The sequence below is a fragment of the Streptomyces sp. NPDC001020 genome (assembly GCF_053599115.1).
On sequence record NZ_JBSFLQ010000030.1, the window covers coordinates 1 to 56,845 of the forward strand.

At 69.7% G+C, this 56,845-nt stretch carries 54 protein-coding genes (1 of these 54 cut by a window edge); 32 read left to right on the forward strand and 22 right to left on the reverse strand.

Going from position 1 to position 56,845, the window contains the following annotated elements:
* Positions 1–1,149: glycosyltransferase family 39 protein (locus ACWDEX_RS25625; protein WP_450466327.1), on the reverse strand; the 1,149-nt coding region annotated here is incomplete at its 3' end.
* Between the two features lie 312 nt (positions 1,150–1,461).
* Between ACWDEX_RS25625 and ACWDEX_RS25630 the strand changes: the two genes are divergently transcribed.
* Positions 1,462–2,574: a glycosyltransferase gene (locus ACWDEX_RS25630; protein ID WP_450466328.1), complete on the forward strand. Its 1,113-nt coding sequence runs from the start codon at positions 1,462–1,464 to the stop codon at positions 2,572–2,574.
* Between the two features lie 104 nt (positions 2,575–2,678).
* On the opposite strand, the gene ACWDEX_RS25635 is transcribed toward ACWDEX_RS25630, so the two are convergent.
* Positions 2,679–3,890, reverse strand: a complete 1,212-nt coding sequence (locus ACWDEX_RS25635) for a pyridoxal phosphate-dependent aminotransferase (RefSeq protein ID WP_450466329.1) — start codon at positions 3,888–3,890, stop codon at positions 2,679–2,681.
* Positions 3,891–4,241: 351 nt separating this feature from the next.
* Here ACWDEX_RS25635 and ACWDEX_RS25640 point away from each other — a divergent pair, with 351 nt between their 5' ends.
* Positions 4,242–5,111: a trypsin-like serine peptidase gene (locus tag ACWDEX_RS25640; protein WP_450466330.1), complete on the forward strand. Its 870-nt coding sequence runs from the start codon at positions 4,242–4,244 to the stop codon at positions 5,109–5,111.
* An 82-nt stretch (positions 5,112–5,193) separates the two neighbouring features.
* Here ACWDEX_RS25640 and ACWDEX_RS25645 read toward each other — a convergent pair whose 3' ends face one another.
* Positions 5,194–6,819, reverse strand: a complete 1,626-nt coding sequence (locus ACWDEX_RS25645) for an N-acyl-D-amino-acid deacylase family protein (RefSeq protein ID WP_450466331.1) — start codon at positions 6,817–6,819, stop codon at positions 5,194–5,196.
* 8 nt (positions 6,820–6,827) lie between these two features.
* Positions 6,828–8,105 (reverse strand): amino acid deaminase, encoded by a 1,278-nt coding sequence (locus ACWDEX_RS25650; RefSeq protein ID WP_450466332.1) that lies wholly within the window; start codon positions 8,103–8,105, stop codon positions 6,828–6,830.
* Positions 8,106–8,275: 170 nt separating this feature from the next.
* Between ACWDEX_RS25650 and ACWDEX_RS25655 the strand changes: the two genes are divergently transcribed.
* The 16 genes from ACWDEX_RS25655 (at position 8,276) to ACWDEX_RS25730 (ending at position 22,889) form a co-directional block, all read left to right on the forward strand.
* The gene (locus ACWDEX_RS25655) at positions 8,276–9,382 is read left to right on the forward strand and encodes a sugar kinase (protein ID WP_450466333.1); all 1,107 of its coding nucleotides are present in this window, start codon (positions 8,276–8,278) and stop codon (positions 9,380–9,382) included.
* Positions 9,379–10,140: an IclR family transcriptional regulator gene (locus ACWDEX_RS25660; RefSeq protein WP_450466334.1), complete on the forward strand. Its 762-nt coding sequence runs from the start codon at positions 9,379–9,381 to the stop codon at positions 10,138–10,140. Before ACWDEX_RS25655 ends, ACWDEX_RS25660 begins: the two co-directional genes overlap by 4 nt.
* Positions 10,137–10,547: a RidA family protein gene (locus tag ACWDEX_RS25665; protein WP_450466335.1), complete on the forward strand. Its 411-nt coding sequence runs from the start codon at positions 10,137–10,139 to the stop codon at positions 10,545–10,547. The genes ACWDEX_RS25660 and ACWDEX_RS25665 overlap by 4 nt, the downstream gene beginning before the upstream one ends.
* A gap of 179 nt (positions 10,548–10,726) precedes the next feature.
* Positions 10,727–11,362 carry a hypothetical protein gene (locus tag ACWDEX_RS25670; protein WP_450466336.1) on the forward strand — a complete coding sequence of 212 codons (636 nt, stop codon included), beginning with the start codon at positions 10,727–10,729 and terminating at the stop codon, positions 11,360–11,362.
* A gap of 358 nt (positions 11,363–11,720) precedes the next feature.
* Entirely contained in the window at positions 11,721–12,581 is an 861-nt protein-coding gene (locus ACWDEX_RS25675) for a hypothetical protein (protein WP_450466337.1), read from the forward strand.
* A gap of 68 nt (positions 12,582–12,649) precedes the next feature.
* Positions 12,650–13,363 (forward strand): Flp pilus assembly protein CpaB, encoded by a 714-nt coding sequence (gene cpaB / locus ACWDEX_RS25680; RefSeq protein WP_450466338.1) that lies wholly within the window; start codon positions 12,650–12,652, stop codon positions 13,361–13,363.
* Positions 13,364–13,444: 81 nt separating this feature from the next.
* A complete protein-coding gene (locus ACWDEX_RS25685) occupies positions 13,445–15,058 on the forward strand; it encodes an AAA family ATPase (RefSeq protein ID WP_450466339.1) in 1,614 nt (537 codons plus the stop codon).
* A complete protein-coding gene (locus ACWDEX_RS25690; RefSeq protein ID WP_450466341.1) occupies positions 15,055–15,405 on the forward strand; it encodes a TadE/TadG family type IV pilus assembly protein in 351 nt (116 codons plus the stop codon). Before ACWDEX_RS25685 ends, ACWDEX_RS25690 begins: the two co-directional genes overlap by 4 nt.
* A 34-nt stretch (positions 15,406–15,439) precedes the next feature.
* Complete coding sequence (locus ACWDEX_RS25695) at positions 15,440–16,780, forward strand: CpaF family protein (protein ID WP_450466342.1); 1,341 nt, start codon at positions 15,440–15,442, stop codon at positions 16,778–16,780.
* Between the two features lie 31 nt (positions 16,781–16,811).
* Positions 16,812–17,759, forward strand: coding sequence for a type II secretion system F family protein (locus ACWDEX_RS25700; protein ID WP_450466344.1), 948 nt, complete (start codon positions 16,812–16,814; stop codon positions 17,757–17,759).
* A gap of 13 nt (positions 17,760–17,772) precedes the next feature.
* Positions 17,773–18,663 (forward strand): DUF5936 domain-containing protein, encoded by an 891-nt coding sequence (locus tag ACWDEX_RS25705; RefSeq protein WP_450466345.1) that lies wholly within the window; start codon positions 17,773–17,775, stop codon positions 18,661–18,663.
* Positions 18,660–19,964, forward strand: a complete 1,305-nt coding sequence (locus ACWDEX_RS25710) for a sensor histidine kinase (protein WP_450466347.1) — start codon at positions 18,660–18,662, stop codon at positions 19,962–19,964. The genes ACWDEX_RS25705 and ACWDEX_RS25710 overlap by 4 nt, the downstream gene beginning before the upstream one ends.
* Positions 19,957–20,709 carry a response regulator gene (locus ACWDEX_RS25715; protein ID WP_450466348.1) on the forward strand — a complete coding sequence of 251 codons (753 nt, stop codon included), beginning with the start codon at positions 19,957–19,959 and terminating at the stop codon, positions 20,707–20,709. The genes ACWDEX_RS25710 and ACWDEX_RS25715 overlap by 8 nt, the downstream gene beginning before the upstream one ends.
* Before the next feature lie 111 nt (positions 20,710–20,820).
* A complete protein-coding gene (locus tag ACWDEX_RS25720) occupies positions 20,821–21,036 on the forward strand; it encodes a hypothetical protein (protein WP_450466439.1) in 216 nt (71 codons plus the stop codon).
* Positions 21,036–21,641, forward strand: a complete 606-nt coding sequence (locus ACWDEX_RS25725; protein WP_450466441.1) for a pilus assembly protein TadG-related protein — start codon at positions 21,036–21,038, stop codon at positions 21,639–21,641. Before ACWDEX_RS25720 ends, ACWDEX_RS25725 begins: the two co-directional genes overlap by 1 nt.
* A gap of 612 nt (positions 21,642–22,253) precedes the next feature.
* Entirely contained in the window at positions 22,254–22,889 is a 636-nt protein-coding gene (locus ACWDEX_RS25730; protein WP_450466350.1) for an OmpA family protein, read from the forward strand.
* 233 nt (positions 22,890–23,122) lie between these two features.
* On the opposite strand, the gene ACWDEX_RS25735 is transcribed toward ACWDEX_RS25730, so the two are convergent.
* The 3 genes from ACWDEX_RS25735 to ACWDEX_RS25745 form a co-directional block, all read right to left on the reverse strand.
* Positions 23,123–23,473, reverse strand: a complete 351-nt coding sequence (locus tag ACWDEX_RS25735) for a hypothetical protein (protein ID WP_450466351.1) — start codon at positions 23,471–23,473, stop codon at positions 23,123–23,125.
* Positions 23,474–23,591: 118 nt separating this feature from the next.
* Positions 23,592–23,783: a hypothetical protein gene (locus ACWDEX_RS25740; protein WP_450466352.1), complete on the reverse strand. Its 192-nt coding sequence runs from the start codon at positions 23,781–23,783 to the stop codon at positions 23,592–23,594.
* A 10-nt stretch (positions 23,784–23,793) separates the two neighbouring features.
* On the reverse strand, positions 23,794–24,645 hold the full coding sequence (locus tag ACWDEX_RS25745) for a helix-turn-helix domain-containing protein (RefSeq protein WP_450466353.1): 852 nt from the start codon (positions 24,643–24,645) through the stop codon (positions 23,794–23,796).
* A gap of 288 nt (positions 24,646–24,933) precedes the next feature.
* Between ACWDEX_RS25745 and ACWDEX_RS25750 the strand changes: the two genes are divergently transcribed.
* The 4 genes from ACWDEX_RS25750 to ACWDEX_RS25765 all read left to right on the forward strand — a co-directional run bounded on the left by ACWDEX_RS25750 (position 24,934) and on the right by ACWDEX_RS25765 (position 28,107).
* Entirely contained in the window at positions 24,934–25,446 is a 513-nt protein-coding gene (locus tag ACWDEX_RS25750) for an ATP-binding protein (RefSeq protein WP_450466354.1), read from the forward strand.
* 214 nt (positions 25,447–25,660) lie between these two features.
* Positions 25,661–26,275, forward strand: a complete 615-nt coding sequence (locus ACWDEX_RS25755; protein ID WP_450466355.1) for a dihydrofolate reductase family protein — start codon at positions 25,661–25,663, stop codon at positions 26,273–26,275.
* A 53-nt stretch (positions 26,276–26,328) separates the two neighbouring features.
* Positions 26,329–27,201, forward strand: coding sequence for an LLM class flavin-dependent oxidoreductase (locus tag ACWDEX_RS25760; RefSeq protein ID WP_450466357.1), 873 nt, complete (start codon positions 26,329–26,331; stop codon positions 27,199–27,201).
* Between the two features lie 141 nt (positions 27,202–27,342).
* A complete protein-coding gene (locus tag ACWDEX_RS25765; protein ID WP_450466358.1) occupies positions 27,343–28,107 on the forward strand; it encodes a class I SAM-dependent methyltransferase in 765 nt (254 codons plus the stop codon).
* Between the two features lie 82 nt (positions 28,108–28,189).
* Here ACWDEX_RS25765 and ACWDEX_RS25770 read toward each other — a convergent pair whose 3' ends face one another.
* Positions 28,190–28,525 carry a DUF192 domain-containing protein gene (locus tag ACWDEX_RS25770; RefSeq protein WP_450466359.1) on the reverse strand — a complete coding sequence of 112 codons (336 nt, stop codon included), beginning with the start codon at positions 28,523–28,525 and terminating at the stop codon, positions 28,190–28,192.
* Between the two features lie 766 nt (positions 28,526–29,291).
* On the opposite strand from ACWDEX_RS25770, the gene ACWDEX_RS25775 reads away from it, so the two are divergent.
* The 4 genes from ACWDEX_RS25775 (at position 29,292) to ACWDEX_RS25790 (ending at position 34,422) form a co-directional block, all read left to right on the forward strand.
* Positions 29,292–30,065 carry an isoprenyl transferase gene (locus ACWDEX_RS25775; RefSeq protein ID WP_450466361.1) on the forward strand — a complete coding sequence of 258 codons (774 nt, stop codon included), beginning with the start codon at positions 29,292–29,294 and terminating at the stop codon, positions 30,063–30,065.
* Between the two features lie 391 nt (positions 30,066–30,456).
* Positions 30,457–31,782 (forward strand): PhoH family protein, encoded by a 1,326-nt coding sequence (locus tag ACWDEX_RS25780; protein ID WP_450466363.1) that lies wholly within the window; start codon positions 30,457–30,459, stop codon positions 31,780–31,782.
* 395 nt (positions 31,783–32,177) lie between these two features.
* Positions 32,178–32,927: an aggregation-promoting factor C-terminal-like domain-containing protein gene (locus tag ACWDEX_RS25785; protein WP_450466364.1), complete on the forward strand. Its 750-nt coding sequence runs from the start codon at positions 32,178–32,180 to the stop codon at positions 32,925–32,927.
* Positions 32,928–33,099: 172 nt separating this feature from the next.
* Positions 33,100–34,422 carry an AI-2E family transporter gene (locus tag ACWDEX_RS25790; protein ID WP_450466366.1) on the forward strand — a complete coding sequence of 441 codons (1,323 nt, stop codon included), beginning with the start codon at positions 33,100–33,102 and terminating at the stop codon, positions 34,420–34,422.
* Between the two features lie 160 nt (positions 34,423–34,582).
* Here the strand turns inward: ACWDEX_RS25790 and ACWDEX_RS25795 are convergent, their stop codons facing one another.
* A complete protein-coding gene (locus tag ACWDEX_RS25795) occupies positions 34,583–35,116 on the reverse strand; it encodes an alkyl hydroperoxide reductase (protein WP_450466368.1) in 534 nt (177 codons plus the stop codon).
* Between the two features lie 3 nt (positions 35,117–35,119).
* A complete protein-coding gene (locus ACWDEX_RS25800; protein ID WP_450466369.1) occupies positions 35,120–35,674 on the reverse strand; it encodes a peroxiredoxin in 555 nt (184 codons plus the stop codon).
* 159 nt (positions 35,675–35,833) lie between these two features.
* On the opposite strand from ACWDEX_RS25800, the gene ACWDEX_RS25805 reads away from it, so the two are divergent.
* A complete protein-coding gene (locus tag ACWDEX_RS25805) occupies positions 35,834–36,790 on the forward strand; it encodes a LysR substrate-binding domain-containing protein (RefSeq protein WP_450466370.1) in 957 nt (318 codons plus the stop codon).
* A gap of 55 nt (positions 36,791–36,845) precedes the next feature.
* Here the strand turns inward: ACWDEX_RS25805 and ACWDEX_RS25810 are convergent, their stop codons facing one another.
* The 3 genes from ACWDEX_RS25810 to ACWDEX_RS25820 are packed head-to-tail and all read right to left on the reverse strand — an operon-like array spanning position 36,846 to position 40,407.
* The gene (locus ACWDEX_RS25810; protein ID WP_450466371.1) at positions 36,846–39,200 is read right to left on the reverse strand and encodes an ABC transporter permease; all 2,355 of its coding nucleotides are present in this window, start codon (positions 39,198–39,200) and stop codon (positions 36,846–36,848) included.
* Entirely contained in the window at positions 39,197–39,886 is a 690-nt protein-coding gene (locus ACWDEX_RS25815) for an ABC transporter ATP-binding protein (protein WP_450466372.1), read from the reverse strand. Before ACWDEX_RS25815 ends, ACWDEX_RS25810 begins: the two co-directional genes overlap by 4 nt.
* On the reverse strand, positions 39,883–40,407 hold the full coding sequence (locus tag ACWDEX_RS25820) for a PadR family transcriptional regulator (RefSeq protein WP_450466373.1): 525 nt from the start codon (positions 40,405–40,407) through the stop codon (positions 39,883–39,885). Before ACWDEX_RS25820 ends, ACWDEX_RS25815 begins: the two co-directional genes overlap by 4 nt.
* A gap of 256 nt (positions 40,408–40,663) precedes the next feature.
* Between ACWDEX_RS25820 and ACWDEX_RS25825 the strand changes: the two genes are divergently transcribed.
* On the forward strand, positions 40,664–42,961 hold the full coding sequence (locus ACWDEX_RS25825) for a transglycosylase domain-containing protein (protein WP_450466375.1): 2,298 nt from the start codon (positions 40,664–40,666) through the stop codon (positions 42,959–42,961).
* A gap of 50 nt (positions 42,962–43,011) precedes the next feature.
* Here the strand turns inward: ACWDEX_RS25825 and ACWDEX_RS25830 are convergent, their stop codons facing one another.
* The 5 genes from ACWDEX_RS25830 to ACWDEX_RS25850 all read right to left on the reverse strand — a co-directional run bounded on the left by ACWDEX_RS25830 (position 43,012) and on the right by ACWDEX_RS25850 (position 50,951).
* Complete coding sequence (locus tag ACWDEX_RS25830; protein ID WP_450466376.1) at positions 43,012–44,475, reverse strand: catalase; 1,464 nt, start codon at positions 44,473–44,475, stop codon at positions 43,012–43,014.
* Positions 44,476–44,626: 151 nt separating this feature from the next.
* Complete coding sequence (locus ACWDEX_RS25835) at positions 44,627–46,735, reverse strand: SpoIIE family protein phosphatase (RefSeq protein ID WP_450466378.1); 2,109 nt, start codon at positions 46,733–46,735, stop codon at positions 44,627–44,629.
* Positions 46,736–46,996: 261 nt separating this feature from the next.
* Entirely contained in the window at positions 46,997–47,689 is a 693-nt protein-coding gene (gene fomD, locus ACWDEX_RS25840; RefSeq protein ID WP_450466380.1) for a cytidylyl-2-hydroxypropylphosphonate hydrolase, read from the reverse strand.
* Between the two features lie 81 nt (positions 47,690–47,770).
* Positions 47,771–49,156 (reverse strand): class II fumarate hydratase, encoded by a 1,386-nt coding sequence (locus ACWDEX_RS25845; RefSeq protein ID WP_450466381.1) that lies wholly within the window; start codon positions 49,154–49,156, stop codon positions 47,771–47,773.
* A 103-nt stretch (positions 49,157–49,259) separates the two neighbouring features.
* Positions 49,260–50,951, reverse strand: a complete 1,692-nt coding sequence (locus ACWDEX_RS25850) for a fumarate hydratase (protein ID WP_450466382.1) — start codon at positions 50,949–50,951, stop codon at positions 49,260–49,262.
* Between the two features lie 199 nt (positions 50,952–51,150).
* Here ACWDEX_RS25850 and ACWDEX_RS25855 point away from each other — a divergent pair, with 199 nt between their 5' ends.
* Both ACWDEX_RS25855 and ACWDEX_RS25860 read left to right on the forward strand, forming a co-directional pair.
* On the forward strand, positions 51,151–51,855 hold the full coding sequence (locus ACWDEX_RS25855; RefSeq protein WP_450466383.1) for a DUF1707 domain-containing protein: 705 nt from the start codon (positions 51,151–51,153) through the stop codon (positions 51,853–51,855).
* A gap of 163 nt (positions 51,856–52,018) precedes the next feature.
* Positions 52,019–52,387: a WhiB family transcriptional regulator gene (locus ACWDEX_RS25860; RefSeq protein WP_450466384.1), complete on the forward strand. Its 369-nt coding sequence runs from the start codon at positions 52,019–52,021 to the stop codon at positions 52,385–52,387.
* A 134-nt stretch (positions 52,388–52,521) separates the two neighbouring features.
* Here the strand turns inward: ACWDEX_RS25860 and glpX are convergent, their stop codons facing one another.
* A complete protein-coding gene (glpX, locus tag ACWDEX_RS25865; RefSeq protein WP_450466385.1) occupies positions 52,522–53,556 on the reverse strand; it encodes a class II fructose-bisphosphatase in 1,035 nt (344 codons plus the stop codon).
* A gap of 125 nt (positions 53,557–53,681) precedes the next feature.
* On the opposite strand from glpX, the gene ACWDEX_RS25870 reads away from it, so the two are divergent.
* A complete protein-coding gene (locus ACWDEX_RS25870) occupies positions 53,682–54,203 on the forward strand; it encodes a DUF4245 domain-containing protein (RefSeq protein ID WP_450466386.1) in 522 nt (173 codons plus the stop codon).
* 107 nt (positions 54,204–54,310) lie between these two features.
* Here the strand turns inward: ACWDEX_RS25870 and ACWDEX_RS25875 are convergent, their stop codons facing one another.
* The 3 genes from ACWDEX_RS25875 to xseA all read right to left on the reverse strand — a co-directional run bounded on the left by ACWDEX_RS25875 (position 54,311) and on the right by xseA (position 56,517).
* Positions 54,311–54,901, reverse strand: a complete 591-nt coding sequence (locus tag ACWDEX_RS25875; protein ID WP_450466387.1) for a malonic semialdehyde reductase — start codon at positions 54,899–54,901, stop codon at positions 54,311–54,313.
* Positions 54,902–55,065: 164 nt separating this feature from the next.
* Positions 55,066–55,299 (reverse strand): exodeoxyribonuclease VII small subunit, encoded by a 234-nt coding sequence (locus tag ACWDEX_RS25880; RefSeq protein WP_450466389.1) that lies wholly within the window; start codon positions 55,297–55,299, stop codon positions 55,066–55,068.
* Positions 55,300–55,308: 9 nt separating this feature from the next.
* Positions 55,309–56,517, reverse strand: a complete 1,209-nt coding sequence (xseA, locus tag ACWDEX_RS25885; protein ID WP_450466390.1) for an exodeoxyribonuclease VII large subunit — start codon at positions 56,515–56,517, stop codon at positions 55,309–55,311.
* A gap of 135 nt (positions 56,518–56,652) precedes the next feature.
* Here xseA and ACWDEX_RS25890 point away from each other — a divergent pair, with 135 nt between their 5' ends.
* Positions 56,653–56,845, forward strand: partial view of a 4-hydroxy-3-methylbut-2-enyl diphosphate reductase gene (locus ACWDEX_RS25890; protein WP_450466391.1) — the 5' end (the start) only. It continues 803 nt past the right edge of the window; the window shows 193 of its 996 coding nt (coding positions 1–193); its start codon is at positions 56,653–56,655; its stop codon lies off the right edge, out of view.

Below are 56,845 nucleotides of genomic sequence, written 5' to 3' on the forward strand. Positions count from 1 at the left end.
GGGGGGGGGGGGGGGGGGGGGGGGGGGGGGGGGGGGGGGGGGGGTTTTCGGGGGGGGGGGGGTGCCCCCACACCCCCGCCCCCCCCCCCGCCGCCCCCACGACGCGGAACAGGCGGGACTTTCGAAACACGGCCCAGAGGCCGCGGCGAGGCCGGCGCCGGCGAGGAGTGCCCAGGCCGGGAGGGTGAAGAGCACGTAGACGTGGCGGAAGTAGGAGACTTCGCCGTGGGAGGCGAGCCAGACGAGGGCAGGGGGGAGAAGGGCCCAGACGGCGCACAGGATCAGGGGGGCCTTGCCGCGTGAGCGGGCCAGGAGGGCGAGGGTGACCAGCGCTCCGGCGCACAGGGCGGAGGCGAAGACGTCAGTGAAGATGGAGAGCAGGGCCCAGGCGTCGGGCTCCGGGACCCAGTACAGCTGGCGCTGGGCCTGGGAACGGCCGAGCAGGGCGACCGGGGTGACGCAGGCGGCGACGGCAAGGACGGCGAGGGCGGACTTCCACCACAGGGAGCGGTCGCGTCGTGCGTGTCCCGCGAGCAGGCAGGCGTGGGCGAGCACGACGGACAGCGCGATCAGGTGGAGAAGTCCGACGACGGTCAGAGTGAGTGAGTAGGCGGCCCATCGCCACGGAATGCGGGGCCTGTCGAGAGCCCGCAGCAGCAGGAGTGTCGCGAGGCTGACGGCGAGAATCACCAGCGCATAGCTACGCGCTTCCTGGCCGTAGCGGCTCACCGCCGGGAAGAGCGCGAAGAGAATTCCGGCCAGAATTCCTTGACGGTATCCGAAGATCCGGTTTCCGATCAGGCCCACGACGGACGCGGCTCCGGCCACTGCGAAAACCGAGGGAAGCCGCAGGGCGATGACGGAATCTCCGAAGAGTCCCACCCACGCGTGCATCAGCAGGTAATACGTGCCGTGCACGGCGTCGACGTTCTGGAGCGTGGCGAGGATCTGGCCGGTGTCGCGGTTCACCATGTCCCAAGTGACCAACTCATCGCGGCCCAGCAGAGAAGCGGTGAGGCCGTGGCTGGTCAGGCCCAGGGTGAGAACGAACGGCCACAGCCAGGCGCCCGTCCCGCGCCTTTTGGGCTCGACCGCCTCGGTGCTCCGGCTTTCTTCGCGCGGAGGGGGAAGCGGCGCGACGACTACCATGAATATCTCCCATGACCTGACTGCGGCAGGAACTGCTCCCTTATACCCATGTGTGGGGCGGCCGGAATGGCAGGCGGGACGAGCGATCACCTGAAAGTCGGCAGCGTGCCTTTTCATCGTAGAAAAGGCAAAGCCACGAAGAGCCCTCGCCGCAACATGATCGTAAAGGATGAGGACCGTGTGATCCGCCTGCTCGAACGCGGTCGTTCGGGCGGAAAAACGACTGTTCCGGTGCGGCCTCTTTGCGTGGCCTTGAGTGGCCGAATATCTTCACGCATCGGTCGTTTTTCGCCATTGAGTTGGATGGTGCCCGTGAAGCCAACGATCTGCCTGAACATGATCGTCAAGGATGAAGCCCCGGTGATCCGGCGTTGTCTCGAATCCGTACGGCCCTTGATCGACACATGGGTCATCGTGGACACGGGCTCGACCGACGGCACCCAGGACGTCATCCGCGACGTCTACGGCGATCTGCCCGGTGAGCTGCACGAACGACCCTGGAAGGGGTATGACGGCAGTCGCACCGAGGCGATCGAACTCGCCCGCGCCAGCGCGGACTACCTGCTCTTCATGGACGCCGACGACGTCATGGAGATGGAGCCCGGCTTTCGCGTGCCGGAACTGACTCGCGACGGCTACAGGGTCGCCGTGCACCATGGGCCCCTCGTCCACTGGCGTCCCGCCCTGGTCTCGACGCGGCTGCCGTGGCGCTACGTCGGTGTCCTGCACGAGTACCTCGAGTGCGATGCACAGTTCACTCTCGGGACTTTCGAAGGTGCCCACATCCTCGTCGTGGGCGGCGGGGCGCGCGACAGGGACGAAGGCGGGCGGGAGAAGTATCTGCGCGACGCGGAGATCCTCCAGCAGGGCCTGGCCAAGGAGCCCGACAACGCCCGTTATGTCTTCTACCTCGCGCAGAGCTGGCGCGACGCGGAGGAGCCGGAGAAGGCCCTCGAAGCCTATGACCGGCGGGCGGCCATGGGCGGCTGGGCCGAGGAGGTCTTCTGTGCCCACCTCTATGCCGCACGGCTCGCGGAACGGCTGGAGCGGCCGTCGGCCGAGGTGATGGACCGCTACCTCCGTGCGTACGAGAGCCGCCCCTCACGCGCCGAAGCCCTCGGCGACCTCGCGCGCCTGTGCCGCGCCGGGCGGCGCTGGCCGCTCGCCCACCTGTTCGCGCGGCAGGCGGCAAGGATCCCGTACTCGAGCGACACCCTGTTCGTCGAGTACGGCTGGTATGACTGGCAGGCGCTCGACGAACTCGCGGTGTCCGCCTACTGGCTCGGAGCGTACGAAGAGTCGCAGAGCTGCTGCGAACGTCTGCTCGAAGGCGGCAAGTTGCCCGCCGTACACCGCGAGCGTGTGATCGAGAACCTCCAGTTCGCGCGACGCAAGCTGGGCTCGAAGCAACTCGTGGGAGTCTGACGAGGGACCCGGCGGTTCGCCTGACGCGGACCGCGCGAGCACGTCCCGCGAGCTGGAGGTCCAGCTCCTCCTCGGGTGAACGTACGGGAAGTTCGATGTGAGTGTCAGGGCTGGCTGTAGCCGTCCAGGAAGTTCCCGATCTGTGTGATCGCCGCCGTCAGATCTCCCACCGTCGGCAGGGTCACCACCCGGAAGTGGTCGGGTTCCGTCCAGTTGAAGCCGGTGCCCTGCACGACCATGATCTTCTCGCGCCGCAGCAGGTCCAGGACCATCTGCCGGTCGTCCTTGATCTTGAAGACCTTCGGGTCGAGGCGCGGGAACAGGTAGAGCGCGCCCCTCGGCTTCACGCACGTCACACCCGGGATCTGGGTCAGCAGCTCGTACGCCGTGTCCCGCTGCTCCTTCAGTCGCCCGCCCGGCAGCACCAGATCCTTGATCGACTGGCGGCCGCTCAGTGCCGCCACCACGCCGTGCTGCCCCGGCATGTTCGCGCACAGCCGCATGTTCGAGAGGATCGTCAGCCCCTCGATGTACGACTCCGCGTGCGCCCGGGGGCCCGAGACCGACATCCAGCCCACTCGGTACCCCGCCACCCGGTACGCCTTCGACATGCCGTTGAAGGTCAGGGTCATCAGGTCCGGGGCCACCGAAGCCGTCGGGATGTGGGACGCGCCGTCGTAGAGGATCTTGTCGTAGATCTCGTCCGAGCACACGAGGAGGTTGTGTCGACGCGCGATGTCCGTCAGGCCCCGGAGCATCGCCTCGTCGTACACCGCGCCCGTCGGGTTGTTCGGGTTGATGATGACGATCGCCTTGGTGCGGTCGGTGACCTTCCGCTCCACGTCCGCGAGGTCCGGCATCCAGTCCGACTGTTCGTCGCAGCGGTAGTGGACGGCCGTGCCGCCCGACAGTGACACCGCCGCCGTCCACAAGGGGTAGTCCGGCGCCGGTACGAGAACCTCGTCGCCGTCGTTCAGCAGGCCCTGCATCGCCATCACGATCAGCTCGGAGACGCCGTTGCCGATGAAGACGTGCTCGACGTCCGTCTCGATGCCGAGGGTCTGGTTGTGCATCACGACCGCCCGACGGGCGGCGAGCAGGCCCTTCGCGTCGCCGTAGCCGTGCGCCGTGGAGACATTGCGGAGGATGTCCTCCAGGATCTCGGGCGGGCACTCGAAGCCGAAGGCGGCCGGGTTTCCGGTGTTGAGCTTGAGGATGCGGTGACCCGCTGCCTCCAGTCGCGTCGCCTCCTCGAGAACCGGGCCCCGGATCTCGTAGCAGACGTTGGCGAGCTTCGTGGATTGGATCACCTGCATATCCGCGAGCTTACGGCCGTGCCGCGCCTCGCGCCGCGTGTTTTGCACCACGTGGGCGGGGGGTCTGGGGTGTTGTCGCCCGGTGGTCGGGTCGTGTCTGGCGTGCGTGATCCCGTCGTGACAACGGGTGCCGGGTTCCGCTGAACGTGTGTCAGGTGTAGGTCGGAACCAGCCCGCGCGGGGCGACCGGTACGTCGTTCCGACGGTGTATGGAGGTGTCCCCACCGCGTGGCCGAAAACCCCTCCTTGTCCCCGTGCCCCCCTCAATTAAAAATGCGCATGACAAAGACGGGGGGCCGGAAACCCTCCGGCCGTCCACGTCATCGCTCCCACCAGGAGGGGACCCCCCACATGCGTAAGCCTCTCGCAGCCGCGCTCTTCGCGCTGGCGATCGCCGGAGCCGGCACAGCACCTGCGATCGCGGCGGACGGGACCGCGGCCCCGTCCGCCGGAACCACCGGCACGGCTGCCAAGAAGGCGACGATCCAGGCCGTCGACTTCGCCGGCACCGTCTCGCTGAGCAACTGCTCCGGTTCCGTCGTCCGCTTCCCGAACTCCGCGGACAGCGACCCGGCGCTCGTGCTGACCAACGGCCACTGTCTGGAGACCGGCTTCCCCTCGCCCGGCCAGGTCATCGTCGGCCAGTCCTCCAGCCGCAGTTTCGGCCTGCTCAACTCCGCCGGCACCAAGGTCGCGACACTGCGCGCGAACAAGGTCGTGTACTCCACGATGACCGACACGGACGTCACGATCTACCAGCTCACCACCAGCTACGCGCAGATCAGAAGCGCGTACGGCATCAGCGCGCTGACCGTCGCGAACACGCACCCGGTCGCCGGTACCGCCATCAAGGTCGTCTCCGGCTACTGGAAGCGCATCTACAGCTGCAACATCGACGGGTTCGTGTACCGCCTCAAGGAGGGCGGCTGGACCTGGAAGGACTCGGTCCGCTACACCTCCGCCTGCAACACCATCGGCGGTACCTCGGGGTCGCCGGTCATCGACAACGCCACCGGCACGGTCGTCGCCGTCAACAACACCGGCAACGAGGACGGCGCGACCTGCACCGTGAACAACCCCTGCGAGGTCGACGAGAGCGGCAATGTGACCGTCCGCCAGGGCATCAACTACGCCGAGGAGACCTACCAGATCCCCGCGTGCTTCAAGACCGGCAACGTGCTCGACCTGAGTGCGAGCGGCTGCGTCCTGCCCAAGCCGTAGGGCCGCTCGTTCGGATCAGGCCGGGCTCGCGGGGTCTGGCCTGATCCAAGCGAAAGACCCTGGACCGTCCGCGGGCGGGCGGTCACAGCGGAGTCCGTCGGACCGCCCGCCCTGCCAGCACGTCCGTGCGCCGCCCGTCCTCGATCACGAAACGGCCGTCGATCAGTACGTACGGGATGCCCGTCGGTAGGGTGCGCGGCTCCTCGAAGGTGGCGCCCGCCGCGACCGTGGCCGGGTCGAAGAGGACCAGGTCGGCACGGTAGCCCTCACGGACCAGGCCGCGGTCCGGCAGGCGCAGCCGGGCCGCCGGGCGACCGGTGAGACGGGCGACGCACTCCTCCAGCGAGAGCACCCCCAGCTCCCTGACGTACCGGCCGAGGTAGTGCGGAAAGGTGCCGTACGCGCGCGGGTGCGGTTTCGCGCCCTGGAGGATGCCGTCGGAGCCGCCGGTGTGGGCGCGGTGCCGCATGATCGCCCGGACGTTCTCCTCGTTGCCCACATGCTGAAGCATCGTCGGGCCCAGCCGGTCCTCGACGAGGAGACGGCGGGCGGTCGCCCACGGCGTCTCGCCGCGCAGGTCCGCGGACTCCTGGACGGTCCTGCCGACGTACGCCCCGAACCTCGGATCGCTGACGCCCGAGATCTCGATGGTGTTCCACTCGACGGGCACACCGTGGCAGCCGTCGGCGCCCACGACCTCCAGGTCGTGCCGGATCCGCATCGCGACGCGGTCGTCGGTGAGTCGGGCGAGGATCTCCTCGGGCCCGCCCTCGCTCGCCCAGCTCGGCAGCAGCGCCGCCAGCGTCGTACAGGCCGGGGTGTAGGGATAGGTGTCGAGCGTGATGTCCGCGCCCGCTGCCAGCGCCGTGTCGAGCAGGGACAGCAGCTCGGCGGCCCGGCCCTTGTTGACGCCGAAGTTCATGGTGGCGTGCGTGAGGTGGAGCGGGCAGCCGGCCTCACGGGCCAGGGCGACCATCTCCTCGTACGCCTGAAGGGCGCCCGCCCCGTACGAACGGTGGTGCGGACAGTAGTAGCCGCCGTACGCGGCCACCACCCGGCACAGCTCGATCAGTTCGGCGTCCGTGGCGTACAGGCCGGGCGTGTAGGTCAGCCCGGACGACATGCCGACCGCGCCCTGTTCCATCCCTTCGGCGACCAGCCGCCGCATCCGCTCCAGTTCCTCGGGCGTCGCCTTCCGGTCCTCCCAGCCGACCGCGAGCATCCGGACGGTGCCCTGCGGGATCAGGTACGCCGCGTTGACCGCGATGCCCTCGTCCAGGCGGTCCAGGTACTCGCCCACGGACCGCCAGGTGAAGTCGATGTCGTCGCCGTATCCGTTCCAGCCGGTGATCGCGCGGCGCACCTCGGCGAGCGTGCGGTCGTCGACCGGCGCGTACGACAGCCCGTCCTGCCCGATGACTTCGAGCGTCACGCCCTGCGCGGCCTTGGCGCTGTGGTCCGGGTCGCGCAGCAGCGCGAGATCGCTGTGGGCGTGCATGTCGATGAAGCCGGGGGAGAGGACCAGGCCCTCGGCGTCCAGCTCCCGTACGGCCGCGGGGCGCCCGCAGCCCGCCGCCGCGGCCTCCTTGACGATCGAGACGATCCTGCCGTCCTTGACAGCCACGTCGGCGCGGTAGGAGGAGGCGCCACTGCCGTCGACGACGTCCGCGTCCCTAAGGACGAGGTCTGCGAAGCCCATGGGGGACATGGGCGCTCCTAGAAGAACGTGCGGATGTAGTCGACGACCGTGCCGTCCGCCTCGGCCACCGGGATCAGCGGCCACTTGTCGAAGGACGTGCACGGGTGGGACAGGCCAAGCCCCAGCCAGTCGCCGACCTCGACGTCCGCCTCCGGGGTCGTGCGGAGCCAGGTGTGCTGGTCGGAGAGGGCGGTCACCAAGACGCCGGTGGCGGCTCGCTCCTCGCCGCCCCGCCGTACGACCTGGGCGAAGGGCAGGTCCAGGTCGTACGCCGCGTCCCGCTTGCCCGCGTTGACGAACGCCTGCTCCGGGCAGGGGCGGGACACCACCTGGGCCCACAGACGGAACGCCGGCTCCAGCGCACCCTCCTCGGGGATCCGGGTGAAGGGGGTCAGCCTGCGGTAGTGGCCGTCGTCGTGCGAGACGTACGCGCCCGAGCGCAACAGCTTCAGCACGGGGGCGGAGAGAGCGGGGAGCTCGGCGAAGACGTCCGCCACCGCGTCGAACCAGGCGCTGCCGCCCGCACTCACCACGATCTCGTCGAGACCGGCGAACCGGCCCGCCTTGTCGAAGTCCGCCGCCAGCGCGGTCAGCCGGCGCAGCCACGCGCGCACCCGGTCCGGGTCCGCCTGCGGCACCTCGCCCTCGTACCCGGCCACGCCCACCAGCCGCAGGGTCCGCGTCGTCGCCACGGCGTCCGCGACCGCCGCGCACTCCGCCTCCGTACGGACGCCGGTACGCGCGCCCTCCCCGGCCGCCAGCTCGACGACCACGTCCACCGGGCGCTCGACTCCGCTCAGGGCCGCGTCCATCAACGCGACGCCGCGCGGCGAGTCGACGTAGCAGACGAACCGGAAGTCCGGGTCCGCGGCGAGGTCGGCCGCGATGCCGCGCAGGGCCGCGGGATCGACCAGTTCGTTCGCGAGGAACACCCGCTGGATGCCGAAGTGGCGTGCCACGCGCACCTGGTGGGGGACCGCGAGCGTGATGCCCCAGGCGCCGTGCGCGACCTGGCGGTGGAAGAGCTGGGGCGCCATCGACGTCTTGCCGTGCGGGGCGAAGGCGAGGCCGTGGCGGGACGCGTACGTCTCCATCAGGCGCAGGTTGTGTTCGAGGTGCTCGGCGGAGAGGGCGAGGACCGGGGTGGTGAAGCCGCCGGTGAAGAGGTTGCGACGCTCGGCCGCCAGTTCGGCGAGCGTACGGCCCTCGGCGTCAGGCGGGAGGCCCTTGAAGCGGTGGTCGACGCGTTCCGCCATGAGGGCGGCGAGGCGTTCGGCGGCGGTGACAGCGTCCATGGGGCCTCCCTGACTGACCGTTGCGCTATGCGCAACAGTCATTGCGTATATCGCTTGCTGCTGTCTAACATCCCAGCCAACGCGGGGTCAACGAAACAACCGTGGCCGCCCCCGCGCTCTCGCACCTTCGCACGAGCAGGGGACCCCGTCGACAAGGAGCCACCATCATCGTGACCGCCGACAGCCTGCCCATCGCCCCTGACGTCGTGGACGTCGTAGCGCTCGGCGAGTCCATGGTCACGTTCGTGCCGTCCCGGCCCGGACGGCTGGCCGACGTGCCCTGCTTCGAGAGGGGGATCGGCGGCGCCGAGTCGAACGTCGTCTGCGCGCTCGCCGCCGCCGGCCACTCCACGCGCTGGGTCAGCCGGGTCGGCGCCGACGGGTTCGGCGACCACCTGGTCGAGCGGATCGGCGCGTACGGCGTGGACGTGAGCGCCGTCGAGCGGGACCCGGAGCGGCCCACGGGCATCTACTTCCGCACCGCTCAGGACCGGGCGAGCGACGGCCACGAGGTGGCGTACTACCGGGCGGGGTCGGCGGCCTCGGCTATGACGGTGGGGAACACGGACCTGGACGCGGTACGGGCCGGCCGGGTACTGCACCTGTCCGGGATCACGGCCGCACTGTCGGACGACTGCCTCGACCTCGTGCGCGAGCTGACGGCGCCCCGGGCCGGGCGCCCGCTCGTCTCCTTCGACGTCAACCACCGCCCCGGGCTGTGGCGCGACCCCGACGGGCCCCGGGTGCTGCTGGAGCTGGCGCGCCGGGCTGACATCGTCTTCGTGGGGGCCGACGAGGCCCGTCGGGCGTGGGGGCTGCACGGCACGCGCGCCATCCGGGACGCGCTGCCCGAACCGGAGACCGTGGTCGTCAAGCTGGGCAGGGGCGGGGCGATCGCGTTCGGCAGCGACTCCGACGGCATGGAGGACGCGACGGGCACAGCCACCTCGGTCCGCGCCCCGCACATCGACGTGGTGGCCGCCGTCGGCGCGGGGGACGCCTTCGCCGCCGGTTTCCTCTCCGCCGCCCTGCGCGGCCTGCCCGTACGCGACCGGCTCCGCCATGGTCATCTCATGGCCGCCGCCGCGCTCACCGTCCCCGGTGACCTCGCCGACCCGCCGACGGCCTCCGCGGGGGCTTCGTCGCGGAGCGTCTCCTGGAGGGACCACGCCGACCGCCTGGCCGCGCTCGACGAGGCCCGGTGGGAGAGACTGCGACTCGGCCCCGGCTGGACCGAAGCCGTACCGCGGGCCGATGAGGAGGTACGTACCCCATGAGCCAGACCGTCGACCGGGCGCTGAGCATCCTGCCGCTGCTCGCCGAGGGCCCCGCCGATCTCGGGCAGGTCGCCGAGCGGCTCGGCGTGCACAAGTCCACCGCGCTCCGCCTCCTGCGCACCCTGCACGAGCACGGGCTCGTCTACCGCCAGTCCGACCAGCGCTACCGCCTCGGCGCCCGCCTCTTCGCCCTCGCCCAGCAGGCCGTCGAGAACCTCGACGTCCGCGGGATCGCCCACCCCCACCTCGTCCGCCTGGGCGAGGAGTGCGGGCACACCGTCCACCTCGCGGTGTACGAGGAGAACGAGGTCCTCTACATCGACAAGGTGGAGAGCCGCTACCCCGTGCGGATGTACTCCCGGATCGGGAAGCCGGTCGCCATCACCGTCGCCGCGGTCGCGAAGCTCCTCCTCGCCGATCTGCCCGAGCCCGAGCGTCGCGCCCTCGCGGAGAAGCTCGACTACCCCCTGTACACGCCCCGTTCGACGCCGAACGCCGCCGCGTTCCTGAAGGAACTGGCGCTCGTGCGCGAACAGGGCTGGGCCGCCGACCTCGGTGGCCACGAGGAGTCCATCAACTGCGTCGCCGCACCCGTCCGGGGCGCCGATGGACGGGTGGTCGCCGCGATGTCGGTCTCCGCGCCCAACGTGGTCGTCACCGCCGAGGAACTCCTCACTCTGCTCCCGCTGGTGCGCCGTACCGCGGACGCTGTCAGTCGGGAGTACTCCGGCAACGCCTCAGTAAAGGACGCACTGTGACGGACAAGATCGCACTGACTCCGAAGACCCACACGACCCCACCCGCCGCGTTCTCCCACGGCGTGAAGAAGGGGAACATCCTCCAGGTCGCCGGACAGGTCGGCTTCCTGCCCGCCGAGGAGGGTAAGCCGCCCACGCCCGCGGGCCCGACCCTGCGCGAGCAGACCCTCCAGACCCTCGCCAACGTCAAGGCGATCCTCGAGGAGGGCGGCGCCGGCTGGGACGACGTGATGATGATCCGCGTCTATCTGACGGACGTCGAGCACTTCGCCGAGATGAACGAGATCTACAACACCTACTTCGAGGAGCAGGCGCTCACCGAGCCGCCCGCCGCCCGGACGACGGTGTACGTCGGTCTCCCGGCCGGCCTCCTCATCGAGATCGACGCGCTCGCCGTACTCGGCTGACGCGGCGCCGGCCGGCCACCTGCCCGCCTCCGTACGTCGTCGCGGTACGGTCGCCCTCGACTCCGGGGCGTCGTACTGTGACCCCGTCCAGTGGATCAGGTGAAGATTCGTATAACGATGCAGGGTTGATGAGGGGCCCGGCTGTGTCCGGCACAGGATCTTCGACCATACTGCCCGCTGTGGAGCAGCGCATTGGTTCGAGCAGCAAGCCCCTGGACGGTGCCGGGCTGGATCCGGCCTTCATCCCCGGACTCACCTCACCGGTGTCCGCCCCCGAGCCGGAGGGCGCCACGCCGGACGAGACCGCGTCCCGGGAGGGCACGGTCGAGGACGCGGTGCCCGAGGCGGCACCCTCCGCGGTGACGGACGCCGACGAGAAGCCCGACAGCAGGCTCGATGAGGAACCCGGAGAAGAGTCCGAGGAGGACTCCGCTCCCGACGGGCCCGTCTTCGAGGCGTCCGACCGTCGCGCGAAGATCGTCGCCGATCATCGCGGTGTACGGCTTCGCCTGGACGACCAGGAATGCGAGTTCCGTTGGGACGAGGTCGGCGCCGTGGAGACGGAGACCGCGCGGTTCGGGAAGCGGTTCACGGTGACCGTGCACACGCCGGAACGCCGTTGGTATCCCATCGAGATCGAGGCCGACTCCCGCGCACGCTTCCCGGAGTGGGAGGCCGGGATCGACGAGGTGCTGGACGCGTACTTCGAGGACGGCGAGGAGGAACCCGCCGCCTCCGAGAAGTCCACCTCCGAGAAGTCCACCTCCGAGAAGTCCGACCTCGAGAAGCCCGCCTCCGAGAAGGACGACGACTGACCCACGCCCTCAGTCGCAGCGACGGCCGGCGAGCCGGGCTCCGGGCAACCGCCTTCCGGCGCGCCACCCGCCGGGACCGAACTCCAGCGGCCGTCCGGAGACGCCGGACCGTCACGGCAACCTCCGGCGACACCAACACCACACCAACACCCCAAGGTGATGGGGTGAGTTGCGGCATATGCCCCTACGCTGCGTTGATCATGTCCGCACCTTCGGTGAGATGTTCTTCCCGATTCGGTGTTGTGTCGGGCATGCCGTGGATATGGTGCTGGTGCAGGACGACGCAAGTGGATGTCACAGGGGCCTTCTGAGGCGGTGGTCGACCACCCCGCCGCAGTGAACGGGGTGGTGTGCAGCCGTGCCGATCGCGATAGCCGTCACCAGTCCCGACCTGGTGCTCCCACCGCTGGACCGGCAGACGCCGCCCGCCGCCGTGCAGCCCCAGCCCACGCTCGAAGAGTCGTTGAGCGGCATGCACGCGCTCATCGAGCAGTACGGGTACGTCATCGCCCTGTACCCCGCCTCCGGCGATGAACCGGCCGTGCAGCGACTGCGTACCGTCCGCTCCGTCCTGGAGAGCGACCGCATCGCGCTGCTCGGTGTCGACCTGCCCCCGCTCGGACTCGCCCTGCTCGCCCAGCAGTTACGGCAGCTCTCGGTCTGCGACTTCAGCCCCGGCGTGCTGGCCTCGTCCGCGCGGCTCCTCGCCCACTACATCTACGCCGGCGCGCTCCTCGGCTCGGTGGCGAAGCTCGACCGGGTGCCCGTACCGCTGGCCTCGCACGCCAAGTCCTGGGTCCCGGGCGCCCAGTTCGCCGTCCTCGCCCACCCTCGGCCGCAGCTCGTCCGGGTCGGCCAGGAGGAGTTGCCGGGCCCCGAGTTCGGTACCCGGATGCTCGTCGCCACGGGGCAGCCGCCCTCGGACTGGGTCACCGCCTCGCTCGCGCCCGCCTGGCGGGTGCAGAGCGTCGCGACCGTGCCCCTGCCGGAGGAGTCCGCACGCTGGTGGGGGACCGGCAAGCTCGCCGAGTTCACCGCAGGCCTGCACGACGTGTCCGTGCTCTACCAGCTCGTGTCGTCCGTACGCCGCGAGGTCTGCCACTGGTGCGGCCTCGAACTCATCGGCGACCGCTGCGGGTTCTGCTCGGCGTCGCTGCCGCCATCCTCCGACCAGCCGCCGCTCAACGCCGTCCGCGCACTGACTCGAGGCAGCACGTAGACACGCACAGCTCGACCGTACGACCGCTCGACCCGCCGTCCCCCGCTCCGATCGAGGTTGTCCGCGTCATGAACTCACGCCAGCGTCGTGGTGTCATCCTGCTGGTCCTCTCGGCCCTGTGCGCCGTCGGCGCCTTCGCCGGTGTGCTGTCGGTGATCCGCGGCGTGAACACGAAGGTCGGCCCGGAGGTCACGGCGTACCGGCTCAAGAGCGACATCGCGCCGTACAAGGAACTCACCGACGACCAGTTCGAGAAGATATCCATGCCCGAGCGGTGGCTGTCGTCCACCGCGGTCACCAGCCTCTCCCAGATCCGCGGCAAGATCGCCGTGACCAAGCTGCTGAAGGGGTCGCTGCTGCAGAGCGACATGATCGTCGGCCGGCCCGGACTCCAGCCGGGACAGCAGGAGATCGCGATCATGATCGACGCCTCGACCGGCGTCGCCGGCAAGGTCAACCCCGGCTCCAGGGTCAACATCTACGCCACCTTCAAGGCCAAGAACGACAAGGGCAACGACCAGTCCAAGGTCATCGTGACCAACGCCCGCGTCCTCGACGTCGGCAAGCTCACGGCCCTGGACCCGGGGCAGTCCAGCGACGACCGCCGGCGCAACGCCACCGAGGCCGTCCCCATCACGTTCGCGCTCGACACGGGCGATGCCCAACGGGTCGCCTACGCCGAGTCGTTCGCCACACACGTCCGTCTCGCCCTGGTCGCGGGCGGCTCCGAGACCACGGTCACACCCGGCGACCGCACGTACACCCTCGACAAGGACAAGTAGGAGGCCGCCCATGAGGTCCGTCCCGGCCCACGGCGGGTCCGTCCCCACGATGTCCGTTCGCATGCGTACGGGGTGTCGCCGATGACCATCCGCATCATGCCCGCCGTCGGGGACCTCGACGACGCCCGCGCGCTCACCACCCTGCTGAGCCAGCTCGCCGACGCAGAACCCGCCCCGCCCGTCCACGACTCCACGGCCCTGCTGGACAGCCTGGCGCGGCTGGCCGGCGAGTCCCTCGACGAACTGCCCGAGGTCGTGCTCGTGCACGAGCGGATCGGGCCCGTCCCCGCGCTCGACCTGATCCGCGACCTGGTGCTGCGGTTCCCGGCGGTGGGGGTCGTCCTGATCACCGCCGACACCAGCACGGGCGTGCTCACCGCCGCGATGGACTCCGGGGCCCGCGGCATCATCACCCTGCCCCTCGGCTACGACGCCCTCGCCGAACGCGTCCAGGCCGCCGCCGCCTGGTCGGCCGGTATGCGGCGCCATCTGCGCAGCGGCACGCCCGAGCTGTACGCCGGACCCGGCGGCACGGTGGTCACGGTGACCGGTGCGAAGGGCGGCGTCGGCGCCACCCTCACGGCCGTACAGTTGGCGCTCGCGGCACAGGCCTCCGGTCGTACCGTCGCGCTGGTCGACCTCGATCTGCAGTCCGGGGACATCGCCTCGTACCTGGACGTGCAGTTCCGCCGCTCGGTCGCCGATCTCGCCCAGATCACGGACATCAACCCCCGCGTCCTCCAGGACGCCGTCTTCACCCACGACAGCGGCATCGGGCTGCTCCTCGCCCCCGCCGAGGGCGAACGTGGCGAGGAGGTCACCGACCGGGTGGCCCGCCAGGTCCTGGGCGCGCTGCGCTCACGCCACGACGTGGTGATCGTCGACTGCGGCTCCCAGATGAACGCCGCCACCGCCGCGGCCGTCGAGGTCGCCGACCACGCGCTGCTGCTGGTCACACCGGACGTGGTCGCGGTCCGCGCCGCCAAACGGATGGTGCGTCTGTGGGACCGGCTGCAGATCCGCAAGGCCGAGGAGACGCTGACGGTCGTCAACCGCCACTCGCGCGGTACGGAGATCCAGCCGTCCCTCGTCGAACGCGTCACCGGTACCAAGGTGGCCCGCGCCGCGGTCCCGGCCGCCTTCAAGGAACTCCAGTCCGTCGTGGACGCCGGGCGCCTACAGGACCTCGACGCCCGCTCCACCGTGAAGCAGGCCCTGTGGGCGCTGGCGGGCGAGCTGGGCCTGGTGGCGGTGCAGGAGGGCGGCGGCGGGCGACGACGGAAGGCGTCGGCGGACCGGGGAGCGCTGGGCCTGTGGCGCAAGGGCGGCGACCGGGGCGCGGTGACCCTGGAGTTCGCCGGGATGTTCCCGCTCCTCCTGATCGTGATGGGGCTGCTGTGGGAGTGCGTCCTGTACGGCTACACGTACTCGCTGGCGGGCAACGCGGCCGACGAGGCGGCACGGGCGGCCACGGCGGCCTACGCCGTACACGGCGATGTGGCGGGCTCCTGCCGGTCGGCGGGGGCGAAGCATCTGCCAGGTGCGTGGAAGGGCGCCGACATCAGCTGCGCTCCGGCGGGCTCGGTCATGAAGGCGACGGTCACCGCGCACGTCCCCCTGTTCTTCCCGGGCGTCAACCCGGGCTGGCGGGTCGACGCAAGCGCGGGGGCGGCGCTGGAGGAGAGCAACCGATGAAGGCCCTGCTGCGTAGTGACCGCGGCGTCTCCATGCTGGAGTTCGCCGGTTTCCTGCCCATCCTCCTTCTCATCGGCATGGCCGCCATCCAGCTCGGCCTCATCGGCTATGGCATCAACCAGGCCGGTTCGGGGGCGCGGGCCGCGGCCCGAGCGGGCTCGTTCCAGGACGGCGGCGGCGAGGCCGCCGGCCGCGCCGCGGTGAGCGGCTGGCTCAACGCGGACCCCTCCGTGGAGCGGGGGGACGACACCACCACCGCCACCGTCACCGTCCACGTCCCCGCCGTCATCCCCCTGCTCAGCGGCTGGGACATCACCCGGCACGCCACCATGCCCACCGACCACTGAACCGTTCGACGAACGAGAGGAGTTGACGACAGGCATGAGCCTCCGCTCCCGTATCGCCGCCCCCGACGACGGCGCGGCCGCCCGCGAGGACGGGCACCTCGTCGCGGTCTACCGCGCCAAGCTCCTCGAGGAGATCGACCTTGCCGAGATGTCCGGCCTCGCGGCCGCCGAACGAAGGGTCCGCCTGGAGCGTGTCCTCGGCCACATCATCAGCCGGGAGGGGCCGGTCCTCTCCTCCTCCGAACGCTCCCAGCTCATCCGCAGGGTCGTCGACGAGGCACTCGGCCTCGGCGTCCTCGAACCGCTCCTCGCCGACGCGTCGATCACCGAGATCATGGTGAACGGGCCGGACTCCATCTTCGTGGAGCGGGCCGGCCGGGTCGAACAACTACCGCTCCGCTTCGCCTCCGCCGAGCAGCTGATGCAGACCATCGAGCGGATCGTCTCGACGGTCAACCGCCGCGTCGACGAGTCGAACCCGATGGTCGACGCCCGCCTGCCCACCGGCGAACGCGTCAACGTCATCATCCCGCCCCTCGCCCTGACCGGCCCCACCCTCACCATCCGCCGCTTCCCGCGCGCCTATACGCTCCCCGAACTCATCGGCCTGGGCTCCCTCGACGAGCAGATGCTGATGCTGCTCGCCGCCTTCGTCCGTGCCCGCTTCAACCTCATCGTCAGCGGCGGTACCGGCAGTGGGAAGACGACCCTGCTCAACGCCCTCTCCGGGCTCATCCCGTCCCACGAGCGCATCATCACCATCGAGGACTCCGCCGAACTCCAGCTCCAGCAGGAGCATGTGATCCGTCTGGAGTCCCGACCGCCGAACGTCGAGGGCAAAGGCCAGATCACCATCCGCGACCTGGTCCGCAACAGCCTGCGGATGCGCCCCGACCGCATCATCGTCGGTGAGGTCCGCGGCGGCGAGACCCTGGACATGCTCCAGGCGATGTCGACGGGCCACGACGGCTCGCTCGCCACCGTCCACGCCAACTCCGCCGAGGACGCGCTGATGCGGCTGCAGACCCTCGGCTCCATGTCCGAGGTGACGATCCCCTTCGAAGCGCTCAAGGACCAGATCAACTCGGCCGTCGACGTCATCGTCCAGCTCGCCCGGTACGCCGACGGCTCCCGCAAGATCGTGGAGGTCGCGCTCGTCGTGTCGCACGGCCGAGACCAGTTCCGGATCGCCACCGTGTCCCGTTTCGTCCCCCAGCCCCTCGCCGCCGACCGGGTCGTCCGCGGCCACTTCGAGCACCTCCCGCTGCCCCGGCCGGTCGCCGAGAAGCTCTACGGCGCCGGTGAACCGCTCCCGCCGGCCTTCGGTGTCGCGGAGGCCATCGACGTCTTCGGCAGCAGAGGGGCCCTCGGATGATCCCCGCCCACACCCACGAGAGGAGCGAGCCGTGAACCACCCCGCCCTCCTCGCCCTCGGCGCCACCATCCTCACCGGCACCCTCGCCGTCGCGGGCCTGCACACGTACGCGTCCGGCCGCGCCCAGCGCCGGGCACTGGTCGGCCGGCTCTCCGGCGGCGCCGCGGGCCCCGCACGAACGGCGGCGGGCCGCGTGCCGCACTTCACGGGCGTCGACCGCCGACTGCGCCGCACCCGTCTGGGCCGCGCCGTCCATCTGCGGCTGTCGGCGACCGGCCTCGATGTGACCACAGGGGAGTTCGTCAGCTACGTCACCGTGATCACCGTCGCGCTCTGGCTGATCGCGGCGGCGACCCTGGCCCCCTTCTTCGGGCCGATCGCCGCACTCGTCGGCGTGTGGAGCGCGGCCATCTTCCTCAACTGGCAGCGGCAGAAACGCATCGAGGCCTTCATCAACCAGCTCCCGGACGTGGCCCGGCTCCTGGCCAACGCCACGGCCGCCGGTCTCGCCCTGCGCACGGCCCTCGCCATGGCCGCCGAGGAACTGGAGGCACCAGCAGGCGAAGAACTGTCCCGTGTCGCCGACCAGTTGACACTCGGTCGCTCGATCGACGGCGCCCTCGACGAACTGGCCGAACGCCTCCCGTCCCGCGAACTCATCGTTCTGGTCACCACACTCGTCCTGGCCAACAAGGCGGGCGGCTCGGTGGTGAACTCGCTGCGCAACCTCACCCAGACCCTGGAGGACCGCAAGGAGACACGGCGTGAGGTGCGCACCATGCTCTCCGAGGTCCACGCCACGGCCTTCACGGTCCCGTTGCTGGGCCTGGGCTCCCTCGTCCTGATCAATTCATCGAACGAGGGCGCCCTGACCCGCGTCACCAGCTCCCCGCTCGGCCAGGGGCTGGTCCTGCTCGCGCTCGGCCTCTACACGGTCGGCTTCTTCGTCATCCGCCGACTCGGCAAGATCGAAGTGTGAGGGGGAGTACGAGATGGCGGCACTGCTCCTCGCCCTGCTGACCGCCCTCGCGGTCACCGGGATCCTCCTCGGCATCCGCATGATCCGAGCTGACGCCAAACTGCCGAGCGATCTCACGCTCGCCCTGGAGGTGGGTGCCACCCGGGTCTCCAAGACGGACTCGGCGGTCGACCGCCTCGGTATGCGCTTCGCCCCGCTCGTACTGCGCCTGATGGGCCCGCGCCGCGTCGACGCCAAACGCCGCCGCATCGACATGGCGGGCAACCCGGGCGGTCTCACCTTGGACAGGTACGCCGCGCGCCGGGCCGTCTACGGCATCTTCGGCCTGGTCCTCGGCCTGGTCTTCCTGTCCAACGGGCAGCTCCTGTTCGCCGCGGTCACGTTCGCCTTCGGGCTGGTGGCCGCCGACGTGCTGATCTGGCAGGCCGTCCGCGAACGCAAGGACGTCATCGACCGCACCCTGCCCGACTTCCTGGACGTCCTCGCGGTCGTCGTCTCGGCGGGGCTCGGCTTCCGGCAGGCGCTGGACCGGGTCGCCGAGAAGTACGAGGGCCCCTGGGCCGACGAACTGCGCATCACTCTGCGCCAGATGGACATGGGCGTCAGCCGCCGCCAGGCCTTCGACGAACTGCGCAGGCGCAACTCCTCCGAGCAGGTCGCCCAGTTCGTCTCCGCCCTGCAACAGGGTGAGGAGCTGGGCTCCCCGATCGCGGAGACACTGATCCAACTGGCCACGGACATGCGCCGTACGGACGCCCAGAACGCCCGCCGCCGCGCGGCCAAGACGATCCCCAAGGCCACGATGGTCACCCTGGTCTTCATGCTCCCGGCGACGATGATCCTGATCGCCACAGGCATGTTCCTGGGCTCGGGGACGAACTTCGGATCGATCCTGGGCCGATGATGACGGGCCGCGCGGACCACCCCACCCCCGGGTACCTGGAGGACGACGCCCCACCGCCCGCCAGCGTCCGTCTCCAGCTGAGCGCGCTGCAGGCCCTGTGCCGCCAGACCGTCGTCGTACGCCTCGCCATGGTCGTGGTCGGCGCACCCTTCGCCCTGACCAACGCGCCGGACGGCACCCCCCGCTACGCGGTGCTCGCGGCCGCCGTCCTCGGTGTCATGACCTCGTACGCCCTGCTCCGCGACTGGGACCGCGCGGGCCCACGCCTGCTCGCCCACCCGACGCTGATGGCGCTCGACCTCCTCTTCGTCGCCACCCTCCTGCTGACCGCGTCCCCCGCGTCCCCCCTGGCGTACGCCACCGTATGCACCCCTCTGCTGTCCGGACTGCTCTACGGATGGCGTGGCGCGGGTGCCATCACCGGCCTCCAGCTAGCCGTCGTCCTCGCGGTGTTCCGGGCCTGGGAACACCGTCCCGGGGCGGGCGTCAGCACCCTTCTCGTCGCCGGATTCTGTGTCGCCGCGGGAATCATCGGTGTGACCCTGCGCAACCTGATGTTCCGCTTCGGCGCGGCGAGCGAGGCGCTGTCCGAGGCGAACTCCCGCCTGGCGGCGACGGAGGCCGTCGCGTCCGAACGGGCCCGGCTGGCCCGGGAGATGCACGACTCGGTGGCCAAGACGTTGCACGGCCTCGCCCTCGCCGCCGAGGCTCTCGCCGCCTCCGCGGACCACTGCGACCCAGAGGCGCTCAAGCGCCAGGCGGCCCTGGTGGCGGACGCGGCACGCCGGGCGGCGTCCGAGTCCCGCGACCTGCTGTCGGACCTGCGCCGCCACACGGACATCGCCGCACATACCACTGACGTGACGGCAGAAGTCGATTCGTACGCACGGGAGTTCACCGAGCGCACCGGCACACGGGTGGAGCTGACGAACCCCGATTCCCCGCTTCACCTGCCCGCCGCGACGGCCCACCACATGATGGCGATCGTCTCGGAGGCACTGGAGAACACACACCGCCACGCCCACGCGACCCGCGCGCGGATCGACCTCACCGTCGCCGCGGACGGCGCGCTCGACCTGCGGATCGGGGACGACGGCGCCGGCCTGCCCCCGGCCGTCGCCGCCGGGGACCTGGCGAAATCCGGCCACTTCGGGCTGCTGGGCATGTCCGAACGCGCCGCCTTTCTGAACGGTCACCTCCGCGTGGGCCGCTCACCGCTCGGCGGCGTCGGGATCCATCTGCACATCCCCTTCACCACGACCGCTCCCCACACCCCCCAAGAGGAGGCCGCACATGCCTGACCAGGCACTTCCCGGCCCACCCCTGCGCGTCCTCGTGGCCGACGACAACCCGGTCGTACGGGCGGGCCTGACCGCCCTGCTCTCCGTCCACCACGACATCGAGGTGGTGGCAGAGGCGGCGGACGGCGGCCAGGCGCTCGCGTACGCGGCCCGGCACCGTCCTGACGTCGTCCTCCTGGACCTCCGTATGCCCGGCACGGACGGCCTGACCGCGCTCCCCGAACTGGCCCGCACAGCCCCCGTGATGATGCTGACCTACAGCCGGGAACCCGAGGTCGCGGCACAGGCGCTGCGCCGCGGGGCCTGTGCCTATCTGGTACACGGCGAGTTCACCGTGGCCGAACTGGTGGCAGCCGTACGAGGCATGAGGGCCCGCCGACCGGCCGTGCTCCCGTCCGCCGCGCGTGTCTCGTCTTCGCTCGGTGTTTCATACGAACCGAGGGAATCTACTTCGCATCTGCAACCGGTTGTGGCACATTCATCCAGGCATCGGCCCGCCCGTGCGGGAGGCCTGCGGCGCCGTGCCGCGGGTTGGCTGGACTTCGGTCTGAGTTCCAGGGAGGTGGAGGTCATGGATCTCATCGCGGCCGGTATGAACAACCGGCAGATCGCCGCCACCTGCTTCATCAGCGAGAAGACGGTCAAGAATCACATCAATCGCATCTTCGCAAAGCTGCACAGTTCTTCGCGTAGCGAAGCGATCGCCCACTGGCTGGGCACGGTGGTGGAGGGGTGGGGGCGATGACACCACGCTTGTGCCGAAGTTGGGTCCCTGGGCCCACTCCGAGTGAGGGTGCTTTCACGTACCGTGCGCGAGTCGGTGGTATCCGCTTCGGGTGGGAGGGCAGGGGCCGTGATGACGAGGACGAGGCGCAGGCTCAGCGGGTGGGGGCGGACCGTGGTGTCCCGGGTTCGGGGGGCTGGACGGGATGCGGGGGCCGGGTTCGTGGAGTATGCGGGCCTGATGATCATCATTGCCGGGATCTTCACGTTGATCGACCAGTTGGGATTGGACGGCCTGATTTCGGGTGCGATCGGCGATGCGGTCGATCGTGTGATCGGCGGAGGCTGATTGCCCAACGTCTCCGCGGGGACGGAGGGCAGACCCTCCCCATTTACATCTGGCTGACGGGGATCTTGCTCTTCGCCGCCTTCGCGTTCTTTGCTTTCGCTCAAGCGGCGTCCGCGCGGAATGGTGCTCAATCCGCAGCGGACGCTGCTGCGTTGGCGGCCGCACAGAAGTCCCGTGACGAGCTGATGACCGGACTGCAAGATGCCATCGGCAATGACGACAAATGGTTGGACTGGCTCAAAGGCGACCTTTTCCGGGGCACAGGTGCGACAGGTGCAGCAGAACGGCTAGCTGCCGAGAATGATGCAACCGTGCAGGGAGGAGCCGTTCCCACCACGGTGAACGGCTTTCCTGGATACCGAGTAGCGATCGAGACGCGTTACACGGTCGGAAAGTCCATCATTCCGGGCACCGAGGCGAAGCATGCCAAAGCCCAGGCGACTGCGGTCATCGAACCCCGGTGCACCTTTGCCGAGGACGCCGATCCCAAGAAGCCCACGAGGCTGGACTGCGGCCACGAGATTGTGAACATCGATCCCGGAGATTTCAAACCGGATGACCTTCCGGACGCATCTGTGTTGTTCTCTGTGCATCTGGCTGAATGAAAGGAAGCCGTGCCGATGGATCTCCGGTACACCGCGAAGGGCCGCAGAGCGCTGGCTGCGGTGGCGATCGCAGCTGGGTTGCTCGTCACCGTGGTCGGCTGTGGTGGGGGAGGGGACGGGGGGGAATCGAAGGCGAGTCCTTCCTCTTCCTCTCCCGTGACTGCTAACGATGACGGTGCGGGGCAGCAGCAAGAACCGACATCCTCTGCGGACAAGGTGCTCGCGACAGCCAGGGATGGCGACATCACGGTGACGATCACTTCCGCGCTGCGGGATCAGGGAGGCTTCGTCACCGTGTCTGGCCAGGTGACGAATGGGAGCAGCCGTTCGTGGCTTGGCGCCGACTGGCAGAGTAATGAGACCGAGTTGGCGAACAACGGTGGATCGCTCTCGGGAGCGAGCCTGGTTGACGAGAAGGGCAAGAAGAAATACCTCGTTCTGCGCGACACGTCAGGACGGTGCCTGTGCACAAAGTTCTCGCGAGTACGGCCAGGAGGCTCCGCGAGCTGGTTCGCTCAGTTCCCCGCCCCACCCGCAGGGACTGCCCAGGTGAACTTCCAGGTTGGCGGCTTGCCCCCCACTCCTGTTCAAATCTCCCAGGGGTGAACGACCATGGCCCTCACCCTCCGAGCTACCGCCCTCACCATCCTCACCGCCCTCACCCTGGCCGGCAGCCCCCCGGCCGTAGCCGACGACAACCCCAGCGCACCCCCCGGTGGCGCCCCCACCTCCCCACCTCCGTCCGTCGACCCCACCAGCCCGGGACTGAAGCTCGCCGACGGAGCGACCCTCGCGCCCGCCAAGGTGCTGGACATCAAGTCCGTCGTGGAGGACCTCGGTGGTGAGGAGAGGCGCGAGGACACCAACACGAACATCACGTTGGCCCTACAGGCCGAGGTGCTGTTCCCCAAGGACAGCGCCAAGCTGAACCCGGAGGCCCGCTCCCGCATCAACGCGATCGCGGACGAGATCAAGAAGCAGAACGCGACCACCGTCCGCGTCTTCGGCTTCACCGACAACCTCGGCACGTACGCCCACGGCCTGGTCCTCTCCAAGAAACGCGCGGAGGCGGTCCACGACCAGCTCGCCGCCGGCCTCGACGGGAACATGACGTTCGAGGTGCGCGGCTACAGCGAGGACTACCCGATCGCCGACAACTCCACGGAGGAGGGCCGCCGCAAGAACCGCCGCGTGGAGGTGTCGTTCCCGAGGGGAGCGTCACCCTCGGGAACAGCCGGCTCCGGCTGACCCTGGGCGAATCACCGGCGCAGCCACTGCCCGGGGCGGTACGGCCGCGCTGACGCTGATCTCCGTGCTCGCCCCTCGTCGGCCGTGTCCCGGGGGGTGGTGTACCGGCCGGAGCGTTACACATTCGGCGAATGTGTAACGCTTACGGATTCCCCTACCGACGGACAGCCGCGGCCTATGACGTCCGCGCATGTAACCGGTGATCCGCTGCGAGCCATCCCCTGAGGCCACGGTCAGCTGGGCCAGTCCACCATCGCCCCGAAGAGGATCAGGGCGAACACCACGGTGCCAGGCGCGAGAAGTGCGAAGAGCGCGCGGCGTTCGGGCTTCTCGTCCCCCATCAGACACCAACTGCTGATCAGCAGTATCGCCGACGCGGCAAGGCCCACCTGAAGGACCGTGAAGGCGGTGTCGAAGCTCCTGGTGAACCTCGTGTTCTGGGCGCTGTCACACGAATCGCAGGCCATGGGGCTGAGCCCGCCGAAGACGAGGGCGAAGAAGCCGAGAGGGAGCGTGAGAACGGTCGAGACCAGGGGAGCGATCCACGTACCCCGCACCCGGTCCTTCGGTGTGTTGTCCAGCATGTGCTCCACCCAACCGAAGCCGGTGCAACGGCACCTGAGCACTCGTACTCAAGTAGCCGATAGGTGAACTGACCTGTCGCTTCTAGGTTCAGGGCAGCACTCCTGACCGCAGTGACCCTCAGAGCAGGTGATCGGCCTTCCCTGCCTTGATCTCACGGATGAGGACGGCAAGTGCCTCGCGGGTGTCTACGAGAGGGTGGTCTTCCTGTCCGGCGACGGCGATATAGGCGTTGCCGTCGGTGTCGGTGCCTATGCGGAAACAGTTGTTCCCTTCTCCGCAGAAGGGTTCTTCCCAGTGAATGCCGGTCACGGTCTCTCCCTTAAAGTTCGCGGGCGATCCGGTGGATAAGGTCACGAGAGGCTGCCGGGTGCAACGCGGCACTGTCCATCCAGTCCAGGTGGACACGGTACTTGGCCAGTTGCGCTTCGGCGTGGGTGAATTCTGGCCCGTGTGCGGAGTCGAGCTGCACGGTGTCGAGCTGGGGTACCACTCCGTCCGCGTACAGCAGCGCGTGTCCCGCTCCCGGGAAACCGCTGACACCGAACGAGATGATGCGCACCTCGACGTTCGCGCGCTCGGACTGTGCGCACAAGTACTTCAGCTGCTCCCGGGTCGCCTCGGTGCCGCCGAACGGCATGTGCAGAGCCGCTTCATGGATGTACGCGACGTAGCGCAGGGATGTGGGGTGTTCCAGGACTTGCTGCCGCTCCATACGGTGGGCTACGCGTAGCTCGACCTGCAACCTGGTCAACGGCGGTAGTACCGCGCCGAAGACTCCGCGGGCGTACTCTTCGGTCTGGAGAAGACCCGGTACGTGCATGACCTGGACGGTGCGTACCCGGGCGGCATGCCACTCCAGTTCCGCGATGTCGAGCAACCCGGCGGGCAGACTGCCCCGGTGGTTCTCCCACCACCCGTGTTCCTTGCCTGCCGCCATGGTGGCCAGCGCCTCGATGTAGGGCTCGTCCGCGCAGGCATAGTTGCAGGCAAGAGTGCGGACTCGCTCGGCGGAGAAGGGCCGGATGCCGGACTCCATGTTGGACAACCTCGTCCGGTCGATTCCGAGCAGCCCTGCGGCGTACTCGGTTGTGCAGCCGGCGGCGAGGCGCAGCTTGCGCATCTCGGCGCCCAGTCGTTTCTGACGCTCTGTTGGCGTGGTCCTGGTTGGCATGCCGCCCCTTCTTGTCGCGGGTGGCCCTCAGTTTGCCCGGCCGGCCTCGCGCGAGTCTGTCGGGTAGGGGTAATTATCCCCGAATTCGTGGGCAACGTGACTCTAAGGCTCCTACTGTCGGTGATGAAGCGCACACGTACCGCATCGCCGGAAGCGCATCGCGCGAGCCTGCCCGCACGCTCCTTCCCTGGGAAGGGAGGGCCCGCGCCAGGGAGACAAGCCACCGGCCGCACGCATCGAGCCCGCGTTGAAGCGGCCTCGAACCGCTTACCAGACAACGGAGTTGCCATGCCCGCATCCGCAAGCCCGATGGCCTGCCCCCTCTCCACCACCCCCCTTCCCCCCACCCCACCCCAGCCGGAAACCCTCGCCTACAGCCTCACCCTCCCCGCCGCCCCCACAAGTGCCGCGATCGCGAGAGCAGCCGCCCGTACCGTCCTGAGCCTGCACGGCCTCGGCGACATGACCGACGCGGCGGTCCACGTGGCCAGCGAACTGACCGCCTGTGCCTGCCGTTTCACCACCGCCGACGACGTGTACATCTCGCTCCGCTACCGCGACGGCGCGCTCCGCGTGATCCTCTACGACAGCCATCCCCGACACACCCACCCCCGACTCTCGGCCGCCTGCGACGCCCGGCGCCGCGCGGACCTGCGCGTGCTCGCCTGCGTCGTCCGCGCCTGCCACGGCGACTGGGGCTTCGGCGCAGCCCACGAGCCGGGCGGCGGCACGCGCATGTGGGCGGTACTGCCGAGGCAGGGGGCGGGGGCGTACGGAATCTCGGATCACGCCAGTGGGTGAAGCGAGCGGTCGCTTTCGGCACCCGCGCGTAGCCGCCCGGCGACCCACCGCCGTCGCGCCCGCCCAGCTCCGCGACCGCGCGCTCCTGCCGCCGAGCGCACCGCCGCCCGCGCACGCAACCTTCCAAAACGAAGCGCGTGGCAACCGGGTCCCACGCGGCCCCGCCTGAGTACCGTGGGCCACGAGCCCGGGACCGAGGTCGGCGAGGTGTGCCATGAGAAAGATCATTCTGATGATGTCCACGTCCCTTGACGGGTACATCGAGGGTCCGAACCGCGAGATCGACTGGCACCTGGTCGACGACGAACTGCACCAGCACTTCAACGACGTCCTGAAGGAGATGGGTGCCTTCCTCAACGGACGTGTCACCTACCAGCTCATGGCCGGCTTCTGGCCGGGCGCCGACCGTGACCCGGCCGCACCCGCACCCGTGGTCGAGTTCGCGCGGCTCTGGCGGAACATGCCGAAGGTCGTGTTCTCCCGGACCCTCCAGCACGCCGACTGGCACACCACCATCGTCCGGGACGTCGTCGCCGAGGACATCCGCGCGCTCAAGGCGCAGGAGGGCGGCGACCTCGCGCTCGGCGGCTGCGACCTCGCAGCCGAGTTCCTGCGGCAGGACCTCGTCGACGAGTTCCGGATCTACGTCCACCCGGTGCTCATCGGCCGTGGCAAGCGGCTCTTCCCCCAAGCCGAAGCCGAGACCCTGACCTCCCTGCGGCTGATCGACTCCCGCCGGTTCGGCAACGGCGTGGTGCTCCTTCACTACGAGCGTGCCGGGACGGGCGCAGCCGGTAGCACGCCGCCGTCAGGAGACGCGACCGATTGACCGCCGGTCATAAACGTGTTGTCCGGGCCGGGAGCACTCGGTAGGAAGAACATATGACTGGACTCGGTGCGGTGTTCCGGCCCCAACTGCCTCCCGAGCGGCTGCGCGCGATCGCGCGGCTCGCGGACGAGTCGGGCCTCGACGAGCTGTGGCTGTGGGAGGACTGCTTCCTGGAAGGCGGGATCTCGACCGCGTCCGCCGCGCTCGCCTGGACAGAGCGGCTGCGCGTGGGCGTCGGGCTGCTGCCCGTGCCCCTGCGGAACGTCGCGCTCACCGCGATGGAGGCGGCCACCCTCGAGCGGATGTTCCCGGGGCGGGCGATCCTCGGCGTCGGGCACGGCGTCCAGAGCTGGATGGGGCAGGTCGGCGCACGCGCCGAGTCCCCCGTGACGCTGCTGCGCGAGTACCTCGACGCACTGCGAGCCCTGCTCGGCGGGGAGCGCGTCACCGTGGACGGGCGCTACGTGAAACTGGACGGCGTCGCCCTTGACTGGCCGCCCGCCGACGCGGTCCGCATCCTCGCCGGGGTCACCGGCCCGCGCTCGCTGCGCCTGTCCGGCGAGGCGGCCGACGGCACCATCCTGACCGCGGCCAACGCACCCGAGGACGTACGACGGGCCCGCCGGCTCATCGACGAGGGACGGAAGTCGGCGGCCCGCACCGATCCCCACCACGTCGTCGCCTACCTCCACACCGCCACCGGACCCGACGCCGCCGCCCGGCTGCGCGCCGAGATCGAGGCCAACCGGGAGGACCCGGTGCCCGAGCACGGAGTGGCCGGGGACGCGGACGCGGTCGCCAAAGCCGTCCAGCGGCTCGCCGACGCGGGTGCCGACACGGTGGTCCTGCAGCCGACGGCGGACGAACCGGACCCCGAGGGCTTCATCCGCTTCGCGGCCCGTGAAGTACGCCCGCGAGTGCCGTAGGCCACGAAGCCTGTGGCCGACCTCGTTGAGGAGCAGGGGCGGTTGCCGGTGCCGGGCACCGATGCGGCGCCGTGCCCGCCCGGTGACCGGCACCGCGGAAAACCGGTCGCGCCCTCTCCGGCCCGCTGGCAGGATCGCGGCATGACCGCACGCCGCAGCTTCGAGGACCTCGTCCGCGAAGCCGTCGACGCCCCCGTCGACGGCTGGGACTTCTCCTGGTTCGAGGGCCGGGCCACGGAGGAGCGGCCGCCGTGGGGGTACGCGCGGTCGATGACGGAGCGGCTCGCGCACGCGTCCGCCGCGCTCGACATCCAGACCGGGGGAGGGGAGGTCCTCGCCTCCGCCCCGACGCTGCCGCCGCTCACCGTCGCCACCGAGGGCTGGCCGCCGAACGTCGCGAAGGCGACAGGCCTGTTGCACCCGCGTGGCGCCGTGGTCGTCGCCTCGCCGGAGGACGCTCCGCTGCCGTTCGCGGACGGAGCCTTCGACCTCGTCACCAGTCGGCACCCGGTGCGCACGTACTGGCACGAGATCGCCCGCGTCCTGCGCCCCGGCGGCACGTACTTCTCCCAGCAGATCGGTCCGGCCAGCGCCTTCGAGGTCGTCGAGTACTTCCTGGGTCCCCAGCCGGAGGAGGTCCGCACCAGCCGTGACCCGCGGCGCGCGCGGACGGAGGCCGAGACGTCGGGCCTTGAGGTGGTCGACCTCCAGGAGGCACGGCTGCGCATGGAGTTCCACGACATCGGCGCCGTCGTCCACTTCCTGCGCAAGGTGATCTGGATGGTCCCGGGCTTCACCGTGGAGCAGTACGAGCCCCGACTCCGGTCCCTGCACGCGCGAATCGAGAGCGAGGGCCCGTTCGTCGCCCACAGCACCCGCTTCCTGATCGAGGCCCGTAAGCACTGATACGCGTAAGCAAAGCCCCCGCGGACGACAGCGCACGGGGGCCGGGGCCGAGAGGTCCCGCGCAGCACACCGCGACCATGGGTCAACCGTCCTGGACGAGGATCCGTACGCCGCGCTGAATCCCCCAGCGCTCCATCGCCCCCGCTTCCGCCTCCAGCACGTGACGCGCACGCGGGCGCGGCAGCCCGATCCGCCCCGGCAGCATCGTCCGCACCGCCATCACCCGCATCGCCCGGTCCAGATACGCGACGTCGATCGCGAACCGCATCCCCAGGGTGTGCACCGCGCTCGCCGGGCTGAGCAGAAGCGCCCCCTCGATCCCGGCGCGCCCGAGCAGCCCGCGCCGCCGGGCGCGCGCCGACAGGGCGACCTCCAGCGGTACCGGGCCCGGCGACCCCGCCGTCGTGAACGTGGACATGACCGCGAAGGTAGCGGCTGGGTCAAGCGCGCGTTCCCGACGCGGGTCACCCACTCGGAGTAGGTGGCGACAGGTGACGAATGCCTCACCAGTACGCGCAAGCCGCACGAGTACCTCGGGATTCGGCCGGATCGCCTTGGAATCCGCTGTGATTCGGCCATGAATACGCCCTGAACGAGCGCCTCCGCACCCACCACCACGTCGCCGGACGACTTCGGAGAGTAGTTGTGGCACGCCGATGCACGCAGCATCACTCACAAAGGGTTATGGTGGAAACCCCCCCTCGGGCCGGTCCGTCTCCCCCCCACGGACCGGCCCGTTTTTCTTTCCCCTGTATGCGCCCCGTCGCGCGCCCTCGGCACGGCCCGTTCGATCGCCCGCCCATACGGCCGGGACGGGCCCGTTTCCTCTCCCTCGTGCGCCCCCGTCGCGCGCCTCCCCCGCGCGGCCGGCGGACGTGCCTCTCCATGTGCCCGTCCCGCGGTTCTTCGTACGGCGCGGAGGGGTCGCGCGGCCCGCCGTCGAGCCGTCCCCGGCGCCCCCGCCCCGGACGACGGTCCCTCGTACAGCCACCCGGAACCCGGGCGGCAAGCCGCCGTTTCCACCTGCGAAACCGGGGCCGGTTCCCAATCCTCTTGGCAGGAGCCCTTCGTGCTCCGGGGGTAGGCTTCCCCTCCGGGGACCGCCATCCGACGGGGACCGCCATCTGACGGGGATCGCGCACGCCCGCACCTGATCTGATCCGCACGGAGGGGCTGACAATCACGTGAACCTGCGCGACAAGCTGCGTGGCCTGCTGGTCAGGCTGTACGCACGCCGGGTGGAAGGCCACCTGGACCACGCTCAGGTGCCCAAGCACATCGGCGTCATCATGGACGGCAACCGGCGCTGGGCGAAGGCGGCGGGCTCGACCACCGCGCAGGGCCACCGGGCCGGGGCCGACAAGATCGAAGAGTTCCTCGGCTGGTGCGCCGAGACGGACGTCGAGGTCGTCACGCTCTGGCTGCTGTCGACGGACAACTTCGACAGACCGCGCGAGGAACTCGTCCCGCTCCTCGGCATCATCGAGGACGTCGTCCGCTCCCTCGCCTCCGACGGCCGCTGGCGCGTGCACCATGTGGGCGCGCGCGACCTGCTTCCCTCGCCGATGCAGAACGCCCTCAAGGAGGCCGAGGAGTCCACCGCGCACAACGACGGGATACTCGTCAACGTCGCCATCGGCTACGGCGGCCGCCAGGAGATCGCCGAGGCCGTGCGCTCCATGATCCTCGACGCCCGGGACAAGGGCACCTCGATGGAGGACCTCGCCGAGTCCGTCGACGTCGACATGATCGGCAAGCACCTCTACACCAGCGATCAGCCCGACCCCGACCTGGTGATCCGTACGAGCGGCGAGCAGCGTCTGTCCGGTTTCATGCTCTGGCAGACCGCCCACTCGGAGTACTACTTCTGCGAGGTCTACTGGCCGGCCTTCCGCAAGGTCGACTTCCTGCGCGCCCTGCGCGACTACGCCGCCCGGCACCGGCGCTACGGCGGCTGACACTCCTCGCCACGGGCCGCCGGGCACTCCTCGCCACGGCGGTAGGGCACTGCTTGTCACGGCGGCCCGGCGCCCACGCACCCCGGGACGCGTTCCACCCGTTCGGTGACAGACGTCACGAGGAGTCAACGGCGCCCCCTGGTGCGCCGTGGCATGGCGGCGCTTGTTCGAGGGCATAAGGGAAGCAGGTCGGCACCCGAATCACGGGTGTCGTATCTCAGCGGACGGCAGGGGCCGTCCGCCCGGGAGGCCCTTTGCACCAGCCCGACCGTGTGGCCACCGCACGGAGGAAGCGGCTCAGGGCCGGTTCTCGGCCCGTGCATCGCGGCCGGCAACCGGTCCAGTTCCTTCTCGTCGCTCCCCGACCTCATCCGAGGGGGTACGTCCTTCCGTGGTGACCAGCACAGAGCGCCGCAAGCCAGACCGGCGCACCTTCGTTCTCGACACCAGCGTTCTGCTGGCCGACCCGAACGCCATGAGCCGCTTCGACGAGCACGAGGTCGTGCTCCCGATCGTCGTGGTCACGGAGCTGGAGGCCAAGCGGCACCATCCCGAACTCGGCTACTTCGCCCGCCAGGCCCTACGCCTGTTGGACGACTGCCGTGTGCGGTACGGCCGCCTCGACGCCCCCATCCCGATCGGTGACCTCGGCGGGACCCTCCGGGTCGAGCTCAACCACTCGGACCCCAGCGTGCTGCCCACCGGCTACCGCCTGGGGGACAACGACTCCCGCATCCTCGCGGTCGCCCGCAACCTGCAGGCCGAGGGGTTCGACGTCACCGTCGTGTCCAAGGACCTCCCACTCAGGATCAAGGCGTCGTCCGTCGGCCTCCTCGCCGAGGAGTACCAGGCGGAGCTGGCCGTCACGGACTCCTCCGGCTGGACCGGAATGTCCGAGCTGGCCCTGCCAGGGGAGCAGGTGGACATCCTCTTCGAGGAAGGACACCTGCACGTCCCCGAGGCCGTCGACCTCCCCGTGCACACCGGCCTGAGGATCCGGTCGGAGCGGGGCAAGGCGCTGGGGCGGGTGACCCCCGAGGGCCAGGTCCGCCTGGTGCGCGGGGACCGGGAGGCGTTCGGTATCAAGGGCCGCAGCGCGGAGCAGCGGATCGCCCTCGATCTGCTCCTCGACCCGGACGTCGGGATCGTGTCGATGGGCGGCCGGGCCGGCACCGGCAAGTCGGCGCTGGCGTTGTGCGCGGGCCTGGAGGCGGTGCTGGAGCGCAGGCAACACCAGAAGGTGATGGTCTTCCGGCCGCTGTACGCGGTGGGCGGGCAGGAACTCGGTTATCTGCCGGGCACCGAGGCCGAGAAGATGAGCCCCTGGGCGCAGGCGGTCTTCGACACGCTGTCCGCGGTCACCAGCCGTGAGGTCATCGAAGAGGTCACCGCCCGCGGAATGCTGGAGGTCCTCCCGCTCACCCACATCCGGGGCCGCTCGCTCCACGACGCGTTCGTCATCGTCGACGAGGCCCAGTCACTCGAACGGAACGTCCTGTTGACCGTTCTGTCCCGGATCGGCGCCAACTCGCGGGTCGTTCTGACCCACGACGTGGCCCAGCGGGACAACCTGCGGGTCGGCCGGTACGACGGAGTCGTCGCCGTCGTGGAGAAACTGAAGGGTCATCCGCTCTTCGCGCACGTCACGCTCACCCGGTCCGAAAGGTCCAGGATTGCTGCACTTGTGACGGAGATGCTCGAAGACGGAGCGATCTGAACCGAGCGTCCGATGTGAGCTGGTTACCCGTCAGTTGGCGCCGTCCGGCAAAGGCGAAGAGCCTAGCCGGGCGGCGCCTTCGTGTGGAACGGTTTCCAGGAATCCCCGGGGCGAACGGGATGTGAGCTTTCACACGCAACTCGGAATTGCCACCCGGCGTCGGGTTGCGGCAGAGTCTCACTCCTGTCAGGCCCCGCATACGGCACAGTGCTACCCCCAGCGGTAGTGCACAACCGAAGTACCAGAACTGCATAGAGCCGTCGTATGCCGCCCGCGCACCACGCAGCACTCCCGCGACGGGAGTTGCCCACCGGGCCCGTGCCTCCCGTGACCCTGCAGTGGGGAGGCCAGCGTCAAGGGCACGATTGCGTCCGCCAGGGTCACCGAAGCGGGCGATGCTGGAAGGAAACCGTGTGAGCCGGATTTCGGTCCGGGGATTCGCAGTGGCTTCGGCCACGGCGGTCACCGCTGTCGGAAGCGTCGTCGGAGTTGCCTCGGGCAGCACTGCCCAGAACAACAACGACGCCGAGGCGACGGCAAGCGACTCGACGCTTCTCCTCGCGGACATCCCCGCCGGACAGCAGGCCCAGGTACAGACCGCGTCCCTGACGCAGCAGGCCGACGTCCAGGCCATCGCCGCGGACGCGAGCGCCAAGAAGGACGCCGAGGCGGCGGCCCGCAAGCAGGCGGCTGCCGACGCGATCGCCAAGCAGAAGGCCGCCAAGCAGGCCGAGGCGGAAGCCAAGGCCCGCAAGGAAGCCCAGGAGAAGGCCAGCCGCGACGCCGCGCGCGAAAAGCTCGCCTCCACTTCCGCCGGCGCCGGCACTTCCAGCTTCCCCGTCCAGAGCTCGTACACCGTCGCTCAGGTACAGGCGATGGCACGCCAGATCGTGCCGGCCGGCCAGTTCCAGTGCTTCAGCAACATCGTGAACCACGAGTCCAGCTGGAACTACCGAGCGGTCAACGCCGGCTCAGGTGCCTACGGCCTCGTCCAGGCCCTGCCCGGCTCCAAGATGTCGTCGGCCGGCGCCGACTGGCAGACCAACCCCGCCACGCAGATCAAGTGGGGCCTCAACTACATGAACGGCCGCTACGGCAGCCCCTGCGGCGCCTGGTCGTTCTGGTCGGCCAACCACTGGTACTGAGCGGGACTCCGCGCACGCGCGGTCTGTCAACCTCACGATGCCCCTCACCGTCTAACGGTGAGGGGCATCGGTTGTTCACGCTCGTCGGCCCCCGCCATGTACCGTCGGAACGGACGACTTCCAGGGGGGAGTGGTGAGCAGCACCCGGGGACACGGGGGAAGAGGACGGATCATGTCGCAAGTGCCAGGGTGGCTCGGGCGGGTCGGAGCCGGCCTTACCCAGATGGGTGAGCGGCTCGACGAACGCCGCGCCGAGGTCGAGAAGGAACACGACCAGTCCGAGCCGCCCTCGGCGGTGGACCATGTCCCGCCACCCCCGGCGTACGCCCCCGCGGTACGGGCGCGCCCACATCCCGTCGAGGCGGTGCCGTGGGGCGTACGGGTGGCGGCCGAGGCGGGCTGGCGGCTGCTGATCCTCGCGGGCACGGTCTGGATGCTGATGCGGGTCATCAGCGCCGTGAAGCTGGTGGTGCTGGCGTTCGTGGCCGCGCTGCTCATCACGGCGCTGCTGCAGCCCGCCGTGGCGCGGCTGACCCGCCACGGAGTGCCACGAGGGCTGGCGACGGCGCTGACCGCGGTGTTCGGCTTCGTCATCATGGGCCTGATCGGGTGGTTCGTGACGTGGCAGGTGATGGAGAACATCGACTCGCTGTCCAGCCAGATCCAGAACGGCATCGATGAGCTGCGCAAGTGGCTGCTGAACAGCCCCTTCCATGTCACCGACAAGCAGATCAACGAGATCGCGAAGAACCTGCGGAACGCGGTCGGCGCGAACACCGACCAGATCACGTCGGCGGGTCTGGAAGGCGTGACGGTCATCGTGGAGGCCCTGACGGCCATCCTCCTGACGATGTTCTCCACCCTGTTCCTGATGTACGACGGCCGGCGCATCTGGGAGTGGACGCTCAAGCTGGTGCCGGCGGCGGCGCGAGCGGGCGTGGCCGGCGCGGGCCCGCGGGCGTGGCGCACGCTGACGGCCTACGTCCGTGGCACGGTGCTCGTGGCGCTGATCGACGCGGTTTTCATCGGTCTGGGGATCTACTTCCTGGACGTCCCGATGGCCGTGCCGCTCGCCGTCTTCATCTTCCTCTTCTCCTTCATCCCCCTGGTGGGCGCGGTCGCGTCGGGCGCGCTGGCCGTGGTGGTGGCGCTGGTCACGCAGGGCGTCTTCACCGCCGTCATGACCCTGGTCGTGGTGCTCGCCGTCCAGCAGATCGAGGGGCACGTCCTCCAGCCGTTCATCCTGGGCCGGGCCGTGCGGGTGCATCCGCTCGCGGTGGTCCTGTCGGTGGCGGCCGGAGGGATGGTCGCGGGCATAGGCGGCGCGGTGGTGGCGGTGCCGCTGGTGGCGGTGGCGAACACCGTGGTGAGCTACCTGCGCTCGTACTCGCTCGAAGCGGCAGTGGACGGGACGCCACAGCCCACGGCTCCGCAGACGCCACAGCCCGAAGCCCCGCAGCCTGCGGCTTCGCCGTCGTCCGACACGCCGGCGTAGGGACTCCGGCCCGGAACAGCACCGGCCCCCGCCCACCGCGAGGTGGACGGGGGCCGCTTTCGTCTCCGGTGCCACGTGGTGCCGCGTCCGGGGCGCTGGGGAAAGCACCGGACCCCGCCCACCGTGAGGTGGACGGGGTCCAGGTCGAGGCGGTCGCGGATTACTCCGCGAGGACCGCCTCCGCGTCCAGCGTCACGCCGACCGCCTGGATCACCGAAGCGATCTTGAAGGCCTCCTGGACGGTCTCACGGGACATGCCGGCCTTCACCAGCACCTGCTCGTGCGAGTCCAGGCACATTCCGCAGCCGTTGATCGCGGACACCGCGAACGACCACAGCTCGAAGTCGACCTTCTCCACGCCCGGGTTGCCGATGACGTTCATCCGCAGCCCCGCGCGCAGGGTGCCGTACTCGTGGTCCGAGAGCAGGTGGCGCGTGCGGTAGAAGACGTTGTTCATCGCCATGATGGCGGCCGCGGACTTCGCCGCGGTGTACGCCTCCGGCGTGAGGTTCGCCTTCGCCTCGGGCTCCAGCTCGCGCAGCACGATCGGCGAGCGCGACGCGATCGCCGTGGCCAGCACCGTGCCCCACAGCTGCTGCGCCGGGAGGTCGGAGTTGCCGATGACCGAGCCCAGGTTGAGCTTCAGGTCCTTGGCGTAGTCCGGAACGGCGGCCTTGAGGGAGTCGAGGGACATGACTCACTCACCGGCCAGGAGCGCGACCGGGTCGAGGGTCTCGTCGCCCTTGCTCCAGTTGCACGGGCACAGCTCGTCGGTCTGCAGGGCGTCCAGGACCCGCAGGACCTCCTTGGGGTTACGGCCGACGGAGCCGGCGGTCACCATGGTGAACTGGATCTCGTTGTTCTGGTCCACGATGAAGACCGCACGCTGCGCGAAGCCGTCCTCGCCCTCGATGCCCAGGGCGCGCATCAGCTCGTGCTTCGAGTCCGCCAGCATCGGGAAGGGCAGGTCGCGCAGGTCCGCGTGGTCCTTGCGCCAGGCGTGGTGCACGAACTCGGAGTCGCCGGAGAAGCCGAGGACCTGGGCGTCACGGTCGGCGAACTCGTCGTTCAGCTTGCCGAAGGCCGCGATCTCGGTCGGGCACACGAAGGTGAAGTCCTTGGGCCAGGCGAAGACGATCTTCCACTTGCCCTCGTAGGTCTTGTGGTTGATCTGCTCGAACTCCTTGCCCTTCTCCAGCGAGACGCAGGCGGTCAGGTCGAACTCGGGGAACTTGTCACCGACAGTGAGCACGTGCTCTCCTTGCAGCGAAGAAACACCTCAGTCACAAGGTGTTTCTCATGGGTTGGACAACAACGATCCTGACACAGGGGCATTGATTCGGGAAATAGCTACACTCGGTCGTGTTGATCGGTAGCGTCTATCAGTGACTATGAGTAAGGGAGTGCCGTGATGGCCGGGACCAGAACCAGCGGGCGCCGTCAGCCCAGTCTCGCCCAGTTGCGTGCCTTCTCCGCCGTCGCCGAGCACCTCCACTTCCGGGATGCCGCCGCGGCCATCGGTATGAGCCAGCCCGCGCTCTCGGGTGCCGTCTCCGCCCTGGAGGAGGCCCTCGGCGTCACTCTCCTCGAGCGCACCACCCGCAAGGTGCTCCTCTCGTCGGCCGGGGAGCGCCTCGCCGTCCGGGCCAAGGCGGTGCTGGACGAGGTCGGCGCGCTCATGGAGGAGGCCGAAGCCGTCCGGGCTCCCTTCACCGGGGCGCTGCGGCTCGGCGTGATCCCGACCGTCGCACCGTACCTCCTGCCCACCGTTCTCAGGCTCGTCCACGACCGCTACCCGCAGCTCGACCTCCAGGTCCACGAGGAACAGACCTCCAGCCTGCTCGACGGTCTCACCAGCGGCCGCCTCGACCTGCTGCTGCTCGCCGTGCCCCTCGGTGTGCCCGGCGTCGTCGAACTCCCCCTCTTCGATGAGGACTTCGTACTGGTCACCCCGCCCGAACACCGGCTCGGTGGACAGGAGGGCATACCCCGGGAAGTCCTGCGCGAGCTGAACCTGCTGCTCCTCGACGAGGGGCACTGCCTGCGCGACCAGGCCCTCGACATCTGCCGGGAGGCCGGCCGGCGGGATGCGCCGGTGACGACGACCGCCGCCGGACTGTCCACCCTCGTCCAGCTCGTCGCCGGCGGACTCGGCGTCACGCTGCTTCCGCGCACCGCGCTGAAAGTGGAGACCGCCCGCAGCGACCAGCTACTCACCGGCTCCTTCCAGGCCCCGGCCCCGACCCGGCGCATCGCCCTCGCCATGCGCGCGGGCGCCGCGCGGGCGGCGGAGTACGAGGAACTGGCCGAGGCGCTCCGCGATGCGCTGCGGCCGCTGCCGGTACGGGTGTTGGGGCCCGAGGGCTGAAGAGGCGCGGGCACCTCCCCGTCCCAGGGAAGGTGCCCGCACGTTCGGCCGCCCGCTACTCCGTGCGCAGCCCCTCCGGCCGCATCAGCCGCAGCAGCGGCGGCAGGCTGCACAGCGTCACCAGCAGCACGACCCCCGCGCCGATGCCGACCATGCTCAGCACGCTCGGCCAGTGGACGCTCACCGTCTCGGCCGTCATCTTCAGCAGCACCGCGCCCAGCGTCAGCCCCACGGCCGAGGCCAGCAGCAGGCCCAGCGCTATCGGTATGGCCGTCTGCCACAGCACCGACAGACTCAGGGTGCGCCGCCGGGTGCCGAAGGCGACCAGCGCGGACAGCAGCTTCTTGCGCTCGCGTAGCTGCTCCAGTTGCGACACCAGCAGGCTCGCGCCGATCAGCAGCAGCACACAGGTGACGCCGATGAGCAGGCCGATGCGGATCTTGATGAACTTCGTGGACTGCTCGGTGGATGCCCAGACCGTCGTGTTCGAGAACAGGTCCGCGGCCACCGCCGTGTTGCGCACGTGCTCCTTGACGTACGGCACGGATTCGTCGAGGGAGAGGTAGATCTCTCCGCTGAGCGCCCCGGAGGCCTGGGCCGGCAGTGCGCTCGGTGTCATCAGGAAGCCGTCGCGCTCCATGCCGTTGGGGTCCTTGATGACACGGGCGTGCTTCAGGTCCTGCGGCACCGTCCACTTCACGTCGAGGGCGGTGCCCGAGACTTCGGAGGTGCCCAGGTGCAGCGTCCGGCCGGGCTTCGCCAACGCCTTGGTGTCGCCGCCGTCGTCCCGGCTGTTGCGCAGGGCGAAGACGTCACCGTCGTGGCAGGAGGGCAGGTCCGCCGTCTCGCGCAGCGCCGCGCAGTCGCCGACGCCGACCTGGACCATGCGCTGGGGTCCGTCGGCGGAGCGCCAACTGATGTCGCCCATGCTGCCGATACCGAGCGCCGTGGCCTTCCGTACGCCCTTGAGGGCGGCGAACTTCTCGGTGACCGGGGCGAGCGGGGTCCCGGGCGTTGTAGTCACCTGCATCTGCGCCCGGTCGAGGTCCTTCCCGGTGTCCGAGGTGTAGTCGCCCTCGATGCCCGCGAAGAGCATCTGCAGGGCGATCGCCCCGGCCACCGCGACGGCGATGCCGTTCACCTGGCGGGTTGCCATTCCGCTGCTCACCTGCAGCCGCCGTACGGCCAGTTGCCAAGCCACCCCGCCCCCGCCGAGGCGCCCGACGACCGCCTCCACGACCCAGGGCAGCAGTGCGGTCACGCCGGCCAGCAGGAGCAGGATGCCACCGATCACCAGGAGCTGGTTGAAGTTCCCCTGGTCGCGGCCCTGGCCGAACATCGGGTAGAGCATGGCCAGTCCGGCCAGCGGCAGCAGCAGCCGCCACCACAGGCGGCGCCGCGCGGGCTTGGCCGTGCGGACCACGCCGAGCGGCTCGATGACCACCCCGCGCATCGCGAGCAGGGTGACCAGCACGGCCGCCGCCGGGACGGCGACCACGACCAGCGCCGCCAGCGCGGGCGTGGGGTTGAGGTCGCCGGGGAACACGCTGATGTCCTGGATCTCGACCAAGCCGGCGGCCTCACGGCCGATCAGGAAGAAGACCGCGCCGAAGACCAGTCCGAGCAGCGAGCCCGACAGCGCCTCGCCCGCCGCGATCCGGCGGGTCATCCGGCTGTCGGAGCCGACCAGGCGCAGTGCGGCCAGCCTGCGGTCACGCCGCTCTCCGCCGAACCGCACGGCCGCGGCGATGAACACCGCCACCGGCGTCAGCAGCACCACGAAGGCGACCAGCACCAGCAGGATCAGTACCGGGTCCAATTTCGTGGACGTCTGGTCCGTGGATCCGAACGCGTCGAGCCGGGCCACCTCCCAGTTCTTGCCGAGGCGCTGCTCCAGGTCATCCGCGCCGGCGTAGTAGGCGAGTTCCTGGGAGCCGATGAGTCCGCTCTCGCCGATCGTCCCCACCACCCGGTACGGAAGCCGCTCGCGCAGCACCTTTCCGTCGCCGGAGTCGAGCAGTTCCTTCAGTGCGGGGGAGACGACCATGTCGCCGGCGGCCGGGTACTTCGTCAGGCCGGGCGCGAGCGTGGCCCGCGGCCCGTCGGGCTGCACCAGCCGGCCGCGGACGTTCTTGTTGTCGTAGGTCGTGTCGAGCTTGGCGATCACCAGGGTGTTGTCGGCCTTCGGCCGCTCGGGGTTGTCGTAGTGGACCGGGTAGTCCGCGCGGGCATTGCCCCGCTGCTCCCGTGCCGTCAGCGCGCTCGGGATCGCGGTCGTCAGCAGCAGCAGTGCCACGCCGAGCCCCACGCCGACGGCCGTCAGCAGCACCCGGATCCAGCCCTCGCGTCCGCCGGTGAAAGCGAACTTGGCCCCCATGCGCAGATCGCGGGACCACTGGCGCACGCTCATACGGCGCGCTCCATGTCCCGGGACTTCCCGTCGCGCACGACGATCTCGCGGTCGGAGTAGGCGGCCACCCGCGTCTCGTGGGTGACGAGCACGACGGCGGCGTTGGTGGAGCGGGCGGCATCCGTCAGCAGCTCCATCACGCGTTCGCCGTTGAGGGAGTCGAGCGCGCCGGTCGGCTCGTCGGCGAACACCACGCGCGGGCTCGTGACCAGCGAGCGGGCGACGGCGACCCGCTGGCCCTGACCGCCGGACACCTCACCCGGCCGCTTCCGGCCCAGGTCGTCGACCTCCAGCCGCTGCATCCAGGAGAGCGCGGTGCGCTCGGCCGCCTTGCGCGGGGTGCCGTTCAGGCGCAGCGGCAGGGCCACGTTCTCCACACAGGTCAGCTCGGGCACGAGCTGACCGAACTGGAAGACGAACCCGAACTCCGAACGCCTGAGCGCGCTGCGCTGGGCGTCGGACATGGCGGACAGCTCACGGCCGTCGTAGGTGATCGTGCCCGAGTCGGGGGTGACGATCCCGGCGAGGCAGTGCAGCAGCGTGGACTTGCCGGAGCCGGAGGGGCCCATGACGGCGACGACCTCGCCGGGATGTATGGAGAACTCGGCGCCGTCCAGCGCGGCGGTCGGGCCGTAGGCCTTGCGCAGGTTCTCGGCCGCCAACAGGAAGCCAGGGGGAGGAGTCACCGGGTTACCGCCTCACGGAGCTTGTCGAGGCGCGCGGCGGTGAGCTCCAGCCACCGCAGGTCGGCCTCCAGATGGAACAGGGCGTGGTCACAGATGAGCTGGTCCGCCAGGTCGCCCCGGCGCTTGCGGTCGGTCAGGATCCGCATGGTGCGCAGGTGTTCGGAGCGCTGGGTGTCGAGGATGTCGGCGGCGTCGCGGTGGGTGAGCAGGGCCAGGACGACCTTGGTGTAGAGGGTCGACTGGAGGTACAGCTCAGGCTTCTCAGGGGTGGTCAGCCACTGTTCGACATCCGTGACGCCGGCCTCGGTGATGGCGTACCGCTTGCGTTCGGGGCCGCCGCCCGCCTCGATCCCGTCGACCTCGACGAGGCCGTTCTTCAGCAGGCGGGACATCGTCGAGTAGACCTGGCCGTAGTGCAGAGGCCGGTCGTGACCGAACTTCTCGTCGAAGGCGCGCTTCAGGTCGTAACCGTGGCGCGGCCCGGACTCCAGGAGACCCAGGAGGGTGTGACCGATGGACATGGGAACACTGTACACACAGCGTATACATCGTGCGTATACACGGGGTGTATACGTCGCGCCGAAGGCCACGTTTCCAGCACGGCTGGCAACCTTCCGCGCCTCCCGCTCGTCGTTCGGGTAGGGCGGGTGCTGATTGTCACGTCCATAAAAGGCGGGATCGGCGGCCCTTTGTCATAGCGCGCGGTGTTAGTTTTCTGAGCTGGCCTGGGCCACGTACCTGTGTGAAAGACGAGAGTGGAGCGGAGCGGAGCGACTGATGGGACGAGCGGACGAGAGACGAGCGCGACAGCGCGGTGGCCGCCGCGCGGCGCCCAAGGGCTCGCCCAAGCGCGGCATACGCAGGTTCTTCACCTGGAAGACGATCCTTGGCTCACTGTTCGGCTTCATATTGCTCGGCATGGGCGCGTTCGTCGTGATGTACATGCTGATCGACATCCCGGAGGGCAACGCCGCCGCCCAGCAGCAGAGCAACATCTACAGGTACAGCGACGGCTCGGTACTCGCGCGCACCGGTGACGTCAATCGCGAGAACGTCGACCTCGCCGAAGTCCCCAAGGGCGTCCAGCGCACCTTCGTCGCCGCCGAGAACAAGAGTTTCTACTCGGACTCCGGTGTCGACCTGAAGGGCACGGCCCGCGGTCTGCTCAACACCCTCTCCGGCAAGGGCGCGCAGGGCGGTTCGACGATCACCCAGCAATACGTCAAGAACTACTACCTGACCCAGGACCAGACCGTCTCGCGCAAGCTGAAGGAACTGGTCATCTCGCTGAAGCTGGACCGCCAGAAGTCCAAGGACTACATCCTCGCGGGCTACATCAACACCAGCTACTACGGCCGGGGCGCCTTCGGCATCCAGGCCGCCGCGCAGGCGTACTACCACAAGGACGCCAAGGACCTCAAGGTCGAGGAGGGCGCGTACCTGGCGGCGCTGCTCCAGGCGCCGAGCCAGTACGACTGGGCGGTCGCCAGCGACACGGGCAAGAGGCTCGTTCGGGAGCGCTGGAACTACGTCCTGAACAACATGGTCGGCCAGCACTGGCTGGACGCGGGCGAGCGCCAGTCCATGAAGTTCCCGGTGCCGAAGGCGCCCAAGCCCGCGCCCGGCATCAAGAAGGGGCAGACCGGCTACCTGGTGGAGCAGGCCAAGACGGAGCTGATGAAGCAACTCGTCGCCCAGGGCACCGCCTCCACCCTCAGTGACGCCAAGGCGATGGTCGACGCGGGCGGCTGGACCGTCACGGTGAACATCGACAAGAAGAAGCAGGCCCAACTGGAGCGGGCCGTCAAGGACACGCTGACCAGCAAGCTGGACCCGAAGAAGCGTCCCGTCGACGGCGATGTCCAGCCGGGTGCCGTGTCGGTCGACCCGAAGACCGGCCGGGTCCTCGCCATGTACGGCGGCGCGGACTACTTCAAGCACTACACGAACAACGCGACCCGCCGCGACTACCAGCCCGCGTCCACCTTCAAGCCGCTGATCCTCGCGGCCGCCCTGGAGGAGAAGGCCAAGACGCAGGACGGCCGGGAGATCAACGCGAACACCATCTACGACGGCAGGAACCGCCGCCCGGTCCAGGGCAGCTCGATCGGCTTCGCCCCGCCGAACGAGGACGACGTGAACTACGGCGACATCACCGTCCAGACGGCGATGAACAAGTCCGTGAACTCGGTCTTCGCACAGATGGGCGTCGACGTCGGCATGGACGAGGTGCTGAAGGTCGCCGGCTCGCTCGGCATGGACACCAAGGACCTGCCGGCCGTGCCCGCGCAGACCCTCGGCTCCATGGGCGCGAGCCCGCTGGAGATGGCCGGCGCCTACGCGACCCTCGACAACCACGGCAAGAAGGTCACCCCGGCGCTCGTCAAGTCGGCCGAGCACAAGGACCGCGAGGTCACGTTCCCGGATCCGATCGGCGACCAGGTCATCAGCCGTGAGGCCGCCGACACGGTCACCTCGGTGCTCACCGGCGTGGTCGACGACGGTACGGCCCGGGTGTCGGTGCGCGACAATCCGGCGCGCGACGGCCAGCAGGTCGCCGGCAAGACGGGTACGTCCGACAGCAACAAGTCCGCCTGGTTCACGGGCTACACGCCGAACCTCGTCACCTCGGTCGGCCTGTTCGGTGAGAACGCGAAGCCGCCGCACAACCAGGTCACCCTGACCGGTGCCACGGGCCTCATCCCGGGCAAGGGCCGCATCAACGGCGGCGGCTACCCGGCACAGATCTGGGCCGCGTACACCTTCGGCGCGATGGGCGAGGTCAGCAAGTTCGACCTGGACACCACACAGGGCGCGGCGGTCCGGCCGACTCAGGCGCCGACGACGCCGTCGACGAAGCCGACCACCACGCCGTCGACGACGCCGACCACGCAGGAGCCGACGTCCGAGCCGCCGACGACCCCGCCCGCGACGACGCCGACCACGCAGGAGCCGACGTCCGAGCCGCCGACGACGGACGAGCCGACGAGCCCGGAGCCCCCGCCGACGACGACGGACGACCCGCTCGACCCGATCAACCCGAACAAAACCAACAAACCGAACAGCAAGGAGTGACGAAGGGCGCCCGGTGGACCAGCCACCGGGCGCCCTTCGCGGCATGTGCCTCAGCCGCCGTTGACGTTGTTGGCGATACGGTCGCCGATCTTCTTGTCGACGTTGCGCCAGTACTGCAGCGCGCGGTCGAGGACAGGGCGGGTGACGCCGTTCTTCAGGTGGCCGGTGACGTTCGAGACCAGCCGGTCGCGGGCCGCGTCGTCCAGTACCTGGCGGACCATGGTGCCCGCCTGACCGAAGTCGTCGTCCTCGCGGTGCAGCGCGGAGGCCTCGCGGACCATCTCACCGGCCGTCTGCCAGCCAGCGATGTCGCCGAACCGGTCGGTGTCCGCGGCCGGGCCGCCGTACGAGTTGGGTGCGTACGGGGCGCCGGTGCGCGTGGGCTCGTAGCGCATCGGGCCGTCCTTGGCGTACGAGTACACCTGCGAGCGCGGCCGGTTGGGCGGTAGCTGCGCATAGTTCGGACCGATGCGGTAGCGGTGCGTGTCCGGGTACGAGAAGAGCCGGCCGAGCAGCATCTTGTCCGGGGACGGGCCGATGCCCGGCACCATGTTGGACGGTTCGAACGCGGCCTGCTCGATGTGGACGAAGTAGTCCTCGGGGTTCTTGTTCAGGGTCATCCGGCCGACCTCGATCAGCGGGTAGTCGCCGTGCGGCCACACCTTGGTCAGGTCGAACGGGTTGAAGCGGTAGTCCGGTGCGTCGTCGAACGGCATCACCTGTACATGGACCGTCCAGGACGGGTGTTCGCCGCGCTCGATCGCGTAGAACAGGTCGCGGCGGTGGACGTCGGGGTCCTCACCCGCCAGATGGTCCGCCTCCTCCTGGGTGAGGAAGTCGATGCCCTGGTCGGTCTTGATGTGGTACTTGATCCAGAACTTCTCGCCGCCTGCGTTGACCCACATGTAGGTGTGAGAGGAGTACCCGTTCATGTTTCGGTACGTCTTCGGGATGCCGCGGTCCCCCATGAGCCACGTCACCATGTGCGCGGACTCGGGGGAGAGGGTCCAGAAGTCCCACTGCATGTTGTTGTCGCGCAGCGCGTTGTCGGGGCGGCGCTTCTGGGAGCGGATGAAGTCCTGGAACTTCTGCGGATCACGGACGAAGAAGATCGGCGTGTTGTTGCCGACCATGTCGTAGTTCCCGTACTCCGTGTAGAACTTCAGCGCGAAACCACGTGGGTCGCGCCAGGTGTCGGGGGTGCCGAGCTCGCCCGCCACGGTCGAGAAGCGCGCCAGCATCTCCGTGCGCTTCCCGGGCTGGAACAGGTCTGCCTTGGTGAACTGGCTGACGTCATTGGTTACTTCGAAGATCCCGTACGCGCCACTGCCCTTGGCGTGCACCACCCGCTCGGGGACCCGTTCCCGGTTGAACTGGGCCATCTTCTCGATCAGGTAGTGGTCCTGGAGCAGGATGGGGCCGTCGGAACCCACGGTCAGCGAGTGCTCGTCGCTCTCGACCGGGATCCCGGCGTTGTTGGTCGTGTACGGAAGCTGCTGGGGTGCCTGGGTCACGAGCGTCCTCCCGTCAAGATTGAGAGAGCCGGTCAGGTCGCTTCGCTCACGCCAGCAGTCAACTCCGCCACCGGGATATCGGCAACTTTTGGACGCGGTCCAAATCCGGTCCTCCTTCGGACTCGGTGGGAGGGCCGCCCCGGGTCGGCCCTCAGCCCCGGTTCAGCTCGAACCAGACCACCTTCCCGGTGCTCAGCCGGGTCGCACCCCAGCGCCGGGCCAGCCGGTTCACCAGGTAGAGCCCGCGCCCGCCCTCGTCCGTGGCCCGCGCCTGCCTCAGGCGCGGCAACTGCGGCACATCGTCACCGACCTCGCAGCGCAGCACGTCGGTGCGCAGCAGCCGCAGCGTGACCGGTCGTGACGTATAGCGCACGGCATTGGTCACCACCTCGCTGACCAGCAGCTCCACCGAGTCCGTCAGCTCCTCCAGGCCCCAGCGGGCGAGTGCCCTGCGGGCCAGGCGCCGGGCCCGGCTCGGGGCCGCGTCCTCGGGCTCCAGGAACCAGTACGCGACGTCGCTCGGCGCGATCCCGTCGAAGCGGGCGGCGAGCAGCGCGATGTCGTCGTCGCGGTCGCCGGGCCCGAGCATGTCGAGCACCTCGTCGCACAGCGCCTCCAGCGGCGGCGGGTGGTCGGTGCCGGTGAGCTGGGCGGTCGCGGCGAGTTTCTCCCGTAGCTGCTCTATCCCGGTCCACACGTCCCTGAGGCGCGACTCGACGAGTCCGTCGGTGTACAGCAGCAGGGTCGCCCCGGCCGGCGCGTCCAGCTCCACCGCCTCGAAGTCCACCCCGCCCACACCGATGGGGGCGCCGGCCGGTACCCGCAACACCTCGGCCTCGCCGCCCAGATACAGCAGGACCGGCGGGGGATGCCCGGCGTTGGCGATGGTGATCCGGTGCGATACCGGGTCGTACACCGCGTACAGACAGGTGGCCATGCGGTCGGTGCCGAGCCGCTGGGCCTGCTCGTCGAGGTGGTGCAGTACCTCCTGCGGCGGAAGGTCGAGACCGGCGAGCGTCTGGGCCGTCGTCCGTAGCTGCCCCATGATCGCGGCGGAGGTCATGGAGTGCCCCATGACGTCGCCCACCACCAGCGCCACCCGGCTGCCCGGCAGCGGAATGGCGTCGTACCAGTCACCGCCGACCCGGGCGGTCTCGGCGGCCGGAAGGTAGCGGGAGGCCAGCCGTACTCCCGTTGGGTTCGGCAGGGTCTCCGGCAGCATCGTCCGCTGCAACTCGTCCGCGATGTACGCCTCACGGCCGTACAGCACCGCCTTGTCGATACCGAGGGCGCTGTGCGTGGCGAGCTGCGCGGCGACCAGCAGGTCGTCCGCGTCGAAGGCCATGCGCTCCCGGTGGCGCAGGAACAGCGCGGCGCCGATGACCCGGCGGCGGCCGCGCAACGGCGCGAGGATCGCACGCTGGCCCGTGGGAACCGCGAGGTCGTCGCCGAGCAGTTCGGGCAGCGCGGCACTGGCCGCGGGAGCGTCCGCGAAGACGGGCCGCACCCCGCGCAGCACCTCGGCGAGCGCACCGCCGGGCCGCACCTCGCACAGTTCGTTGCTGCGCGCCGCCAGGCCCGAGGTCTCCGGCACCGGCACCGGCAGGATCCCGTCCTCCAGGTCCCGGTCCTGCGGTATGCGGTCGGTGCGCCGCAGCCGCAGCACCAGGGGCCCGGTGGGTCGCTCGTCGCCCACGGGCAGCGGGTCGCGCAGATAGACGAGGATCGCGTCCGAGAAGGTCGGTACGGTCGCCCGGCACAGGCCCATCACGATCTCGTCGAGGTCTATACCGCGGGCGATCCGCCGGGTCGCGGCGCCCACGAAGCGCAGCCGGTCCCCGTCGCGCCGCATGGGCATGGGGCCGTTCGGCGGCGCCTGGCCGGTACGCCGGTCCGTTCCGCCGGGCGGGGCGGCGGGGCGGTCCCCTTCGCCGCCCTGCTGGGCCGGGATGCCTTCGGCGGCGGGGCGCGGCCGGTGCGCGCCGGGCTCGTGGGCCGCGGGCTGGGAATGCTCGGTGCCGTCCGCCGCGGGCAGCGGGGTGGACGTGCCGCCCTGGTTCCCCGAGGGGCCGTGCTGGGCGCAGGGCAGCGGCGTGGCGGACGTGTCGCCCGGGCGGGTCTGAGCGGGTAACGCCACGGTCGGCGAGGTGGGCAGCGGCTCCGGGGTACGCAGGAGTGCCCCGCGGGGGTCCGCGGGGACTATGCCCGGCTGGGGGCTCTCGTGGGAGGTCGGGTGCTCCGTCACGCGTGTCGAATCCATCCGTCCGGGGCTGCGCGCCGTGCGTGCAGTTCGTCCCGCAGAAATGCCGATACCCGGAATCCGTGCTCCGGGAACGGAATTCCCGCGCGCTCACACGCGGTCCATGATCCACCGGCCGGCCGGCCGTGGCCCTCGTACACCTCACTCACGTCTGCCGCCCCTCGGTGACGTCCGGTCAGGCCCAGTACATACTGCGGGAGTTGCTGTGCGCCCTTGCGGAGGACGATCCTACGGTTGTACCGCGGGGGCGCAACAAGGGTCTCATGAGGGCACGTACGCGGGCGTACGGTCCCAGTCCTCGGGCAGGGGCGGCACCGTCCAGGAGGGATCGGGACGCCAGTGCTGCCAGCCGTCCGAGAACGGCGGCCCCCAGGCGCCGATCACCTCCACGGCGGACCGTCCAGCCTCCCGCACCCGGTCGGCGAGCGAAGCGTCCATCAGGCCGTCCTGCTGGGCCTGTGCGAACTCGTCCTCGTCGCGCCAGCCCCAACTGCGGTCCGGGTAGACACAGATGTCCAGGAAATGGTCCTCGGAGTCGACCCCGCCGTCCCAACGGGCCAGCGGAGCCTCCAGATTGACGTACCAGTTCTTGAACCGCCAGCCCGGCTCCCAGAACAGCCACACCGACCAGGGTTCGCCGGGTCGCGCCAGCTTGAGCACGCCGGTGCCGAACCAGTGGTCGAGCTGAGTGGTCCGCGGCTTGGTGTAGCGGGACGTGAGCGGTTCGGCGTGCGGCGGCCTGCCGTCGAGCAGGGTGGGCCTGACGCACTGGGTGCCGGAGGCCAGCCACACGGCGAGCAGCTCGGAGTCGTCACGTACGACGGTCACGGGGCGTGCGATGTGGAAGCGCTCACCGGCGTTCTCCCGGTACCGCCACAGGATCTGGTCCCCGGGAGCCCAGTGCGCCACAGGCCCGCCCGTTCGCGCTCGTTTCACCGCTCCGTCCTCTGTCATGCAGAGATATTAGGTGCCCGAGGCATACGGTGCTGCGGTGCGCGTCACGGTTCGCGTCAGGTGCGGGCCGTGGCCCGGCCGTCACGGACGCGTCATCCGCAGGACGTCGAGCGCCTCGTCGAGCTGTTCGAGGGTGAGGGCGCCGCGCTCCACGTACCCGGATTCCAGGACGACCTGACGGATCGTCTTGCGTTCGGCGAGCGCCTTCTTGGCCACCTTGGCGGCCTCCTCGTACCCGATGTACTTGTTGAGCGGGGTGACGACGGAGGGCGAGGACTCGGCGTACTCACGGGCGCGTTCGCGGTGGGCGGTGATGCCGTCGACGGTACGGTCGGCGAGCAGCCGCGAGGCGCCTGCGAGCAACCGGACGGACTCGAGCACGTTCTTGGCGATGACCGGCAGCATGACGTTGAGTTCGAAGTTGCCGGAGGCGCCGGCGGTGGCGATGGTCGCGTCGTTCCCGACGACCTGGGCGGCGACCATGAGGACGGCCTCGGGAATGACGGGGTTGACCTTGCCGGGCATGATCGAGGAGCCGGGCTGCAGGTCGGGGAGGGCGATCTCGGCGAGCCCGGTCCGCGGTCCGGAAGCCATCCAGCGCAGATCGTTGGAGATCTTGGTCAATCCGACGGCGATGGTCCTGAGCTGCCCACTGACCTCGACGATCCCGTCCCGGGCACCCTGGGCCTCGAAGTGGTCGCGGGCCTCGGTGAGCGGCAGCCCGGTGACCCGGGCGACCTCGGCGATGACGGCGGCGGAGAAGCCGGGCGGGGTGTTGATCCCGGTCCCGACCGCGGTGCCGCCCAGCGGCAGCTCGGCGAGCCTCGGCAGCGAGGCGTTCAGCCGCTCGACGCCGTAGCGCACCTGGGCGGCGTACCCCCCGAACTCCTGCCCGAGTGTGACGGGGGTGGCGTCCATGAGGTGAGTCCGACCCGACTTCACGACATCCGCGAACTCGTCGGCCTTCCGTTCGAGAGAGGCGGCGAGGTGCTCGAGGGCGGGGACGAGGTCGCGGGTGACGGCGGCGGTGGCGGCGATGTGAATGCTGGACGGAAAGACGTCGTTGGAGGACTGGGACGCGTTGACATGGTCATTGGGGTGCACTTCGCGACCGAGCCGCTCACCGGCGAGCGTGGCGATGACCTCGTTGGTGTTCATGTTGGACGAGGTCCCGGATCCGGTCTGAAAGACGTCGATGGGGAACTGCTCGTCCCAGCGGCCTTCGGCGACCTCGGCGGCGGCCTCCTGGATGGCCTCGGCGAGATCCTCGTCGAGCACGCCCAGCTTCGCGTTGACCTTCGCGGCGGCGCCCTTGATGTGTGCGAGCGCCTCGATGTGCGCGCGCTCGATGCGCTGCCCGGAAATGGGAAAGTTCTCCACGGCCCGCTGGGTCTGCGCCCGCCACTTGGCGTGGACGGGGACCCGCACTTCACCCATGGAGTCGTGCTCGACGCGGTATTCGTTCATACCGGGTACAGCACTGGGGCGGCCGCGGATGTTCCGGAAGGTGGGCCGAACGGGCCGGGCGGGTGCGGCGGGAGCGAAAACGGCTCCCGCCGCACCCGAGAGGTCACGCCAGACCGGGTCCCCGCACCGGGATCGACGTGAACGTCGGCTGCGGCGCCGGGTCCTGGAAGAAGTCGTTCCCCTTGTCGTCCACCACGATGAACGCCGGGAAGTCCTCGACCTCGATCTTCCAGACGGCCTCCATCCCGAGCTCCTCGTACTCGACGACCTCGACCTTCTTGATGCAGTCCTGGGCGAGCCTGGCGGCAGGGCCGCCGATGGAGCCGAGGTAGAAGCCGCCGTGGGCGTCGCACGCGTCGGTGACCTGCTTGCTGCGGTTGCCCTTCGCGAGCATCACCTTGGAGCCGCCCGCCGCCTGGAACTGCTCCACGTAGGAGTCCATGCGGCCGGCGGTCGTGGGACCGAAGGAGCCGGACGCGTAGCCCTCGGGGGTCTTGGCCGGACCCGCGTAGTACACCGGGTGGTCCTTCAGGTACTGCGGCATCTCCTCGCCGCGGTCCAGCCGCTCCTTGATCTTGGCGTGCGCGATGTCACGGGCCACGACGAGCGGACCGGTGAGCGAGAGCCGGGTCTTGACGGGGTACTTCGTCAGCTCCGCGAGGATCTCGTCCATCGGCTGGTTGAGGTCGATCCTGACGACGTCGCCGTCCTGCTCCGGGCTCGCGGCGGAACCGCCGGCGAGCTCGGCGTCCGTCGTCTCCGGCAGGAACCGCGCCGGGTCCGTCTCCAGCTGCTCCAGGAACACGCCCTCCGCGGTGATCTTCGCGATCGCCTGCCGGTCGGCCGAGCAGGACACCGCGATCGCCACCGGGCAGGACGCGCCGTGGCGGGGGAGGCGTACCACACGCACGTCGTGGCAGAAGTACTTGCCGCCGAACTGCGCTCCGATCCCGATCTTCTGCGTCAGCTCGAAGACCTTCTCCTCCAGGTCCTTGTCCCGGAAGCCGTGGCCCAGCTCGGAGCCCTCGGCGGGCAGCTCGTCCAAGTAGTGCGCGGAGGCGTACTTCGCGGTCTTGAGCGCGTACTCGGCGCTCGTACCGCCGACGACGATCGCCAGGTGGTACGGCGGGCAGGCGGCCGTGCCCAGAGAGCGGATCTTCTCCTCCAGGAACTTCATCATGGAGGCCTCGTTCAGGACGGCCTTCGTCTCCTGGTAGAGGAAGGACTTGTTGGCGCTTCCGCCGCCCTTCGCCATGAACAGGAACTTGTAGGCACCGCCGTCCGTCGCGTACAGCTCGATCTGCGCCGGCAGGTTCGAGCCGGTGTTCTTCTCCTCCCACATGGTGAGCGGAGCCATCTGCGAGTAACGCAGGTTCAGCCTGGTGTAGGCGTCGTAGATACCGCGGGAGAGCGCCTTCTCGTCCTCCCCTTCGGTGAGGACGTGCTGCCCGCGCTTGCCCATCACGATCGCCGTACCGGTGTCCTGGCACATGGGCAGAACACCCGCGGCGGCGATGTTCGCGTTCTTCAGCAGGTCCAGCGCGACGAACTTGTCGTTCGCGGATGCCTCCGGGTCGTCGATGATGCGCCGCAGCTGGGCCAGGTGCGCGGGCCGCAGGTAGTGCTGGATGTCGTGGATGGCCTCCTCGGCCAGCTTGCGCAGTGCCTCCGGCTCGACCTTGAGGAACGTCCGCCCGTCGGCCTCGAAGGTGGAGACGCCCTCGGAGGTCACCAGCCGGTACGGGGTGGTGTCCTCACCCGTGGGAAGCAGATCGGTGTACGCGAACTCAGGCATCTCGCCCATTCCTCACTAGACAGACAGCGGCTGGCCTTCGTCGGCAGCGTCCACCAGCGTAGGACCTGGCGCCGACGGGAAGCTTGTGAGGTCCGGCTCAGTTCGGAGGGTGACCGGTCGAGTGTCGGTCGAGGGCGGGTTTTCCACAGGTCCGGCCGAGGGGTAGTCGCGATCTATCGCGTTTAGGTACGCTTCTGCCGTGGACCTTCACAAGAGCCCCGTCTCGACGGACCGGCAGTCCGTGCCCCCCGCCGAGCTGCGCTGCTCCGACGCCGACCGTGACCGCATCGCCGACATTCTGCGCGAGGCCCTGGCCGAGGGTCGTCTCACCGCCGAGGAGCACGCCGAGCGCGTCGACGGTGTGCTGAGTGCCAAGACGGTCGGCGAGCTGGAGCGGTTCGTCCGGGACCTGCCCGCGGCTCACTCGAGGCCCACCCCTTCGGCGTACGCGCCGGTGTCCGACCGACCCGCGCCAGGGGCGATCCCGGCCGGGCCCGACGAGAACCTGGTGGCGGTCTTCAGCAGCGCCGTGCGCAGGGGGCGTTGGCGTCCCGGCCGCCGTATGCACGCGTATGCGGTCTTCGGCAGTGTCGAAATCGACCTGAGTGAAGCGATATTCGAGCACCAGCAGGTCGTGATCAAGGCGATCTCGGTCTTCGGTGATGTGCAGATCCGCGTCCCGGAGAACGTCTCACTGCGCGGCACAGGCGGCGGTGTACTCGGCAGCTTCGAGGTCCACCCGCTGGATTCCGGTGAACCCAACGCCCCCGTCATCTACGTGGATGGGCTGGCCGTTCTCGGGAATGTGGAGGCTAGGCCCAAGCGGGGCAAGCTGGTCGCGGACATCCTCGACCGTGTTTCGAGCAAGGTGGACAGGGCTTTGCGCAAACACCTGGACCGTTGACGCTTGCGAATTCAGTCGCGTCCGAACCGAATCGGTCCCTTTTCGGCGGCATGAACTCCCCCTGGAATTCCAGCGGTTGGGAACGCAGTGCATAGGCGCGCGCACAGCGGGTAGGCCTTGGTGCATCGTCTCTCGCTCGCGAAGCCGTCGTCAGGAGTAGACCGTGCTGCAACCGCCGCATTCGTCCCGGGTCGCTGACGTTCCGCACCCGCGGGTGCCAGTACGCGACAGAGAACAGGACGCTCCCTGGCATACGGAGGCGGTGTGCCGGCGCGACGAGGCCGGCCTGTTCTTCGCGCCCTCCAAGGAGCCCACCGCGGCCCGGCTGTCCCGCGAGGAAGCCGCCAAGCGGGTCTGCGCGCGCTGCCCGGTGATGGTCGAGTGCCGGGAACACGCGCTGCTACAGCCTGAGCCGTACGGAGTGTGGGGCGGCCTCACCGCCGCCGAGCGGCGCGTGGTGCTGGCCCGGCGCCGCCGCCGCGACCTGGAGCTCACGAAGGCCGCACGGGGGGCGATAGCGGCGGCCGGCTGAAGGTAACGCACCGAAGGGGTGCCCTCTCCGCACCGAGGGCGCCCCTTCCTGCAACAAGGCGTACAGCGGACCCGCGGGGCTCCCGCCCTTTCGGTGCGCACCCTTCTGGATCCCCGCGGTACTCCGTCCGCCGTCTACTGCGCGCGGTCGAAGTCGATCGCGCTGTACGCGCGCAGCTTGCTCAGCCGGTGCACGGATTCGATGCGGCGGACCGTTCCGGACTTGGAACGCATGACGATCGAGTCGGTGGTGGCCGTCTCGGACCGGTAGCGCACACCGCGCAGCAGCTCGCCGTCCGTGATGCCGGTGGCCACGAAGAAGACGTTCTCACCGGAGACCAGGTCGTCCGTGGTCAGCACCCGGTCGAGGTCGTGGCCGGCGTCGAGGGCCCGCTGCCGCTCCTCGTCGTCCTTGGGCCACAGCTTGCCCTGGATGGTGCCGCCCAGGCACTTCACGGCGCAGGCCGAGATGATGCCCTCGGGCGTGCCGCCGACACCGAGCAGGAGGTCGATGCCGGTGCCCTCGCGCAGCGCCAGGATCGAGCCCGCGACGTCGCCGTCCGAGATCAGCTTGATCCGGGCGCCGGTCTCCCGGATCTCCTTGATGATGCCCTCGTGGCGCGGCCGGTCGAGGATGACGACGGTGACGTCCTCCGGAGTGGACTGCTTGGCCTTGGCGACACGGCGGATGTTCACCGACACGGGCGCGTCGATGTCGACGAAGTCGGCGGCCTCGGGGCCGGTGACGAGCTTGTCCATGTAGAAGACGGCGGACGGGTCGAACATCGTGCCGCGGTCGGCGGCGGCGAGCACCGCGATCGCGTTCGGCATGCCCTTGGCGGTGAGGGTGGTGCCGTCGATCGGGTCCACGGCGATGTCGCACTCCGCGCCGGTCCCGTCACCGATCCGCTCCCCGTTGAAGAGCATCGGGGCTTCGTCCTTCTCCCCTTCGCCGATGACGACGATGCCGTTCATCGACACGGTGTGGACGAGGGTCCGCATGGCGCGTACCGCGGCACCGTCGGCGCCGTTCTTGTCCCCGCGGCCGACCCAGCGGCCCGCGGCCATCGCTGCGGCCTCGGTGACCCGCACCAGCTCCAGGGCCAGATTGCGGTCGGGGGCCTCGGAGGGAACTTCGAGCTCGGACGGCAAGTGATGATTCTCGGTCATCGGAGCGCACCTTTCTGTACGACGACGGCCGGATGAGGGTGGCCCCACGACTCTACCGCCGGGCTTACAAAATGAGCAGGGGGGCCCACGGATGAGCAGACCACCGCACCTGCGACGATAAGGACGTGGCAGGTATGAAAGGCAAGCAGAAGACGGTTCGGGACATGATCCTCTCCCTCGCCCTGATCGGGCTGATGGCGGGCGTCATCTATCTCTTCATCCCGCACGACGACCACGCTCCCGACCTCAAGCGGATCGACTACCGGGTCGAACTGATCGGGGCACGCCGCGCGGCGGCCTATCCGGTCGCGGCCCCCGAGGGCCTGCCCGACACCTGGAAGGCCACCTCGGTGCGCTACCAGGCCGAGCCCTCCAGCACCTGGCACCTCGGCTTCCAGGACCCCGAGGGCCAGTACGTCGCGGTCGAGCAGTCGACCGGGAAGGCGTCCGAGTTCATCGCCGACGTCACCAAGGGCGCGCAGGGGACGAAGGTCACGCAGGACATCGGCGGCCGGCAGTGGCAGCGCTACACGGGTGGCCGCTACGACGCGCTCGTGCTCAAGGACAACGGCTCCACGACGCTGGTGGCCGGCACGGCGTCGTTCGTGCAGCTGACGAAGATGGCGGAGGCGCTGCGCACCACGTGACGCTCCCGCGGGCGATGTCGTGACGGCATCCCCGCGCCCTTTCGGCCAGGCCTGCGCGACGGGCCCCCGGCGTCGTCGCCGGGGGCCCGTCGCGTGTGTGCGGTAGGTCAGACCGTGGTGAAGACCTGGTCGAACTCCAGGCGCGGGGAGCGCGGGTACGAGGCGTTCTCGCCCGGCCTGCCGATGTTCACGACCATCAGCGGGGTGTGGTCGTCGTCCAGGAACTCCTTGCGGATGCCCTCGGCGTCGAAGCCGGTCATCGGGCCGGCGGCCAGGCCGGCGGCGCGGACGCCGACGATGAAGTACGCGGCCTGGAGGGCGGCGTTCAGCGCGGCGGAGCCTTCGCGGACCGGGCGCTCGGCGAAGAACGCGTCCTTGGCCTGCGGGAAGGCGGGGAAGAGGGTCGGCAGTTCCTCGTGGAACTCGTTGTCCGCGGAGAGGATCGCGACCAGCGGGGCGGTGGCGGTCTTGGGCTGGTTGCCCTCGGCCATGTGCCGCACGAGGCGCTCACGGGCCTGCGGGGAGCGGACCAGCGTGATGCGCAGCGGGGTCTGGTTGAAGGCGGTCGGGCCGTACTTGACCAGGTCGTAGATCGCCTGCACCTGCTCGTCGGTCACGGGCTCGTCCGTGAAGGTGTTCGCGGTACGGGCCTCGCGGAACAGCAGGTCCTGGGCGGCGGGGTCAAGAACGAGGGGCATTGCGTGAACTCTCTCGGGTGGTGCGTCGGATCCGGGGATCCGGTGGATGGATCCGACGGTACGAGAGATCAGTTCAACTTTCAACAAATACGGGGCCTGCGGTGATCGACTTCACAGTGCGTGAGGTGGCGAAGCCGCTCGGCGCGGGGGTGTGCGAGGCCGGATCACCCGGAACCCTCCGCACCGTCCTCCCCCTCGTCCTCGGCGAGCGCCGCGTCGAGCCGCTTGCGGGCGCCCTCCAGCCAGGTCCGGCACACCCTGGCCAGCTCCTCCCCGCGCTCCCACAGCGCCAGGGACTCCTCGAGCGTCGTCCCTCCGGCCTCCAGGCGCCGTACGACCTCGATCAACTCGTCCCGCGCCTGCTCGTACCCGAGTGCCTCGTCCGTCTTGCTGGTCATACGCCCACCCTATTTCTCGACCCGTACCGTGAACTCGCCTTCGGCGACCCGCGCCCGCAGCGTCTCCTGTGCCGACACCTCGTCCGGCGTGCGCACCACGTGCCCGTCGAACTTCTGCAGCACCGCATACCCGCGCTGGAGCGTCGCGGCAGGCGACAGGGCCACCACGCGCGCGTGTGTGTGCGTGAGCTCCGACTCGGCGCGGTCGAGCAGGTGTCCGAGCGTGCGCCGGCCGCGGTCGACCAGTGCGGCGACCCGGTCGGCCCGGTCGTCGATCATGCGGTGCGGATCCTCTATCGAGGGCCGTGCCAGCGCGTGCGCGAGACCGCGCTCCTCGCGCTCGACGAACGCCAACACACACCGTCGCGCCCGGTCCCGCAGCGCCTGTACGCGCTGCAGTTCCTCGCCGACGTCCGGCACGACCTTCTTCGCGGCGTCGGTCGGGGTCGAGGCGCGCAGGTCGGCGACGTGGTCGAGCAGCGGATTGTCCGGCTCGTGCCCGATGGCCGAGACGACGGGCGTGCGGCAGGCGGCCACCGCCCTGACCAGTTGCTCGTCGGAGAACGGCAGGAGGTCCTCCACGCTGCCGCCGCCGCGCGCCACGATGATCACTTCGACGTCGTCGTGCGCGTCCAGTTCCTTCACGGCCTGGACGACCTGGGGTACCGCGTGCACGCCCTGCACGGGCACGTTGCGCACCTCGAAGCGGACGGCGGGCCAGCGCAGCCGCGCGTTCTCCAGCACGTCCCGCTCGGCCGCGGAGGCCCGCCCGCAGACGAGCCCGATCAGCTGTGGCAGAAAGGGCAGCGGCTTCTTGCGCTCGGAGGCGAACAGCCCCTCGGCGGCGAGGCTCTTCTTCAACCGTTCCAGTCGCGCGAGCAGCTCGCCGACGCCCACGGGCCGTATCTCGACGGCACGCAGCGAGAGCTGCCCCCTGGGGGCGTACCACTCGGGCTTGGCATGGACGACGACCCGGGCACCCTCGCTCACGACGTCGGCGACCGCGTCGAACACCTGGCGGTAGCAGGTGACACTGATGGAGATGTCGTACGAGGGGTCGCGCAGCGTCAGAAAGACGACACCGGCGCCGGGCCGCCGTGAGAGCTGGGTGATCTGCCCCTCGACCCACACCGCCCCGAGCCGGTCGATCCACCCCCCGATGAGCCGCGACACCTCACCGACGGGCAGGGGAGATTCCGCGGACGTGTTCACAGCCATGCGCCCGAGAGTAACGGCCGGGACCGACAACGCCAGTGCCTGAACAGTCAACGTTCGCGCCGGTGAGCCCGCAGGCGGCACCCGGCTCACCCTTCGGCCTCCGGCCCGCCCGGGCGCGGCCTTACGATGGTGCGCATGACCGCTTCGCCTGGCCGCCGTGTTCTGCTCGCCGCCCCCAGGGGCTACTGCGCGGGTGTCGACCGTGCCGTGATCGCCGTCGAGAAGGCCCTGGAGCAGTACGGGGCCCCCATCTACGTGCGCCACGAGATCGTCCACAACAAGTACGTCGTGCAGACCCTGGAGAAGAAGGGCGCGATCTTCGTCGAGC

Coding starts and splice junctions, on each gene's coding strand:
- ACWDEX_RS25635 (WP_450466329.1), bottom strand. CDS start 3,890: ATGCAGGTGATCCAATCCACGAAGCTCGCCAACGTCTGCTACGAGATC.
- ACWDEX_RS25640 (WP_450466330.1), top strand. CDS start 4,242: ATGCGTAAGCCTCTCGCAGCCGCGCTCTTCGCGCTGGCGATCGCCGGA.
- ACWDEX_RS25645 (WP_450466331.1), bottom strand. CDS start 6,819: ATGTCCCCCATGGGCTTCGCAGACCTCGTCCTTAGGGACGCGGACGTC.
- ACWDEX_RS25650 (WP_450466332.1), bottom strand. CDS start 8,105: ATGGACGCTGTCACCGCCGCCGAACGCCTCGCCGCCCTCATGGCGGAA.
- ACWDEX_RS25660 (WP_450466334.1), top strand. CDS start 9,379: ATGAGCCAGACCGTCGACCGGGCGCTGAGCATCCTGCCGCTGCTCGCC.
- cpaB (WP_450466338.1), top strand. CDS start 12,650: ATGAACTCACGCCAGCGTCGTGGTGTCATCCTGCTGGTCCTCTCGGCC.
- ACWDEX_RS25685 (WP_450466339.1), top strand. CDS start 13,445: ATGACCATCCGCATCATGCCCGCCGTCGGGGACCTCGACGACGCCCGC.
- ACWDEX_RS25690 (WP_450466341.1), top strand. CDS start 15,055: ATGAAGGCCCTGCTGCGTAGTGACCGCGGCGTCTCCATGCTGGAGTTC.
- ACWDEX_RS25695 (WP_450466342.1), top strand. CDS start 15,440: ATGAGCCTCCGCTCCCGTATCGCCGCCCCCGACGACGGCGCGGCCGCC.
- ACWDEX_RS25705 (WP_450466345.1), top strand. CDS start 17,773: ATGGCGGCACTGCTCCTCGCCCTGCTGACCGCCCTCGCGGTCACCGGG.
- ACWDEX_RS25710 (WP_450466347.1), top strand. CDS start 18,660: ATGATGACGGGCCGCGCGGACCACCCCACCCCCGGGTACCTGGAGGAC.
- ACWDEX_RS25715 (WP_450466348.1), top strand. CDS start 19,957: ATGCCTGACCAGGCACTTCCCGGCCCACCCCTGCGCGTCCTCGTGGCC.
- ACWDEX_RS25720 (WP_450466439.1), top strand. CDS start 20,821: ATGACGAGGACGAGGCGCAGGCTCAGCGGGTGGGGGCGGACCGTGGTG.
- ACWDEX_RS25730 (WP_450466350.1), top strand. CDS start 22,254: ATGGCCCTCACCCTCCGAGCTACCGCCCTCACCATCCTCACCGCCCTC.
- ACWDEX_RS25735 (WP_450466351.1), bottom strand. CDS start 23,473: ATGCTGGACAACACACCGAAGGACCGGGTGCGGGGTACGTGGATCGCT.
- ACWDEX_RS25745 (WP_450466353.1), bottom strand. CDS start 24,645: ATGCCAACCAGGACCACGCCAACAGAGCGTCAGAAACGACTGGGCGCC.
- ACWDEX_RS25750 (WP_450466354.1), top strand. CDS start 24,934: ATGCCCGCATCCGCAAGCCCGATGGCCTGCCCCCTCTCCACCACCCCC.
- ACWDEX_RS25755 (WP_450466355.1), top strand. CDS start 25,661: ATGAGAAAGATCATTCTGATGATGTCCACGTCCCTTGACGGGTACATC.
- ACWDEX_RS25760 (WP_450466357.1), top strand. CDS start 26,329: ATGACTGGACTCGGTGCGGTGTTCCGGCCCCAACTGCCTCCCGAGCGG.
- ACWDEX_RS25765 (WP_450466358.1), top strand. CDS start 27,343: ATGACCGCACGCCGCAGCTTCGAGGACCTCGTCCGCGAAGCCGTCGAC.
- ACWDEX_RS25770 (WP_450466359.1), bottom strand. CDS start 28,525: ATGTCCACGTTCACGACGGCGGGGTCGCCGGGCCCGGTACCGCTGGAG.
- ACWDEX_RS25785 (WP_450466364.1), top strand. CDS start 32,178: ATGCTGGAAGGAAACCGTGTGAGCCGGATTTCGGTCCGGGGATTCGCA.
- ACWDEX_RS25790 (WP_450466366.1), top strand. CDS start 33,100: ATGTCGCAAGTGCCAGGGTGGCTCGGGCGGGTCGGAGCCGGCCTTACC.
- ACWDEX_RS25795 (WP_450466368.1), bottom strand. CDS start 35,116: ATGTCCCTCGACTCCCTCAAGGCCGCCGTTCCGGACTACGCCAAGGAC.
- ACWDEX_RS25805 (WP_450466370.1), top strand. CDS start 35,834: ATGGCCGGGACCAGAACCAGCGGGCGCCGTCAGCCCAGTCTCGCCCAG.
- ACWDEX_RS25810 (WP_450466371.1), bottom strand. CDS start 39,200: ATGAGCGTGCGCCAGTGGTCCCGCGATCTGCGCATGGGGGCCAAGTTC.
- ACWDEX_RS25820 (WP_450466373.1), bottom strand. CDS start 40,407: ATGTCCATCGGTCACACCCTCCTGGGTCTCCTGGAGTCCGGGCCGCGC.
- ACWDEX_RS25825 (WP_450466375.1), top strand. CDS start 40,664: ATGGGACGAGCGGACGAGAGACGAGCGCGACAGCGCGGTGGCCGCCGC.
- ACWDEX_RS25835 (WP_450466378.1), bottom strand. CDS start 46,735: ATGGATTCGACACGCGTGACGGAGCACCCGACCTCCCACGAGAGCCCC.
- fomD (WP_450466380.1), bottom strand. CDS start 47,689: ATGACAGAGGACGGAGCGGTGAAACGAGCGCGAACGGGCGGGCCTGTG.
- ACWDEX_RS25845 (WP_450466381.1), bottom strand. CDS start 49,156: ATGAACGAATACCGCGTCGAGCACGACTCCATGGGTGAAGTGCGGGTC.
- ACWDEX_RS25850 (WP_450466382.1), bottom strand. CDS start 50,951: ATGCCTGAGTTCGCGTACACCGATCTGCTTCCCACGGGTGAGGACACC.
- glpX (WP_450466385.1), bottom strand. CDS start 53,556: ATGACCGAGAATCATCACTTGCCGTCCGAGCTCGAAGTTCCCTCCGAG.
- ACWDEX_RS25875 (WP_450466387.1), bottom strand. CDS start 54,901: ATGCCCCTCGTTCTTGACCCCGCCGCCCAGGACCTGCTGTTCCGCGAG.
- ACWDEX_RS25880 (WP_450466389.1), bottom strand. CDS start 55,299: ATGACCAGCAAGACGGACGAGGCACTCGGGTACGAGCAGGCGCGGGAC.
- xseA (WP_450466390.1), bottom strand. CDS start 56,517: ATGGCTGTGAACACGTCCGCGGAATCTCCCCTGCCCGTCGGTGAGGTG.